The organism is Streptococcus sp. SS-4456 (genome assembly GCF_036680365.1).
GTDB lineage: Bacteria > Bacillota > Bacilli > Lactobacillales > Streptococcaceae > Streptococcus.
In genome coordinates this window covers 1-48,508 of record NZ_JAVIHI010000012.1, presented here as the reverse complement: position 1 = coordinate 48,508, position 48,508 = coordinate 1, and the positions used below count along the sequence as shown (strand labels likewise).

46 protein-coding genes are annotated in these 48,508 nt (G+C 38.4%); 33 read left to right on the top strand and 13 right to left on the bottom strand.

Features of this window, described 5'->3' with window-relative positions; translation table 11 throughout:
• Positions 1-573: 573 nt before the first annotated feature.
• The 12 genes from RFK25_RS05290 to RFK25_RS05235 all read left to right on the top strand — a co-directional run bounded on the left by RFK25_RS05290 (position 574) and on the right by RFK25_RS05235 (position 13,710).
• Positions 574-1,533: a DUF6017 domain-containing protein gene (locus tag RFK25_RS05290; RefSeq protein WP_172025732.1), complete on the top strand. Its 960-nt coding sequence runs from the start codon at positions 574-576 to the stop codon at positions 1,531-1,533.
• Entirely contained in the window at positions 1,530-2,984 is a 1,455-nt protein-coding gene (locus RFK25_RS05285) for a G5 domain-containing protein (RefSeq protein ID WP_332412052.1), read from the top strand. Before RFK25_RS05290 ends, RFK25_RS05285 begins: the two co-directional genes overlap by 4 nt.
• A complete protein-coding gene (locus RFK25_RS05280) occupies positions 2,965-4,785 on the top strand; it encodes a VirB4-like conjugal transfer ATPase, CD1110 family (RefSeq protein WP_443035553.1) in 1,821 nt (606 codons plus the stop codon). Before RFK25_RS05285 ends, RFK25_RS05280 begins: the two co-directional genes overlap by 20 nt.
• 7 nt (positions 4,786-4,792) lie before the next feature.
• Entirely contained in the window at positions 4,793-6,784 is a 1,992-nt protein-coding gene (locus RFK25_RS05275; RefSeq protein WP_332412050.1) for a CHAP domain-containing protein, read from the top strand.
• 10 nt (positions 6,785-6,794) lie between these two features.
• Positions 6,795-7,010, top strand: coding sequence for a hypothetical protein (locus tag RFK25_RS05270; RefSeq protein ID WP_023370257.1), 216 nt, complete (start codon positions 6,795-6,797; stop codon positions 7,008-7,010).
• Positions 6,994-7,590, top strand: a complete 597-nt coding sequence (locus tag RFK25_RS05265) for a CD1107 family mobile element protein (RefSeq protein ID WP_332412047.1) — start codon at positions 6,994-6,996, stop codon at positions 7,588-7,590. Before RFK25_RS05270 ends, RFK25_RS05265 begins: the two co-directional genes overlap by 17 nt.
• A 41-nt stretch (positions 7,591-7,631) precedes the next feature.
• Positions 7,632-8,270 (top strand): DUF3990 domain-containing protein, encoded by a 639-nt coding sequence (locus RFK25_RS05260; protein ID WP_160863580.1) that lies wholly within the window; start codon positions 7,632-7,634, stop codon positions 8,268-8,270.
• Complete coding sequence (locus RFK25_RS05255; protein ID WP_332412043.1) at positions 8,255-8,482, top strand: hypothetical protein; 228 nt, start codon at positions 8,255-8,257, stop codon at positions 8,480-8,482. The genes RFK25_RS05260 and RFK25_RS05255 overlap by 16 nt, the downstream gene beginning before the upstream one ends.
• A 76-nt stretch (positions 8,483-8,558) precedes the next feature.
• Positions 8,559-9,761 (top strand): DNA cytosine methyltransferase, encoded by a 1,203-nt coding sequence (locus tag RFK25_RS05250; protein WP_332412041.1) that lies wholly within the window; start codon positions 8,559-8,561, stop codon positions 9,759-9,761.
• Positions 9,739-10,698, top strand: coding sequence for a DNA cytosine methyltransferase (locus RFK25_RS05245; RefSeq protein ID WP_332412039.1), 960 nt, complete (start codon positions 9,739-9,741; stop codon positions 10,696-10,698). Before RFK25_RS05250 ends, RFK25_RS05245 begins: the two co-directional genes overlap by 23 nt.
• Before the next feature lie 313 nt (positions 10,699-11,011).
• Positions 11,012-13,072: a helicase C-terminal domain-containing protein gene (locus RFK25_RS05240; RefSeq protein ID WP_332412038.1), complete on the top strand. Its 2,061-nt coding sequence runs from the start codon at positions 11,012-11,014 to the stop codon at positions 13,070-13,072.
• Positions 13,069-13,710 carry a single-stranded DNA-binding protein gene (locus RFK25_RS05235; RefSeq protein ID WP_024380847.1) on the top strand — a complete coding sequence of 214 codons (642 nt, stop codon included), beginning with the start codon at positions 13,069-13,071 and terminating at the stop codon, positions 13,708-13,710. The genes RFK25_RS05240 and RFK25_RS05235 overlap by 4 nt, the downstream gene beginning before the upstream one ends.
• 33 nt (positions 13,711-13,743) lie before the next feature.
• On the opposite strand, the gene RFK25_RS05230 is transcribed toward RFK25_RS05235, so the two are convergent.
• Positions 13,744-14,334: a PBECR4 domain-containing protein gene (locus RFK25_RS05230; RefSeq protein ID WP_332412037.1), complete on the bottom strand. Its 591-nt coding sequence runs from the start codon at positions 14,332-14,334 to the stop codon at positions 13,744-13,746.
• 340 nt (positions 14,335-14,674) lie between these two features.
• Between RFK25_RS05230 and RFK25_RS05225 the strand changes: the two genes are divergently transcribed.
• Together RFK25_RS05225 and RFK25_RS05220 are read left to right on the top strand one after the other, a co-directional pair.
• Positions 14,675-17,458 (top strand): DNA methyltransferase, encoded by a 2,784-nt coding sequence (locus tag RFK25_RS05225; RefSeq protein WP_332412034.1) that lies wholly within the window; start codon positions 14,675-14,677, stop codon positions 17,456-17,458.
• A gap of 11 nt (positions 17,459-17,469) precedes the next feature.
• Positions 17,470-18,393: a toll/interleukin-1 receptor domain-containing protein gene (locus RFK25_RS05220; RefSeq protein ID WP_332412032.1), complete on the top strand. Its 924-nt coding sequence runs from the start codon at positions 17,470-17,472 to the stop codon at positions 18,391-18,393.
• Positions 18,394-18,450: 57 nt separating this feature from the next.
• Here RFK25_RS05220 and RFK25_RS05215 read toward each other — a convergent pair whose 3' ends face one another.
• Genes RFK25_RS05215 through RFK25_RS05195 form a run of 5 tightly spaced genes read right to left on the bottom strand, consistent with a single transcriptional unit; the run spans position 18,451 to position 21,347 of the window.
• The gene (locus RFK25_RS05215; protein ID WP_332412029.1) at positions 18,451-18,744 is read right to left on the bottom strand and encodes a DUF5960 family protein; all 294 of its coding nucleotides are present in this window, start codon (positions 18,742-18,744) and stop codon (positions 18,451-18,453) included.
• Complete coding sequence (locus RFK25_RS05210) at positions 18,731-19,099, bottom strand: hypothetical protein (RefSeq protein WP_167785440.1); 369 nt, start codon at positions 19,097-19,099, stop codon at positions 18,731-18,733. The genes RFK25_RS05215 and RFK25_RS05210 overlap by 14 nt, the downstream gene beginning before the upstream one ends.
• Positions 19,096-20,511: a Y-family DNA polymerase gene (locus RFK25_RS05205; protein WP_332412026.1), complete on the bottom strand. Its 1,416-nt coding sequence runs from the start codon at positions 20,509-20,511 to the stop codon at positions 19,096-19,098. Before RFK25_RS05205 ends, RFK25_RS05210 begins: the two co-directional genes overlap by 4 nt.
• A gap of 5 nt (positions 20,512-20,516) precedes the next feature.
• Positions 20,517-20,651 carry a hypothetical protein gene (locus RFK25_RS05200; protein ID WP_014636986.1) on the bottom strand — a complete coding sequence of 45 codons (135 nt, stop codon included), beginning with the start codon at positions 20,649-20,651 and terminating at the stop codon, positions 20,517-20,519.
• 3 nt (positions 20,652-20,654) lie between these two features.
• Positions 20,655-21,347: an XRE family transcriptional regulator gene (locus RFK25_RS05195; protein WP_332412023.1), complete on the bottom strand. Its 693-nt coding sequence runs from the start codon at positions 21,345-21,347 to the stop codon at positions 20,655-20,657.
• A 163-nt stretch (positions 21,348-21,510) separates the two neighbouring features.
• Here RFK25_RS05195 and RFK25_RS05190 point away from each other — a divergent pair, with 163 nt between their 5' ends.
• Entirely contained in the window at positions 21,511-22,008 is a 498-nt protein-coding gene (locus tag RFK25_RS05190) for a hypothetical protein (RefSeq protein WP_332412021.1), read from the top strand.
• Between the two features lie 2 nt (positions 22,009-22,010).
• Here RFK25_RS05190 and RFK25_RS05185 read toward each other — a convergent pair whose 3' ends face one another.
• The 3 genes from RFK25_RS05185 to RFK25_RS05175 form a co-directional block, all read right to left on the bottom strand.
• Complete coding sequence (locus tag RFK25_RS05185; protein ID WP_332412019.1) at positions 22,011-23,306, bottom strand: relaxase/mobilization nuclease domain-containing protein; 1,296 nt, start codon at positions 23,304-23,306, stop codon at positions 22,011-22,013.
• A 1-nt stretch (position 23,307) separates the two neighbouring features.
• Entirely contained in the window at positions 23,308-23,661 is a 354-nt protein-coding gene (locus tag RFK25_RS05180) for a plasmid mobilization protein (RefSeq protein ID WP_027973774.1), read from the bottom strand.
• A 182-nt stretch (positions 23,662-23,843) separates the two neighbouring features.
• On the bottom strand, positions 23,844-24,614 hold the full coding sequence (locus RFK25_RS05175) for a DeoR/GlpR family DNA-binding transcription regulator (RefSeq protein ID WP_160863568.1): 771 nt from the start codon (positions 24,612-24,614) through the stop codon (positions 23,844-23,846).
• A gap of 162 nt (positions 24,615-24,776) precedes the next feature.
• On the opposite strand from RFK25_RS05175, the gene RFK25_RS05170 reads away from it, so the two are divergent.
• The 16 genes from RFK25_RS05170 (at position 24,777) to RFK25_RS05095 (ending at position 44,264) form a co-directional block, all read left to right on the top strand.
• Entirely contained in the window at positions 24,777-26,174 is a 1,398-nt protein-coding gene (locus tag RFK25_RS05170; protein WP_332412014.1) for a rhamnulokinase, read from the top strand.
• Between the two features lies 1 nt (position 26,175).
• Positions 26,176-27,963 (top strand): L-fucose isomerase, encoded by a 1,788-nt coding sequence (locus RFK25_RS05165; RefSeq protein WP_167785444.1) that lies wholly within the window; start codon positions 26,176-26,178, stop codon positions 27,961-27,963.
• A 13-nt stretch (positions 27,964-27,976) separates the two neighbouring features.
• Positions 27,977-28,630, top strand: a complete 654-nt coding sequence (locus RFK25_RS05160; RefSeq protein ID WP_443035552.1) for an L-fuculose-phosphate aldolase — start codon at positions 27,977-27,979, stop codon at positions 28,628-28,630.
• 19 nt (positions 28,631-28,649) lie between these two features.
• The gene (locus tag RFK25_RS05155; RefSeq protein ID WP_160863565.1) at positions 28,650-29,957 is read left to right on the top strand and encodes an ABC transporter substrate-binding protein; all 1,308 of its coding nucleotides are present in this window, start codon (positions 28,650-28,652) and stop codon (positions 29,955-29,957) included.
• Between the two features lie 58 nt (positions 29,958-30,015).
• On the top strand, positions 30,016-30,936 hold the full coding sequence (locus RFK25_RS05150) for a carbohydrate ABC transporter permease (protein WP_023370305.1): 921 nt from the start codon (positions 30,016-30,018) through the stop codon (positions 30,934-30,936).
• Between the two features lie 9 nt (positions 30,937-30,945).
• Positions 30,946-31,785, top strand: a complete 840-nt coding sequence (locus tag RFK25_RS05145; RefSeq protein WP_024394492.1) for a carbohydrate ABC transporter permease — start codon at positions 30,946-30,948, stop codon at positions 31,783-31,785.
• Positions 31,782-33,104 (top strand): alpha-L-fucosidase, encoded by a 1,323-nt coding sequence (locus tag RFK25_RS05140; RefSeq protein WP_332412003.1) that lies wholly within the window; start codon positions 31,782-31,784, stop codon positions 33,102-33,104. Before RFK25_RS05145 ends, RFK25_RS05140 begins: the two co-directional genes overlap by 4 nt.
• A gap of 2 nt (positions 33,105-33,106) precedes the next feature.
• Positions 33,107-34,969: an alpha-N-acetylgalactosaminidase gene (locus RFK25_RS05135; protein WP_160863631.1), complete on the top strand. Its 1,863-nt coding sequence runs from the start codon at positions 33,107-33,109 to the stop codon at positions 34,967-34,969.
• Positions 34,970-34,978: 9 nt separating this feature from the next.
• Positions 34,979-35,872: an ROK family protein gene (locus RFK25_RS05130; RefSeq protein WP_023370313.1), complete on the top strand. Its 894-nt coding sequence runs from the start codon at positions 34,979-34,981 to the stop codon at positions 35,870-35,872.
• A gap of 122 nt (positions 35,873-35,994) precedes the next feature.
• Positions 35,995-38,922, top strand: a complete 2,928-nt coding sequence (locus tag RFK25_RS05125; protein ID WP_332411994.1) for a glycoside hydrolase family 98 domain-containing protein — start codon at positions 35,995-35,997, stop codon at positions 38,920-38,922.
• 262 nt (positions 38,923-39,184) lie between these two features.
• Positions 39,185-39,412, top strand: coding sequence for a helix-turn-helix domain-containing protein (locus RFK25_RS05120; protein ID WP_023370317.1), 228 nt, complete (start codon positions 39,185-39,187; stop codon positions 39,410-39,412).
• Between the two features lie 286 nt (positions 39,413-39,698).
• Complete coding sequence (locus RFK25_RS05115) at positions 39,699-39,938, top strand: DNA-binding protein (protein ID WP_332411990.1); 240 nt, start codon at positions 39,699-39,701, stop codon at positions 39,936-39,938.
• A gap of 89 nt (positions 39,939-40,027) precedes the next feature.
• Positions 40,028-41,548 (top strand): tyrosine-type recombinase/integrase, encoded by a 1,521-nt coding sequence (locus tag RFK25_RS05110; protein ID WP_332411989.1) that lies wholly within the window; start codon positions 40,028-40,030, stop codon positions 41,546-41,548.
• 91 nt (positions 41,549-41,639) lie between these two features.
• Positions 41,640-42,491: a ribosome biogenesis GTPase YlqF gene (ylqF, locus tag RFK25_RS05105; protein WP_332411988.1), complete on the top strand. Its 852-nt coding sequence runs from the start codon at positions 41,640-41,642 to the stop codon at positions 42,489-42,491.
• Positions 42,478-43,257, top strand: a complete 780-nt coding sequence (locus RFK25_RS05100; protein ID WP_332411986.1) for a ribonuclease HII — start codon at positions 42,478-42,480, stop codon at positions 43,255-43,257. Before ylqF ends, RFK25_RS05100 begins: the two co-directional genes overlap by 14 nt.
• Entirely contained in the window at positions 43,254-44,264 is a 1,011-nt protein-coding gene (locus RFK25_RS05095) for a YdcF family protein (protein ID WP_332411984.1), read from the top strand. Before RFK25_RS05100 ends, RFK25_RS05095 begins: the two co-directional genes overlap by 4 nt.
• A 32-nt stretch (positions 44,265-44,296) precedes the next feature.
• Here the strand turns inward: RFK25_RS05095 and trhA are convergent, their stop codons facing one another.
• The 4 genes from trhA to RFK25_RS05075 all read right to left on the bottom strand — a co-directional run bounded on the left by trhA (position 44,297) and on the right by RFK25_RS05075 (position 47,464).
• Positions 44,297-44,947, bottom strand: a complete 651-nt coding sequence (trhA, locus tag RFK25_RS05090; protein WP_332411983.1) for a PAQR family membrane homeostasis protein TrhA — start codon at positions 44,945-44,947, stop codon at positions 44,297-44,299.
• Entirely contained in the window at positions 44,937-45,383 is a 447-nt protein-coding gene (locus RFK25_RS05085) for a DUF1836 domain-containing protein (protein ID WP_332411982.1), read from the bottom strand. Before RFK25_RS05085 ends, trhA begins: the two co-directional genes overlap by 11 nt.
• A gap of 108 nt (positions 45,384-45,491) precedes the next feature.
• Positions 45,492-47,144, bottom strand: a complete 1,653-nt coding sequence (locus tag RFK25_RS05080; protein WP_332411981.1) for an FAD-dependent oxidoreductase — start codon at positions 47,142-47,144, stop codon at positions 45,492-45,494.
• On the bottom strand, positions 47,141-47,464 hold the full coding sequence (locus RFK25_RS05075) for a rhodanese-like domain-containing protein (RefSeq protein WP_332411980.1): 324 nt from the start codon (positions 47,462-47,464) through the stop codon (positions 47,141-47,143). The genes RFK25_RS05080 and RFK25_RS05075 overlap by 4 nt, the downstream gene beginning before the upstream one ends.
• 106 nt (positions 47,465-47,570) lie before the next feature.
• Here RFK25_RS05075 and RFK25_RS05070 point away from each other — a divergent pair, with 106 nt between their 5' ends.
• Positions 47,571-47,831 carry a metal-sensitive transcriptional regulator gene (locus RFK25_RS05070; protein ID WP_009909865.1) on the top strand — a complete coding sequence of 87 codons (261 nt, stop codon included), beginning with the start codon at positions 47,571-47,573 and terminating at the stop codon, positions 47,829-47,831.
• 10 nt (positions 47,832-47,841) lie between these two features.
• Positions 47,842-48,399, top strand: a complete 558-nt coding sequence (locus RFK25_RS05065; protein WP_332411979.1) for a sugar O-acetyltransferase — start codon at positions 47,842-47,844, stop codon at positions 48,397-48,399.
• Positions 48,400-48,508 lie beyond the last annotated feature (109 nt).

The following is a 48,508-nucleotide window of genomic DNA, read 5'->3' as shown; positions in this document are numbered from 1 at the left end:
CGAAGTTCAGCGAACGTCTTTAGACGTCGCTGGAGAGAAACGGCTTACAGCCGGTGTACAAGCCACCCGTTTTCACGGGTGGTTATGACTTTTGTTCCCCTAATAAGCAACTATTCATATTCATTTATCAATGAATATGACAAACTGTCTTAATTTTGCTATAATAGGACAAAACAAGCCGTTTGACGGCTTTTTTCAATGAAGTAATACAAAGGAGGTTTTACATGGCAATTATTCAATGGTTTATTGGACATGTATGTAAAGCCAATAAAATTGAAAGAAAATTTGGTACCTTTTTTTAGAATTAACTCAGCGTAAAAGCCTGATTCTACGGGCTTTTTTAGCTTTCCTTTATAATTTTTTAACATTTTGACTTACACTAAAGAAATAGTAAGTATATTGCTATTTAATCAAATATTCTCAATACTTTTAACTATTTTTGGTTTATTTTTTGGTTTGATTATATCAATAAATCTCATTAAATCTATCATGCATCATTCGTTTTAAACTTATCGAGCAATCAGAATTCTTCTGGTTGCTTTTCTTTTTAAAGAATATTTAAAGGAGGTGTCTATGAATGCTCTCTTGTTTGATGAGCGACCAATTGTCGCAAATCCTGTCTTGGCCAGAGAAATAGGTTTGAATGAAGCAATTGTACTCCAACAAATAAATTTCTGGCTAGAAGTAAATAAACAAAATGGGAAAAATTTCCACGATGGTAGATATTGGACATATAATTCGATTCGGGCTTGGCATGAGTCCGATTTTTCATATCTTAGTTATGAAACAGTTAAAAGGACTTTTTCAAAACTCGAAAAAGCAGGTTTTCTTTTAACTGCCAATTACAATAAAGATCCAAGGGATAAAACCAAGTGGTATTCATTGGACTTAGAAAGAATTTTTGAATTACAGGAAATGGTAAAAATAAAAAGAAATCAAATTGCAGAGAAAGCATTGGATGAAGGAATAAATTCTACATTAACTAATGCATTGGGTCAAAATGACCCAATGGAAAAGTTCATTTTGACCCAATGCACTCGTTCAAAAAGTTCTACTGCATCAGGTCAGAATGACCCAATGCATAGTGTCAATTTGAACCAACCATTACCAAATAATTCAACAAATAATACAACAGATGATACTTCATTTTATATCAATCAATCTATTGAAGAGGGGGATGAACTTGAGAAATTAAAGAAACAAGTACAGTATGAATTATTAGTACAGTCAGGTTGTCGAGAAAAATTATGTGAATGGGATGAGGTTTTACCAGTGATAGCTGATGTGTTTTATCAGCATGATGGAACAATTTCAATCAATCAGATGCGATTGCCGATTGACTTTGTAAAAGATAGATTTAGACAGCTGACAATGTATCATATTGACTACATCTGCGAATGTTTATCAAAGGTTGATACAAACATTCGAAATATCCGAGCTTATATTTTAACAACAGCTTTTAATGCACCTCAGACTATTGGTGCCTATTATTCAAACCAAGTGAAACAAGATTTTGGAGGAAATAACTTATGATTTCAAAAAAATGTAAATTTTGTCTACGTAAATTAACTATTGGACTGGTTTCTCTTACCATAGGACTTATATGTCTTAATTCTACACAAATTTCATCTGTAAATTCATTTACAGTATATGCCAATGAAGTAATTTCTCATCGAAATGATGTAGATGGGAGTAGTAAAGATTGGGGTACTCTAAATGGGAATCAATTCGTTGTTGATTATACAGATACAAGTTTGGAGATTGCTAAGGGGGCACATTCGAGCCTTACTGAGAATTATCAGGCTATTCGTATTCCTGAAGCTTATCCATACAAATTATTAGTCAATGGACAACCTAAAACTTTTTCAGATTTTAAGCGTGATAAACTCGGTAAGCTAATCGCAGAGATTGATGGTCGTGAAGTTCCATTATTAGATTATGGAATGGTTGAATATCAATTGAACCGTTATTTAGGTCAAGATATTTATAATATATACGGGAACCTTTCTTACACTGCATATGCATTTCTAACAACTCGAAATTCTCATCACGGGTATTTTGAATTGACAGAAGCTGACAATGTACGAGATACAAATGGTCAATTAGTCACAGGATTTTTTCAGACTCCACAATACTATGAAATGGCTTCAGCATATCAGAAATCAAATGCAGGCTATTTAAAAGTGCAGGTTGGTGACAAGGAGTTATCAACTAACATCATTGATGGTAGACTAAAGGGGTTGAAATCAGCTACTAAAAAATATTTCTTAGTTTTAAATAGTGAGTTTTCAATAGAACCACAAACAGGGAAATCTATTAAGCATTTGAAAGAACTTACTGAAGAGGAAGTTCAGCAATTGAATGTGACCGACCAAAAAGTAAATTCAAATATTGAATTTATAATTGACGGAAAAACATACAAGACGAGTGGAAGAATCAACTCATGGAAAAACTCTACAATCAATCCGTTAAAAACTCGTCTTGCAATTATGTCGATTGGTGATGGAAGCAACCTACATGGATTTGATTTATTTGCTTCTAATCACAACTATATTGAGGTTGTTGAAAAAGTTGATAACACTCCTGTTATTCCTGAATCAATTTCTAAGAATATTGAGTTTGTAACAGAGGATGGAGAAAAAGTTGGAGACGGACATACAATAACCGGCAACAGAGGGGATGAGGTAACACTTGAAGTGACACCACCTAATGGATATGTGTTTGCAAGTATTCCTCCAACAAGAATTTTACTAAAAGATAATAGCCCATATCAAATTATTGTGAATGAGGTAGTTGGCCAGGAGACTGTTGAAAGGAAAGAGGAAATAAACTACCAGGTAATACGTCAAGAAAATTCAGAAATGTATGAAGATGAAGAAGTTATTGTTAGTAAAGGTAGTAAAGGTATCAGAATAATTCAAGAAACATTCGAAACAAGAAAAGGTACTAGAACACAAAAATTGCTTGATACGAAAACTATTTGAACGTTTGATTGTACTTCATCATATTTTGAACCCGACTGAGCACTTATCTACATTACCTGATGAATTGGAAAATCGGGATTGTCGTTCTATAATCGTACCAGATAAAATTCACTTTCAGAAGAAGTATTTTTCAATGGATAATGTCCTATGCCAGACTAGTCATGTGCAGATATTAGCATCAGAATTGTCTGATAGATTCTTAACTGAATTACTTTCACTAGAGGAGAATATGGTTCTATCATTGCATATTCAAGCCTTGGATCAAGTTGATGCGATAAAGTTAGTCAAACGTAAGTTCACCGATGTTCAACGGATGACGATGGAAGAGCAGAAGAAAGCTTATCGTTCTGGTTATGATTTAGATATTATTCCTTCAGACTTGATGACCTACGGTACTGATTTGAAACACCTATTGAATGATTTACAAAGTCGTGATGAGAAGATGTTTCTCGTTTCGTTTATCATTCTAAACCAAGGATTGTCAAAAGCTAAACTGGACAATGCAGTCTCCCAGTTGGCGACCATCTGCAGTCGCCACAATTGTATGCTGAAATGTTTGGATTACCAACAGGAGCAAGGCTTAATATCAGCACTACCTTTAGGAATGAATTGCATTAAAATAAAGCGGCAATTAACAACTTCAAGCACGGCCGTATTTATTCCGTTTATGACTGAAGAATTATTCATGACCTCTAGTACATCCATCTATTATGGTCTAAATGCCATTAGCCATAACTTAATTATGGCAGACAGAAAGAAACTAAAGAACCCCAATGGTTTAATCTTGGGGACGCCAGGGTCTGGAAAATCATTCTCAGCAAAGCGTGAAATCTCCAATGCTATCTTAGTAACTGATGATGATATTCTCATCTGTGATCCGGAAGGAGAATATGGTGCTTTAGTTGAAGCATTTGGTGGAGAGGTTATTCATGTATCCGCAAAATCAAAAGATTACCTAAATCCTTTGGATATAAACTTTAACTATGGGGATGGGGATGCACCTTTGAAGGATAAAGCGAATTTTATTATGTCTATGCTTGAATTGGTTGTAGGTGGTTCTGGTTTAACTGCAGCAGAAAAGTCAGTTATCGATAGGTGTCTTCCCAAAATCTATGAAGCGTATTTTGAAAATCCGATACCAGAGAATATGCCAATTTTACAAGACCTATATGAATTATTGTTAAAACAGGAGGAAAGTGTTGGCCGGAAATTAGCGACTGAAATGGAAATTTATGTGACAGGTTCCCTTAATGTTTTCAATCATCGTTCCAATGTTGACTTGAATAAGTCCCTCTTATGTTTCGATATTAAAGAGTTAGGAACCCAATTGAAAAAGATTGGTATGTTAGTTATTCAAGACCAGGTATGGAACAAGGTTTCACAAAATAGGCAGAGCCAAAAGTCAACTCGCTATTATATAGATGAATTTCACTTACTATTGAAGGAAGAACAAACAGCACAGTATTCTGTTGAAATTTGGAAGAGGTTTCGGAAGTGGGGAGGTATTCCAACTGGATTAACTCAGAACGTGAAGGATTTATTGGCAAGCAAAGAAATTGAAAATGTTTTTGATAACACCGATTTTATCATGATGTTAAACCAGGCTTCTGGCGATAGAGAAATATTAGCTAGAAAGCTAAAAATTTCACCTTATCAGCTAAATTATGTGACAAACTCTAATGCAGGAGAGGGGCTACTATTCTTTGGGAATACCATTGTCCCATTCTTAGACCAATTTCCTAAGAATACAATATTGTATCAAAAGATGACTACCAAACCAGAGGAGGTCAAGAAAGGCTAGGTGAGAAATGGGAAAGTCAAAACGAATGGTCCGCGAGACCAATAAGAAACATTATTCAAAATCAAAACCTGATATAGGACAACGGAAAGAAGTGCAAGATTTTTCTGGGAGAGCAGTTGATGAGAAAGTTCGCTTTCAGCACCAAATTATTCATAAGGGAAGTAAACTAGAGAGTAACCATCTTAAAGGTGATACGTCAGAAAAGAAGAATCATATTCACAAAAAATCAAATGATAAATCCCCGCAAACACATTCAAACAATCAAGATGCAAACAAATCAACCATACAACTTGATAGTTTACGAACTAAAAAGGTTAATCAGGAAAGTTCGCAACAGTCTCATCCACCAGAAAGATTACAAGTTGAATCAAGGCCACAGACACAGAGGAGACAAGTTCAATTAAATCAACATAATTCTTTTGAAAATCAAAAATTTTCACAAACACAGAACGACAACGCAACTAATGTTCAGACTAGTCTACATTCAGAAATCAAAACAAGTTTTGAGGAGGATATTCAACCAACTCCTCTTGAGACGGATGCCCTACCTCCTGAACTTGTAAGTATTCATGAAGACTTTGTTAATTCAACTGAATTATATATAAAGAAGCATGGGGATATAGAGTCAAAAACTAATCATATTCAAGGAAAAAGCGTTTCACAAAGCAATCAGTCAAATGTTAGAAAACATCGCGAAAGTCCATTTCGTAGATTTGTGACTAATCAAAGTAGAATCGTTGATGCAGACTCAAAGTTTTCCCATCGTAGAAATGAGGGGGAAACAAAATTAATTCATCAGCAAAGCCAAGAAAATACTTCTCAACTTAGAAAAAAGAATAGAAGAATACACGGTCAAGGTGAATTAGTCAAAGAGCGTGGCAATATTTTCTCAGATAGACCTTTATCACCATTTGAAACTGGTTTGGAGTTATCTCAAAATGATGCAGATTCCACTAGTTTTGTTGAGGCAGCTTCAATAATTGAAGGTGATAGTCAATTTATGTTCGGTGCATTATCATCAGTTTCTTACCAACTTACCACTACATCTTATTTATCTTCAGAGGAAATGCTAATTGCCTTGAATCATATTTTCTCTACTTATGAATTGACTTTATCCAATCAGTTGGCGAGATTGAAGGAGTCAAAACCTGGATATGATGAATACATTGTAAAAGGTAGGGAACAAATTGGCCATGATCCGCATGTCTTATTAGCCTATCTGACAGCTCGTTTCGGTGAAATAAAAGACCAAGCAAGTGTTGAACCTGCTATGAGACAATTATATGAGCAGATGTACCATGTTTCCTACCAAGAGGAGAAGGAAATACGGTACCGAACAGTCAAGGAAGAAGTGTTTGACACAAGTGGGAAGAAAACTATTGTAGAAAAACGAGTTCCAGATTTGTATCGAAAATTAATCGCAACGGTTTCTAAAAAAGATATGGATGGTCTAGTTCATGAAATATTTGCGAGTAAGCCACAGAATTTAGAGCATTATAAGATACTACGAGAATCCAAAGGGAACTTAGAAGCTTCTTTTCCTTCAGGTACAGGGATCAGTCTTCCAGGAAATGTATCATCAGTTTACGACGTAAATTTGACAGGTGGTAATTTTCCACCACCAAATCCTAGCCATGTTGCAGCCTTAAACGGTGGTTACCCTGGGCAATGCACCTGGTATGTATATAATCGCTTTTCACAACTTGGAAAGCCAATCCAACATTCCCCAATGGGAAATGGAGGAGAGTGGGCTTTCTACGCTGCAAAATACGGTTATCCAGTTAGTCGGGAGGCACGAGCTGGTACTGCAGTATGTATGCCACCAACTGTACCCTATGCGGACCCTACCTACGGTCATATTGCATTTGTCGAGCGAGTTAATCCTGATGGAAGTATCGTTATATCAGAAATGAATGTTAAAGGGGAGTTCGTGATTTCAACAGGCTATCTTCCTCGTGAGATGGCGGCACAATGTTATTACATAAATTTTGGATTATAAGGAGGAATATATGCGTAAAGATATCCAAATGTTGCAAAAAAAGAAAGAAAAGTTACTAGAAAAAAAGCAAAAACTTGACCAAGATTTGGCTCAGGTTTTGCAGGATGAACAAGATTTAATTTATGAAGAGGTCATTGTTGTCTTTGAAAAATCAAATCTATCACTTGAAGAATTTACTAAAAAAGTTCTATTTGAAAAGGAGTTGTCGCATGAAACGATTATTTAGTTTTGTGAGGTTCGCTGGGTTAGTTATGCTTTTTAGTGGTTGCCAAACTATTTATGCAAGCTCACCAAATACAGACACAAATAGTCAGCCAGTAGCAATTTCGGTCAATCCTCAAGCCTCCGAGCAAAGCAATGCTAAGGGGCAAGTTACAGAAAATGTAGATGCTAATAATCAAGATTATGAAATTACCGAATCTGTTGCGACAAAGCGACAATTCGTCACATTTTCAAGTAAGTCAGGTAAGGTATTTCATTTGATTATTGATCATGATAAAGGTGGACAGAACGTACAATTACTGACAGAAGTTTCTGAACAGGATTTGCTTAACCTAATTGAATCAACTAATACGGTTGCAGTCAAACCACAAAAGATTGAAGAAGTTGTCGAAGAAAAACCTGCCAAGAAAGAAGAACCGAAACAAAATTCTTCAGTTGGAAGCTATATTATCATAGGTCTATTTCTTATAGGAGTTTTGTGTGTAGGTTACTATATGAAGGTCATTAAACCCAAGAAAGAACACAACTTTGAAGAGTTTGAAGAAGATGACGATTATGTAAGTGAAGGCGAAGAGGAAGTTTGACCTTGTTTTCCTTTTTGCAGAATGACAATAGAGGTATTAAAATGGATTTAATAAGTAAGCAAATTAAGAATTTATCACACAATAAATGGTATCATGCTACTTTAAAAAGACATCTTCCGTCTTTGTTGGAAGGGATAAAGGTAGATTTCAACTTAGGACATGAACTTGATTTTGGTGCTGGATTTTATATCACTTCGGATTTTCAACAAGCTCAAAAATATATCAATCGTTTGGTAGAATTTCTAAATGCCAATAATGCTAGTTCGAAATTTTTTGGGAATGTGGATGAGGAAGGAATTATTTTAGAGTTTGAACTGACAGATTTTCCTTCAATCTTTACAACTTCTAAATACAAATGTCACTATTTCAATAGTCATAAGGCTTCTAATGATGTGATAGATTTCGCTGAGTTTGTATTTCAGAATCGGCTTCGCTCAAATGAACGGATTCATCAATTCGATTTTATATATGGAGTTCAGACGGATGATAATCCGACAGGTTTACTTCAAAAATATAAGGCTGGAATGGTTTCAAAAGCAGATGTTTTAGATGAATTTCGTAAGCCATTCTCATTTAAGCAGTTATCCATTCACAATCAAGACTTTTGTGATATAATGAAGGTAAATAAGATATATTTATCTGTAGATGGAAAGGAGTTAGACCAATGGCAGGAACTGTGATTAGCCCAGTTGATTTGTATAGTAATGAATTAGCACAAGCTTTGTTAGAAGCTTCTAAATACAGACTTGAGGCTAGTGTTGCTCATCAAATTGCAAGACAGTATGCAAGTCAGGTGGATTTTGAAGATCCAATCTTGATGCATGTTGGGGTTAACTCCATCGCAAGCACCTTGATTGATAAAATTAAACCTGAGTATTTTCAGACTACATAAAAAGGTTTGATAACTTGATTATTAGAACGATTAGAGAAATCTAGTCGTTTTTTTCTTTTGTCAGAAAGGAGGAATAATGTATTTTTTGGATTTATTTGCAGGGATTGGAGGTTTTCGATTAGGACTTGAACAAGCTGGTCACATTTGTGTCGGTTTTTGTGAAATAGACCGCTTTGCTCGAAATTCCTACCAAGCTATTTTTGATACGGGAGGAGAAGTTGAATTTCATGATATACGAGAAATATCCAATAAGTCATTCCGCAAGCTCCGAGGAAAAATTGATTGCATCTGTGGTGGATTCCCTTGTCAAGCATTTTCGCTCGCTGGAAGAAGATTGGGATTTAATGATACTAGAGGAACTCTGTTCTTCGAGATTGCTAGAGCGGCCCAACAAATCCAACCACGGTTTTTACTGCTTGAAAACGTTAAGGGCATACTCAATCATGACCAAGGGAGGACGTTCAGAACTATCCTCGCCTCGCTTAATGAACTGGGGTATGATGTTGAATGGCAGGTACTTGACAGCAAATATTTTGGTGTCCCTCAACACAGGGAAAGAGTCTATATTATTGGACATTCTAGAGGAAGAAGTCGACAGTTCATTTTTCCTATCGGACGAAAAAGTAAACAGACTAATTTATCAAGTCCAACATGTCTAGGAAATATAAATCCTTCAGGAAGTGGGTTAAATGGAAATGTTTATTCATCGAGCGGCATTTCCCCCACTTTGACTACTAATAAAGGTGAGGGGGTAAAAATTGCTTATCCTATCCTAACACCTGATAAATTGCTTAAAAGGCAAAGGGGACGGCGGATGAAAGACCCAACAGAACCTATGTTCACGTTAACGGCACAAGATCGACACGGAGTTGTCTTGGAAAAACGCATACCGAGGAAACGAGGACTTTACATACGTTCAAATACAAATAAGGGATTCGAGATTGCTGTTGAAGGTGACTCGCTTAATTTTGCTTATCCATCATCAAATTTTCGTAGAGGACGAGTTGGAAAACAGGTTGCTCAAACCTTAGTAACTGGTAACTCTCTTGGAGTTGTAACGAATCAATTGCGAATTCGTAAATTAACTCCAAGAGAGTGTTTTCGTTTACAGGGTTTTCCTGACTGGGCATTTAATCGAGCCAGTAGTGTTTCTTCCAATTCGCAATTGTATAAGCAAGCAGGTAACGCAGTAACGGTACCTGTTGTTTATGAAATTGGCAAGCGATTAGCCGCTATAGAAAAGGAGGGAAAAGCAGTTGAAAACCATGAGAGTTGTTGAATTATTTGGAGGAATTGGTGCTTTTCGGAAAGCACTACTAAATCAGAAGGTCCCTCATGAATTGATAGACTATGTTGAAATTGATAGTAATTGTGTAAAAAGTTATAACGTCCTCTATAACGAGAATTTTATTCCTCAATCCGTTAAAGGGTATTCCTTACCAAATGTTCAGATTGACCTGTTAATGCATGGTAGTCCTTGTCAGGATTTTTCACGTTCTGGACTAAAAAGAGGGGGAAGGAAAGGTTCGTATACGAGAAGTTCACTATTGTTTGAGACAATTATGATTTTAAAAAATGCTGTCAAAAAACCTAAATGGGTCATATGGGAGAATGTCGTAGGTGTACTAGATAAGAAAATGAAACCAACATTTGAGACCTATCTATCTGAACTGGAATATTTAGGCTATTCATCTTGCTATTGGGTTTTGGACAGCTATGATTTTGGAATACCTCAAAAACGGAAACGTGTCTTTGTAGTGAGTTTTCTTGGCGAAGTTAACCCATTTGATTTTTCAAAATTGGAACGCATGAAATCTCCGTCGATGCAGGTATTTTTGGAGAAAGATGTAGCCGAGAAGTATCTGGTCACCCAACCTTCAATTCTAAAATATATTGAAAAAGCTTGTCAGTCAGTTTTTACTGAACGAGTTCATATCATTCAAGATTATTGCTATACCATTTCTACGAAGCAAACACGAGTGCCAAATGCTGGGTTTATTAAACTTACAAATGGGAAATATCGCTATCTAACAGAAAGAGAATGTTTCCGCTTGATGGGATTTACTGATTTAGACTTTGATTTATTACGAACTGTATATCCAGAAAAAACCAACAAGAAATCCAGTATCCTCTATCAACAAGCCGGAAATTCCATAGTAGTACCAGTTCTAGAGGCAATCATAAAACAAATTTATCAGAAGGAGTTAATCAAATGAAACTATTACACAAGAAATCAATTTACGAGAGCAATTACGAAGAATCTTTGCGACATGACAAGGAGATAGACGATATTATATCAAAACTTTTGTCGCTACCAGATTACCATTCGGAATTTCAATTACGATTCGAGGATGATTATCATAAGGAAATGAATGTTCCTTTAGACTACACCACTTTGATTCCTGGGCTTCTACATTCGGTGAAACAGTTACTGCCATCGAACTATCTCCAGAGGGTGACTCCTATCGTAGTAAGACACGATTCTCAAAATTTTATAATTTGCCTGAACTCATGTCCTTTGTTAAAGAAATGGCTGATATTAAAACTGCAGACCTTTTGAATTTACCAACACCCCAAGCCCATTACGAAACAATTTTAACCAGACCTACGAACCATCAGAAAGAAATTTTAAAGACTTTATCTGAACGAGCTGATAAAGTTCGGAATAGAAAAGTTGAGCCTCATGAAGATAATATGTTGCGAATAACAAATGATGGAAAAAAGATTGCCTTGGATCAACGGTTAATCAATACCTTACTACCAGATGATCCGGAGAGTAAGGTCAATGTTTGCACAAAAAATATTTTTTCCATTTGGGAAAAATCGAGCGAACAACGGTCAGCACAGCTAGTTTTTTGTGATATGTCTACACCTAAAGGGGATGGGACGTTCAATCTTTATGATGATATGAAAGGCAAGTTAATTGAACTCGGAATTCCTGAAAATGAAATTGCATTTATACATTATGCAAATAATGAAAAGCAAAAGGCAGAACTCTTTGCCAAGGTCAGAAGTGGAGATGTTCGCATTTTATTTGGTTCTACATCGAAAATGGGAGCAGGAACAAACGTTCAAAGTAAACTAATAGCCTTACATGATTTAGATGTTCCTTGGAGGCCAGCTGATTTGGAGCAACGGTCTGGTCGTATCGTGCGTCAGGGGAATGAAAACAAGGATGTCTATATCTACCGTTATGTGACCGAGAATACCTTTGATGCGTACCTTTGGCAGACCATTGAAAATAAGCAAAAGTTTATCTCCCAAATTATGACCTCAAAAACACCTGTGCGCGTGGCTGATGATGTTGATGAGAATACCTTGAACTATGCAGAAATTAAAGCACTTGCGACTGGTAATCCACTTATTAAAGAAAAGATGGATTTAGATGTTGAAGTATCGAAGTTACGAATGTTGGAATCCAATTATAAATCTAACCTCTATCAGTTGGAAGATAAAATTGCAAAACATTATCCATCAGAGATTATTCGATTAAAAGGGCAAATTGAAAAAGCAAATGAAGATATTAAAAGACGTGAGCCTAAATTACAAGGAGATGGCCTATTCAACGGAATAGAGATTTTAGGTAAGACTTATTCTGACAAAAAAGAAGCAGCAGAAGAATTGATGAAAATTTTACCATTGGTTCCAGCTGAAGGCAGTATGCCTATTGGTAACTATCGTGGATTTGAAGTTTCAGCATTCTTCAATCAGATTGCTCAAGCAATGGATTTTATGATTGAGGGAAATCTTTCTTACAATGGTCATTTTGGTGAAAGCCCAGAAGGCAATATTCAGCGTTTAGACAACGTTTTGGATCGAATTGATGAAGAACTATCCAAGCTAGAAAATAGACTGTCAGATGTCCAATACAAGCTCCAGGTAGCAAAAGAAGAGGTGACAAAACCATTTGAAAAGGCAGATATGTTAAAAGAAAAGACCTTGCGTTTAGCAGAGGTCAATCGAATCTTGGACATGGGCGAAGTAGAAGAACTGGATAATCCCAATCCCTTACTTGAAGATGTTAAAGCAGCGATTGTTGACTTTTTGGATCGTGAGTATGGCCTCTGCGAAGAATCTAGTCATAGTAACGTAGAACAATTCAATGATATATTCTCAACTGGAGATTTAGTCTACTTAGCCAAGAGCAAAAGTAACGTTGGTGGATATGATATTGAGTATAGTGTAGACTTGTCCAATTTTTCTTGGAAATTAACCTTCGCAGATTCAGATATTCGTACAGGTCAGTTTGATGGAAGTACACCAGAGGAGCAAGCCCAGCATTTTAAATTATTTTTAGAACATTCAACCAAAGACGATTTACTATCTATTGATGAGAAAACAACCTGTCAAATGCTCGGTTTACCTTATACGAGAGATTCGCTTGATCAGGACATGGATAACGATGGAATTACAGACCGTTATGACCATGATATCAAGGATAGTGATGTCTTTGAATCAACCTATGATGTTGATGGAGAGGAAAAACGACCTTCCACATTAGCACAAATTCAAGCTTTTAAAGCTGAAGTTGAAGAACGTGACTACAAAAGTCAGTATAAAGAAGAAATAGAAGAGGAGCAAGTAATATGAATTTTGAAGAAATGAAATCAACTTTAGAAAATATGTTGAAAGAAAACTATGCAGACTTTACCAAGGCCATTATTTCAATTGAAAAGGATATTTCAGACCCAGACTTGTTGGAACAAGTCTACCAGGCCTATATGGATGATGATTCAATTTCAGGTTTGTTGCATTCCAATATAGATGCGATTATTGAAACATTAGAAACTGATAAGAGCCAAATATCCCTAGTTAATGTTGAATTTGTTGGCAATGTTACGAAAGATGTTGAAGTTAACGTATTTCGAGGTGCGGATGGTGAGAATTTTAAAGTTGCAAATTTTTCCATAGCACGCAATGATGAAGAGGGGAATACGCAATTTACGAAGGTAATAGCTTATAACGGACGGGCTGACTTTGCAGAGCAATTAAAGAAAGGGGATTTTGTTAAGTTAACAGGTCAGATGAAGTATGATGAGTATGAAGGAAAACTCTTCAGTAACCTTGTTGTTAAGAATATAAAAATCTTAAAAACGAGAAAGAAATCCCTGGAGGAGAAGGCTGCGAAAGAAGAGAAACCTTCAACGTTAGGAGCATTGAAAGAGTATTCCCAACAAACAAAATCAGAACAAACTAAACCTAAACAGGATAAAGGGATGGAATTATGAAATAAGCTAGACTTCCGATTTTGGAGGTCTAGCTTATTTTTTCGGTCTGGAGTAAAGTGTTGTGCTTTGCTTAGTTTGATGGTCAATTTCAATTATCTCTAATACTGTATACCTTACTTGATTCATTGTGTAGTCACGAGTTGATTTTTCAAAGGTTGAAACAGGTATATACTGATTTGGCTCTTTGGAATCTCTCTGTCTATCAAGAAATAGATAACCGATTTTATTGTCGAACGTAAATTCTAATAGATACTCCCATCGAATCTTGCTTCCCTCGATTGGATATAGTTTTGTAAATCGTACTGATAGAGTTGGTGAAGAAAAACTTTCTCTGAGTATTTCGAGAATACGCAACCTTCCACATATATCAGTAAAACCATTTGACCTAGTTAGCAATTCTTCGGAGATTGTTTTTTTCAAAATCAAATTATAGATTTCGTGCTTAGATCTGGTGGGTAAAGATAAACCTCTTAACTTATGTATACCTGCTAAGTGTACAAAATGTTCCTCAGAAAACGTAAGATTAAGAGTTGTTTGCTGTCCTTTTCGTCCTAAAATAATTTGATAGGTTTTTGAAAGGAGTTTTTTATAATTTCTTGCGGATGAGAGTAATAATGATTCCATGTATTTCCTTAGAAAAAAGGACAGGATAACCTGCCCTTAGTAATGAGTGTTTTCTGTGTTGGCTTGAGGTGTTCACACACAACCCTGGTAAAGCTCCAGCCACAGTCAAACCAACCGACCATAGACCTTCAACGCTTAGTAAATACTCTTGTTATCTACAGTTTTAGTATATCTAAAAAGAAACATTAAATCAAGTATTTTGAAAAATTTTTGTCAACATAGATATACTGATTTTATTAGGAAATCTATTTCAAATGTTTCATAAATTCTTCATAAAAACTCTATTTATCCTAGGATTCCATGCTATAATTATTATAATATTCATAAAGGAAGTAAATGTATGGATTTAAGAAGTCAGAAAAAAGCAGCAAAAGAATTTATTCTCCGTTGGGAAGGTCGTGGCAATGAGCGTAAAGATAGTCAGTCATTTTGGCTGGATTTATTGAGTTCGGTGTATGGAATTGAGAATCCTACGGAATATATTACCTTTGAGGACACGGTTGTATTGGATAATACTAGTTTCATCGATGGCTATATTGATAAGACAAAGGTTTTGATAGAACAAAAGGGTGCAAGTAAAGACTTAAATAAGGCTATCAAACAGTCGGATGGTTCATATTTGACACCTTTCCAACAAGCTAAGCGTTATTCTGGTAGCATGCCATACTCACAACGTCCACGCTGGATTGTGACATCCAATTTCAAGGAGTTCTATATCTATGATATGGAGCAACCCAATGCCGAGGCAACGGTAGTCAAGTTGGCGGATTTAGAGCAGGAGTTTTACCGTTTAGAATTTTTAGTTGATAAGTCGAATGAGCATCTAGAACGGGAAATGCAGATTTCCATGGAGGCTGGTGAAATTGTCCACGAGATGTATGAGGGTCTGCTCAAACAGTATAAAAATCCAAATAGCACTGAAAGTCTGCACGCTATCAACCAGCTGATAGTTCGCTTGGTTTTCTGTTTATATGCAGAGGATTCAGGACTTTTTGGACACAAGCTAGCCTTTCATGACTATCTGGCTCAGTTTCCGGCACCACATTTTCGTCGAGGTTTAATGGAACTTTTCCTCGTTTTGGACACACCAATTGATGAGCGTGACCCGTACTTAGAGGATAGTCTGGCTGCCTTTCCTTATGTCAATGGGGGCATGTTTGCTGAGAAACAGATTGAAATTCCGAACTTTACCGAGGAACTGCGTGCCTTGATTTTGGAACATGCTAGTTCCCAGTTTGACTGGTCAGACATCAGTCCGACCATCTTCGGTGCAGTTTTTGAATCAACCCTCAACCCTGAGACCCGCCATTCGGGCGGTATGCACTATACCTCCATTGAAAATATCCATAAGGTCATAGATCCCCTCTTTTTGAATGACTTGAAAGACGAGTTAAACGACATCCGTCAATTTAAACAAGCCAAAACAGTGGAGCAAAAAGCCAAACAATTTCAGAATAAACTGGCTAGCCTAACCTTCTTTGACCCTGCTTGTGGGTCTGGTAACTTCTTGACCGAAACCTATATCTCCCTCCGACGCTTAGAAAACGAAGCCATCAAGCTTTATATGGGAGATAGTGTCAAGCTAGATGTAGAGGAGCTAGACTTGGTCAAGGTCAAACTCAATCAGTTCTACGGTATCGAGATAAATGATTTCGCCGTTTCCGTAGCCAAAACAGCTCTCTGGATCGCTGAAAGTCAGATGTTAGAAGCGACCAAGGAAATCGTATTTGCCGAGCTAGACTTTCTCCCCCTCAAGTCCTATACTAATATCCATCATGGCAATGCCCTGACAACTGACTGGGAAACAGTGGTGGATAAGGATAAGCTCAACTATATCATCGGAAATCCGCCGTTTTTGGGTGCGAGAGTGATGAGTAAGGAGCAGAAAGATAATCTATTGTCTGTTTTCGGAAACTACAAAGGTGCAGGTAATCTTGATTTTGTATCTGGTTGGTATCTGAAAGCAGCTCAACTAATGAGTGGAACAAATATTCAAACTGCTCTGGTTTCAACAAATTCGATTACTCAAGGTGAACAGGCTAGCTTACTTTGGAAACTTCTACTACACGATTTTGATGTATCAATAAATTTTGCTTATAAGACTTTCAAATGGAATAGTGAAGCAAAGGATAAGGCAGCCGTCCACTGTATTATTATTGGTTTTGGGAAGGAAAAAGCTGATAAAGTTCTCTTTGAAACACTTGACCAGGTGGTCAAAGTTAGTCATATCAATGGCTACCTTATCGATGCAGGGGACATATTCATCGAAAATCGGTCAAAACCAATTAGAGATGTTCCTGCAATGCAATTTGGCTCAATGCCAAATGACAATGGCTACCTAAGTAATTACACGCAAGAAGAAAAAGAAGTGATTTGTCAGCAATATCCGCATGCAGAAAAATTTTTCAGACCAATATATGGTGCCAAGGAATTTATTAATAGAAAGGCTCGTTGGGCGATCTGGTTGGATAAGACAAACCCTAGTGAATGGCGATCTATAAAACCAATCATAGACGCTGTTCAAGCAGTGAGAGAAAGTAGGGAATCATCTAATCGAGCTTCTACTCGGAAACTAGCTGATACTCCCTATCTATTTGGAGAAATCCGCCAACCAGATTCTCCATACATCATTGTTCCCTCAGTTTCTTCGGAACGTCGCAGATATATACCGATGGGCTTTATGACACCAGAGAATCTTGCGAGTAATCTAGTTTTAATCATCCCCAACGCCACGCTCTACCACTTTGGGATTCTCACATCTAATGTACACATGGCTTGGATGCGGACGGTGGCAGGGCGATTGAAATCGGATTATCGTTATTCCGCTAAGATTGTCTACAACAATTTCCCTTGGCCAGAGGTGACGGAGGAGCAGGAGGAGAAAATTGCTCAAACGGCGCAGGCGATTATAGACGCTCGTGCCCTTTATCCAGATTCAAGTCTTGCTGACCTCTATGACGAGCTGACCATGCCAGTCGAACTTAGAAGAGCTCACCAGGCCAATGACAGAGCTGTCATGACAGCCTATGGCATGACCAAGAAGGTCGACGGCACCAACACCTGGCTGACTGAAAGTGAGACCGTTGAGAGACTGTTTGACATGTATGAGGAATTGGTGAAGTAGGAGGAGTCATTATGGCTAAAAGTCCAAAAGTCTTTATATCTTATTCTTGGGATAGTGATTCTCATATCAAATGGGTGAAACAACTATCTGATAAACTAAGAGTGAATGGTATTGATTCAAATATTGATCAGGATTCATTAGTACTGGGTGACAGATTGCCAGAGTTTATGGAAAAACAGATTACAGAATCTGACTTTGTCTTAATAGTTTGTACAAAGAATTACAAAGAAAAGGCTGACTCAAGAAAGTCCGGTGTAGGCTATGAGGGACATATAATTTCAGGAGAAATATTTTCATTGAATAACGAGAGAAAATTTATCCCAATTTTGAAAGAAAATAAACCTTCAGAAGTGTTACCTATTTTTTTATCAGGGAAACTTGGAATTCATCTTCCAGATTTAATAACTGAAGACGATAAAGGATTTCAAGAATTGATTGCCACAATATTTAATGTTAAAAAGAAGCCTGTATTGGGTAAAATACCTGACTTTGTAAGTTTGCCGAAAGAAAAAATTGAAATTTTAGAGCAAAATGAGGTCAAAATAATCGGATTTGTTGAAAACGAGATTTCAGCTCCCAAAATGGATGGTAGTCCAGGTTGTGCTCTCTATAAAATCCCATTCAAGCTTAACACTTCTCCCAATCGGGAATGGTGTAATTATTTTCTTGAAAGTTGGCGTTATCCTCCTAAATGGACTTCTATGCATCGCTTTAATATTGCTAAAGTAATAGGTGACAAAATAATTCTTGATGGGACCACAATGGAAGAGGTTAAAGAGTACCACCTAGCTACTTTAAAACTTTGTATTCAAGAAGCTAATGAGAGATATAGAAAATCAATAGAGCTTGAGAGATTCAAAAGAGATAATGAGCTAAAGAAACTGACTAATCATTATGATAACGTGAATAAAATCTTACGAGATATTGAATTTTAATAGTTGATTGAAATTTGAAGTAAATCAGGAGCTCATCACCCGATGAGCTCCTATTTTTTATGCCATACTTGTAGTCGTTTTTTGATAGATAAATTTCCTGATAAGTTTATTGTCATCAAGAGTTTCAATCTGGAATATAAAGTAGTGGTCACGGTTATCTAGGGATTTTTCCTTATTGAGAACAAAGTAGTTTTTATGTGATGCTGCCATTGTTTTCAGAATATCGTCTATCAGAAAGGTCAATGGAATATTCATGTCGGAGTAGCGGTAGAAATCTCTCTCAAAGTCCTGATAACTCTCGCTAGAATAGTCCATTTGAAGTTCATTACGCTGGAAATCAAGCAGATTCATAAAGTGCCTCCTCAACTAGAGATATGCTGATAATGTCATTCATTTTCAGCTTGACATGGCCAGCCTTAGTTTTGATTAGGATATTGTCTTTGGTTAAATTTGGAATGGTACCAATATAGGAAACACGCTGTTTCTTCTCTGTTACGTCAATGCGCGCGGTAAGTTGTCCTGCATAGACTTGACTGAGTAGGAGTAGTTTCTTCTCAATGCTTAGTTCGGATAAATAAGTCACATTGCTCGCATCATCTGAGAGTGCAGAGGTATGCTCAGATAGGAAAAAGCCCATCCATTTTTGCATCTTGACATCCTGGTACTCTCGAGCTGATTGAAATGGTAAGTATGAACGGTCAATCATTTTAATCCCTCCAATCCACCAGCGGAATGCCCGCCGATTAGTTTACTACGTTCAATATTGCGGGAACCTTCAGTTAGAACGGTTCCTTTTTGAATAGCTAAAAAGCCAAATTTTTCTCTAACAGCATCAATTGCGGTCTGTATTTTTTCTTCTTTCTCTATTGTCTCTAAGTCATCAAAAAGCGATAGGAGCGTCAAATTTTCATCCACAAAACCACTATATGTGACCCCTATTTGCCTCACAATTCCATATGAATATTTACTTCGGAATAATTCAAGTACATGACTTACCATTGTTCTTGGGAGATTTGCGGGGTCAATTTTTTTCTGTGCATTTATAGATTTTTTCATTTCAGTCCTAGAATAGCCAATATGAATAGAAACGACAGTAGCTTTCTTATGGGCTGAACGTAGCCGATTAGCAACCTGGTCAGCCATTTCAGCTAATACGATTTCAATTTCCCTTTGGGTTCTGTAATCTCTAGGAAGTACTTGTGAGTTACCCAATCCTCGTGATTTTGGTTTATAGGGTTCATGGACGTTACTCTCATCAACTCCATTGGCGTGAAACCATAGCTGAACACCGACTTTACCGAATTCTTTTTTGAGAATATCAGGATTGAAATTGGCCAGTTCTTTGATTGAATGAATACCAAGTTTTTGTAAATGAATCTCGGTTTTACTACCAATCCCCCAAAAGTCTGTTAAATTTGGAATGGCCCATACCTTGGTTTCTACATCTTCGTATGACCAGTTAGCTCTCATTGTAGCAGTTTTCTTAGCTTCATTATCTAGAGCTAGTTTAGCTAGAAGAGGATTGGAATTGCTCATTCCAACAGTTGAGATAATACCTGTTTTACGGTAAATATCTCTCTGAATCATAGCCGAAATATTATCTAACTTATCTTTCCTTGACATTGACTTATCAGAAATAAAGTAAGAGAGTGAGCTAGTAAGGTCAATAAAGCCTTCATCGATTGAATAGGGGAGAATGTCATCTGGAGCAGCATAATCTTGAAAGATATGCTGAATCTCTAGATTCTTCTCAATATATCTGTCCATTCGAGGAGGAACGATGAGTGTACGCTTTGCCCAGTGTTCAATAAACGATTTATACTTCGGTGTTACCTCAATTCCCTGTTTCCATGCATTTTGATAGCTGAATTTTCGAGTGTTGATATCAAATGGCAGGTCGTAGGAACGACCTACATTTGCTTTTCCGAAGACTTTCTTAAACATAGGAGAAGAAGCTAGAATTAGACCAGAAGAGTTGTCAGCCCTACTCATGACACAAAGTGAAGTATGAAGCGGGTGAAGTCCTCTCTCTACACATTCGATGGATGCGTAGAAAGATTTCATATCAACAAAAGCAATATCGCTACGTGGTTCTTTTGAATAGTCGATATAGCCCATACTATTCACCTTGTTTTTAGTTTTGCTAGTTCATCGACCAATTCTGTCAGATGGTCTGTTACGTCGTATTCTTTTTTTTCAAGAGATAAGATAATGCGGTCTTCCTTGAGGTAAATCATTTCTTTAACAAACTTTGACATCTCCTACCCTCCAATCACAGGCATGAAGTGCCCTACAACCTTGCCAACAATTCTGATTTCATCTTCAAAGGGGATAAATTTCTCGGCAACATCTGGATTGATAGAAACCATTCTAAAGCCGTCTTCTTCACGATAGAGTTTCTTGATGTAGAGAGCTCCATTCCAGTTTAATGCATAGACAGCCCCATCATAATCAAATCCAGTAGCTCGAATCAACGCAACCTCTCCGTCTTTGTAAACAGGTTCCATTGAGTTACCTGAAATCCAAGTCGCTATATCAAACCCTGAATATTCATCTTCTGAATAAACAGTTTCTGTTTCATACTCATCAAAGAAACTTTCACCTGGTCCAGCAGATAATTGAACTTCAGAAAGCACCTGATAGGAGAACAGTGACACAACATTCTCAGCAATGGATTGAGATGCTAACAGTTGTTCAACATAATCCTCGGCAGCTAATTTATTTTCATCTGTGAGTAGAAGATAGTTTTGAACGATAGTATATTCAGATTCAAAAAAAGATTCCTCTACATCGAAAATATCAGCAAGTATTGAAAGATTCTTCTGATTTGGTTTGGTTTTTCCGCTTTCCCAGGCACTAAAAGACATGCGACTAATATTCAGTTTTCGTGCTATTTCAGCTTGTGAGAAACCTAATTCTGTTCTTTTTTCTTTTAATTTTTTTGGAGAGAACATGATTACTCCTTTCTTTGTCAGTTTATAAACTTACACAAAGTATAAAATATTTTTTGAATTTTGACAAGTATTAGTTTAAAAAATAATTTGACAATTCCATATAATGAGCGGACAAAATATGATAAATGCAGTAATCTAGAAGTGCGAAAGGAGTGATATTGTTATGATTTTGTTGAGTTTATATGGGCTAATTATTGTTGCAGCAATTTGTCTTTTCTTTTTCATTGCAAAGACTTCTGTTAAGCTTACTTGTTTTGCAATTGATTTCGTTGCAGTATTTATCTATACAATTTATCTTTTACACGGACTAGTATCTAGTAAAATTTCTAGCGGAAATATGACTTATTTTTGGGATGTTTTGTTTGGATTGGCTTCAGTCGTGGTCTATGGTTTTCTAATGTTGTTGTTGACCATTTACTTGCCAAAGGTAAGTAAGATTATCAATTTCGTGATAGTATATTTTGGTGTAGGGATAGGTATTTGTTTGGCAACTGATTTCATAACTTCCCTATTATCAATCTTTAATTCAAATATTGAAGCAACCTATCGGTTACAGTTTTTGAATAATGACCTTGCTAATGATGTATTTTACTATGTACTATTTCTCTTTGTTTCTATACCTGTATGGAAGAAGCGGATGGATTATCTAGCTGGTGAATAATCTTAAATATTGCGATTTTGTTCAGTTTCAAAGTAATAGTCAATATTTTTCTTGTGCTGATATAGTTTGTTGAATTGAAATTTTATTTGAGAATACTCTGTCATAAGGGTATTCTTTTTTTCTTGCAATTGTTCTAACTGGGATAATATGTCTTTTGGATTGGCTGATTTATAATTCTGTGAAAGGTCTTGTTTGGCCTTTTTGTAGGCAGTAATTTCTTTCTGATATTCTTTTGAGAACTGGCGATTATCTGGTTGTTTCTGATAATGATGATAAATGAGTCTATTCTTCTGTAGGACGTGAAGATTTTCCATTATCTTACCAAGTTCCGTCATTTTTTTATCAATTTGCTTAACTTCATCTTGAATCGAGATTTGTTTATCAGCAATAAATTCGATGGCAAGTTCTAAATCATTTTTTGTTTGAATTCCTAGATTTCTCAGTTCGACTAGACCTTGTGCCATGGATTTTAAGTTGTGTTTTCTCGCCCAAAATTCTAAACCTTTCTTGTCAGTAATCTTAGTTGTATCAATAAGTTGTTGAGGCGGATTCTTCTCAATTCTTTCTTTCAATCTCTCCTCAGTATAGTCTAATCCAATCGTTTTAGAGCGTGTGAATCTAGAAGCATTTTTACATTTGAAGGCAATGTGTTTTCCAAATTTGACTTCGCATTTTGATTTCTTCATACGGTCAAGAAAGTCGTCCCATGAGTTCGAACGTGAAATATTTAGGTCGATAAGAAATTGTAAATATGACTTCCAACCTTTACCATTTTGGTTTTGTTCCCACTCATAGTGGGATTTTCCTCTGGTTTTGTATTTCGTGCGATAGGTTTGATAATGTTCATCAATAATTGACAATTTGTATTTTTTGCATAAGCGATCACTAGTATACCGTATTTGGTGATAGGTCCGTTTATTGCTTTGATAGCATTTCCCAGTTTTAAAATTGACATTATTAAAAATTATATGATTATGAATATGGCCTTTGTCAACATGAGTAGTTAGTACAAATTCATACTCATCTTTCAAGATATTTTGACAGAGTTCTAGTCCAATTTTATGGGCAGTTTCTTGGTCAACTTCACCTGGTAAGAAGGATTGAATCAGGTGTCTAGCTAGTACCGTTCCATTTACTTTGTTCTCTTTTCGAGTTTGTAAGAATTGTAAATGAGCAGTGGTAGGGAAACACATGTGTGTCGAAATAAGCGTTTGACCATCTGTTTTTTTCTTCTCAAGGATGTAGTCTATTGCAAAATGCAGAGTAGATTTAATGGGGTGAATTTTAGTAACAGCCATATCAAATATCCCCCTGATTTGTTCTGTTGTAGAGTATGTTTTGTAGTTTATTGAGTTCCTTGCTCAAACGGTGTATTTCATTTTGTATTGTCATAATGTCCTCTTTATAAACAAGGGAGTAAGTATTGACCTTCTTGGCAATTTGGTTGACATTAGTGGAAGTCTTGGAAAGGAGATGTTGTAACTCTCTAAATGGTTGCATATCGACTTCATAAATCGATGTTTCAAGGATACACTTGAGGACGAAATGCCGCATTGATTTTGACCGAGATTGTCCATATTTTTGTCGCACTTGAGCAAGTTCTTTATCAGAAAGTCGAATTTTTAATTGGTTTGGTCTAGTACGTTTTTCCATTGTCTATTCCTTTCTATCGGGGTCTTAGGGTTCTCCCTAACAAGTAAAATATAACGAAAAAAGCAGAGCCAAAGGCGTCTGCTTCGTTAATTTTATCGTAAGTGGGTACCCACTTACTGTGCTTGCTACAACAGTTTTATATTGTAGAGCGGTAAGCTAAATTGTTTTGTTAAGAAGTACTATTAATCATAAGCTATCCACTCTACATTGAGTTGGTCAGCGGCATTCAGCAATGTTTTATCAGGATAGTTATCAGAAATAATGGTTTTATACTGTTCTAAGTTATTGATTTTGAAGAAACCTGTATGATTAAATTTTGAGCTATCAATGAGTAAAATCGTATCTCTTGCTTGATCGATGATACTCTTTTTAGCCAATGCTTGACTAAAGGAAACTTCATAGACAAATTCATCATCAATACCACGGGCTGAACAGAACGCTAAATCAATACGGAAATGACTTAATAGGTTATTTTCACTATTATGGTTGATAACAGAAGCGGAGTGGTGTTTGACTTCACCACCAGTGATGAAGATTTTCATTGTTGGATTTGCTAGGTCTGCCAACATTTGAGCAGTATTTAAACCATTTGTAAAAATAATTAAGTTATCAATGTTAGCTAGATAGGGACAAAGTTCATAAACAGTTGTACTAGAGTCCAAGTAAATGCACATACCAGGACCGATAAAGTCCTTGGCAAGTTCTGCAATTTTCTTTTTAGCATCTCTATTTTCGGTTTCCCTAATTGAATGGGCTAGTTCAACGGTATTAAAAGAATTAAGAACGACTTCACCACGTTTTCTGGTTAGGAATCCCTGTTCTTCTAAATAAATTAAATCCCTCCGAAGGGTTGATATACTTGAAAACGTTAATTTTTCTAGCTGTTTGACATCAATTCTCTTTTTGGTATGAAGAATATCTGTAATTTCTTTTAAGCGTTTGTCTCTGCTCATATCAAGCCTCCTCATGTATATAATAACATAAAATGAACTAAAGTGAAATATATACCCAGTGAATTTTGAACAAAATTCATTTTTTCGTTCATCTATTGAAAATCAAGATTTAATATCTTAAAATAAAAATATGAAAGCGGTAACAAGTTGGAGGTGAGGAAAATGCAATCGGTACTTGCCATTGACCTGGGGGCTACATCAGGAAGAGCAGTGGCTTATTCACTTGTTGAAGATAAGATTATTGCAAATGAGTTAGTACGATTTACGAATTCCCCGATAAAGCATCGCGGCGAACTCTGTTGGAATGTAGAACATATTTTTCAAAATATAGAATTAGCTATTCAGACAGCTAAAAAATCATATGAGATGCAAGCCGTTGGGATTGATACTTGGGGAGTTGATTTTGCTCAGGTTGATAGTCAAGGGAAGTTAGTAACTCCACCGGTTTGTTATAGAGATAGTCGAACAAAAGGAATCCTAAACAAAATTGCCAAGTATTCATCGCTTGATGACCTATATTATAAGACAGGAAATCAGTTAATGGAAATAAACACATTGTTCCAACTGATTGCGGCTAAAGAGAAATCACCAGAATCTTATTTTAGAACACACAAGATACTTATGGTTTCTGATTATCTCAACTATCGATTGTCAGGAGAATTTGCTATTGAGCGAACCATCGCTTCGACGACACAGATGCTCAATCCTTTGACAAAGGAATGGAACCACGAAGTGCTTGCCATGTTTGAAGTGTCAGACTTGCTCTTACCTGACTTGGTGGACGAAGGTAATGTCCTTGGGAAAACACCAGACGGTATTAAGGTCATCAATGTCTGCCAGCACGATACGGCAAGTGCAGTAGCGGCCATACCGAACCTGGAGGAGAAAACACTCTATATTTCTTGTGGGACTTGGTCCTTGATTGGAACAGAATTGGAGAATCCAATCCTGACAGAAAAAGCCTTGACCTACAATTTTACCAATGAGCTTGGGCACAGTCGTAGCACACGATTTTTAAAAAATTGCACCGGACTTTGGATTGTCGAGGAGCTGAGACGAGACTACAAGGAACAGAGACAGGAATTTGGTTTTGATACTATTCGTCAGCTGGTAGAAGCAGTAGATGAAGACGTTCCGATTATTGATACAGATGACAGTCGCTTTGCTGAGCCAGGTCACATGATAGAAAATATTCAGACCTACTTAGTAGAAAAAGGCCATTCCAAACCAGAGGAAGCCGGTCAACTTTTCAAGATTGCCTATCATAGTTTGGCTCATAAGTATAGAGAAGTTATTGGTCAGTTGGAAGAAGTTGTTGATTACAATTTTAGCTACCTTCATCTGATTGGCGGCGGGTCGAAGTCAACTTACTTTTCTCAGTTAGTTGCCGATGTGACAGGAAAGACAGTCGTGACAGGCTTGTATGAGGCAACATCTCTAGGCAATGCTATTGTCCAATTCAAAGCACTTGGTTATATAAAGGATATAGCTGAAGCCAAGGAAATTGTGACAAATTCAGTAAACTTTCACTACTTTTATCCCGAAAAGGAGGAGGTCTAGGATGACAAACTATCCTAAAATTGGCATTCGTCCGACTATCGATGGACGACAAGGTGGGGTTCGTGAATCCCTGGAAGAAAAGACAATGGCCATGGCAGTGACTGCCAAGGAATTAATTGAAAGCAATCTTCGCTATGCTGATGGAACGCCTGTCCAGTGTGTGGTCGCTAGTCGTACCATCGGTGGTCAGGGTGATGCTGGTATTGTCTATGATGAGTTTTCAAGTCAAAATATTGTAGCGACTCTCTCAGTTACACCAAGTTGGTGCTACGGTACTGAAACCATGGACATGGATCCCCATACCATCAAGGCTATCTGGGGCTTTAATGGCACAGAGCGGCCTGGTGCAGTTTATCTTGCGGCGGCTATGAGTGGCTATGCTCAAAAAGGGTATCCAGCCTTTAAGATTTACGGGCATGATGTTCAGGATTTGAATGATAATTCAATCCCAGATGATGTGGCTGAAAAAATCCTTCTCTTTGCGAGAGGAGCAATCGCAGCTGGTCAGATGAAGGGAAAATCCTATGTCAACATCGGAGCATCTTCAATGGGAATTGCCGGCTCACAAGTTACAAGCTCCTTCTTTGAAGACTATCTGGGAATGTTGGTAGAGTTTGTCGACATGACCGAAATCCTTCGCCGTATCCAGCTGGAAATCTATGACAAAGACGAGTATGAAAAGGCCCTGGCTTGGATAAAGGAAAATTGTAAAGAAGGCATTGACATTAATGCTGGAAAAGATTTCCCAGAAGTTATTACGAAGTCAAAAGTAATCCCTGCAGATAAGGATTGGGAATTTATTGCCAAGCAAACCTTGATTATTCGAGATATTCTCTTTGGAAACCCAAAACTCGCAGAAATCGGCTGGGAAGAAGAGTCTCGTGGTAGAAATGCTATCTCAGGTGGTTTCCAGGGTCAGCGACAATGGACTGACTGGCTACCAAATGGAGATTTCGCTGAAGCGATTTTGGCCTCAACCTTCGACTGGAATGGTCCGAGACCCGTGACCGCTTTTGCGACTGAAAACGATACATTGAATGCAACCGCCATGTTATTTGGAACCCTCCTAACCAATAAGGCTCCAATATTCTCTGATGTCAGAACCTATTGGAGCCCAGAGGCGGTGCAACGTGTAACAGGTAAGGAATTGACCGGTCGTGCCAAGGATGGAATTCTCCATCTCATCAATTCTGGAGCTTCAGCTCTTGACGGCAGTGCAGCTGCACGAGATGAAAATGGACAACCGACCATGAAAGAATTTTGGAATATGACCGAGGAGGATGTCAAAGCCTGCCTCGAAGCCACAGACTGGTGCCGTGCCAACTACGAATACTTCCGCGGAGGTGGTTTCTCTTCACACTTTAAGACAGAGGGAGAATTGCCAGTAACTTTGATTCGTGTCAATCTCGTTAAGGGTGTGGGTCCAAGCCTGCAGATTGCAGAAGGCTATACCTGCCCGCTAGATGATGAGGTGCATCGTATCCTGGATGAGCGGACGGACCGCACTTGGCCAACTACCTGGTTTGCTCCAAATCTTGGTCAGCCAGGATTTGAAACGGTGTATGATGTCATGAATCACTGGGGCTCCAACCACGGTGCCTTCGTTCATGGACATATCGGTGCAGAAGTAATTACACTAGCAAGTATGCTCCGTATTCCTGTGGCATTACATAATGTTCCAAGGGAACGGATTTTCCGACCAGCAATCTTTGATGGTGTGGGAACAAAAGATTTAGAAGCGGCTGACTTCAAGATGTGTGAGGTTCTAGGTCCGCTATATAGCAAATAAAGGAGAACAGCCTATGTTCATGGAAAAAGAAAGAAAGGAACTCATCGCATACGGTAAAAAGTTAGTCACAGAAGGATTTACAAAGGGAACAGGTGGCAATCTTAGTGTCTTTGATAGAAAGCAGGGGTTGATGGCCATCACACCTTCAGGAATCGATTTCTTTGAAATCCAGGAAGAAGACATTGTCATTCTGGACCTGGAGGGAAATGTTGTAGAAGGGCATCGCCTCCCCTCAAGCGAATGGTATATGCACCTGATTCAGTACCAAGAACGGGATGATATTGACGCTGTTATCCATGCCCATACGACCTATGGAACGGTCTTAGCGGTCCTAAGAGAACCTCTTCCAGCCAGTCACTATATGATTGCGGTAGCTGGTAAGGATGTCCAGGTTGCGGATTATGCCACCTATGGAACCAAGGAATTGGCTGAAAATGCAGCCAAGGCTATGAAAGACAGACGTGCAGTCTTTCTTGCCAACCACGGTATCCTAGCTGGAGCCCAAGACCTGCTAAATGCCTATAACATTATTGAAGAAGTTGAATACTGTGCAAAAATTTACTGTGTTGCCAAAAGCATGGGAGAACCAGTCATCCTCCCAGACGAAGAAATGGAATTGATGGCTGAAAAATTTAAAACATATGGACAAAGACAAACATCAAAATAGACAATAGGAGGAATTTGTCATGACTAAAAAATTATTGAAATGTGGTTCACTTTGCCTTTTGGCATCTGTATTCTTAGCAGCATGTAGTGCGTCAGGTAGCAACAGTGGTTCGTCTGAAGAGAAAGCAGCTTCAGGTGGTGACGAAGCTGTTCTGGAATTCTATCATGGCTACCACCACAGTGAAGATGAGTGGCCAGCTGCAAAAGTTATGCGTGACTTGTATGACGAATTTGCCAAACAACATGCTGATGGGGACGTTGAATTTAAGGCAACACCAGTCAATGGTAGCTTGACAGATATTATGAACAACAAGGTTGCCAGTGGTGAGTTCCCAGATATGATTGACCTGGCTGGTAATGATGTATCACTTGCAGCTATCGAACAAAGTTTGGTATTGGACTTGAAACCATACATTGACGAAAATGGTCTTGAGAAGAATGTTGGTCTGAACTATACCCAAAACGATGTTGATGGAAAAATCTTTACTGTTCATGACCAATTATTGACACTTGGTTTGTGGTACAATGCAGATATTTTTGAAAAAGCTGGTGCTAAAACCCCAGATCAGTGGGCTAAATGGAGCGACTTTACAGAAGCAATGGCAAAAGTTCGTAGCCAAGAAGGTATCTATGCCTTTGGTGCTGGGGAACCTGCAATTCGTCTCTTCAACACTGTTTTAGGTTCTTCTGAAGCCGGTCGTAAATTGTTGGAAGGTCCACTTACTTCTGAAGGCATTGACTCAAAAGAATTTGCAGAAGCACTGAAACTGGTTATGACAGAAGTACAGGCAAACGGTTCTGCCAATGCTGGCGGCGATGCCAACGTTTACTCAACTGATTTCACAGATGGTAAGTCAGGCGTGTTCTTCAACGGTGTTTGGGCAGCAGGTGGCTTGTCTGAAAATCCAGCGTATCGTCCTGGTCTCTACGCTGGTAATATCGCAATTTCCTCAGCAGGTGGTGGTTTGACTATCTCAAGTGGCTTGTCTGAGCCTGAAGAAAAATTGGCATTAGAGTTTGTTAAATACATGACTAGCGACGATGTTCAAAAAACTATCTTTGAAAAAGTAGGTGCCAACCCAACCAGCCAAGCAATTGATACAGCAGAAATTGCTAAAGGATCAGACGACGCAACTGTTAAATTGCTCGGTGAAGCAACTTCAATGGCAAACAATGCAGACGTCATTGTGCCAACCGTTGTTTCAGCTTGGGGTGGTGATGTTCGTACAGCTATCATTAACGCATTGACAGAAAGTGCTGCTGACGGTGTGGACATTGACCAAAAAGTAAAAGAAACTCAAGATATTTTGAAAGCCCTTATCGGCTAAAATTACAGGGCTAGGGAAGTGTATCCTTAGCCCTTTTGTTTAGAAAGTGAGTAATAGTATGGCAAAGAAAACCATGACCTTGAAAAACAGGAAACAGCAGAAACAGAGGTTCATTTTCCTATTCCTTTTGCCGACCTTGATTTGTTTCTTCTTGTTTTATTTCTATTCTGTGGTGACGATTTTCGCTACTTCCTTTACCAAGTGGGATTATACTAACCTGACTAAACCAGAATTTTTAGGTTTCGGCAATCTATTTGCCAACTACAAGTATATTTTTAAGGAATATCCTTTCTTCTTGGAAGCACTGAAAAACTCCCTGACCTGGGCAGCGATCGGTGTCTTGGTTCAAGTTCCTCTAGCATTATCAGTGGCAATAGCTCTGTCAAAAAAATTGCCAGGCTGGAAGATTTCACGGAACCTCTATATCATTCCAAGTATCATCTCAAGTGCGGCTATGGGCTTGATTTTCTTACAAATCTACAATCCTAACTACGGTGTGGTCAACCAGGTCATCCGTTTCTTCAATCCAGATTTCACAGGAGCCATCCTCTTGACGCCTGGTCTGAATATTATCGCTATGACCTGTGCTTATATCTTCTTTGCTGGAACATCCACCATCATGATTCTAGGACAAATCTTCGCCATTCCACAAGAGATTCATGAAGCAGCGATTTTGGATAATATTACGGGTTGGAGACGAGAGTGGTACATCACTATTCCCATGATCAAAGAAACCTTGAAAACAGTCTCCATTATGGCAGCTACTTCTGGTTTTCTATTGTATAACGAGGTGTTCTTCTTGACCAATGGTGCTGCAGGAACCAAGAGTATCAGTTTCATCATTCGGGAGTTAGCAGTATCAAGTTCTCGGACCCAGTATGCTAGGGCAAATACCATTGGTGTGATTCAAATATTGGGTGGTATGTTGATTATTCTCTGCATTAACTTGATTTTCAGAGAAGGCAAAGCTAGAAAGTGAGAAATGAGTATGGATGCTAAATTAAGTGGACTATCAAGAACAGGCAAGCTCATTATTTATGGCTACATGGCCATTACCTGTTTGATTTCAGTGTTTCCAATATTATGGATTTTCCTTTCTTCCCTTAAGGCTGATCCAATGAAAAATCCTGGTATCAGCTTACCGACTGACTTGAGTTTTGAAGGCTATATCAAGGTATTTACAGAACTCCATGTCTTGGATTATTTTTGGAACAGCTTTAAGGTGGTTTCAATATCTGTATTGATTAGTATAATTATGATTTCTATGTCTTCCTACGTTATTGCACGTATGGAATTTAGGGGCAAGAAATTAATTACAGCAATGCTTTATTCAACCCTATTCATTCCTGCAACGGCCATGACTTTCCCTGTTTATCGTTTGGTAAATGTTCTGGGCATTTATAATACACCGGCAGCCTTGATTTTTGTCTACTCTTGTAGTGGTATTGCCATGAGTTTCTTTATCATCAAGAACTACTTTGCCATTATTCCAAAAGAGCTAGAAGAGGCAGCAGAAATTGATGGGGCTACCTACGCTCAGACCTTCTGGAAGGTCATGTTGCCTATTGCTAGACCGGGTATTTTGACAGCAGCTATCTTAGCCTTTATCAATAATTGGAACGAATACTATTGGGCTTCTATGTTGATTATCAACAAGGATGAATTGACAGTTCCAGCCTTGCTGGGTCAATTTACAACCAGCTTTAATACCAACTATAATGGTCTCTTTTCAGCCATTGTCGTGATTATCTTACCACCGATTTTACTATTTGCTTTTGCAAGTAAATACTTCATCGAAGCACTGGGAGGAGGAGCAGTAAAAGGATGACAAAAAACAGTTTACAAGACATCTATAAACGTACGGAATGGTTTAGACAGGACCGCTTTGGTATGTTTATCCACTGGGGGCTTTATTCCATTCCTGGCAAGGGAGAGTGGATTCGTAGCCACCAGCAATTATCTATAGAGGACTACCAACCATACTTTGAAGCCTTTAATCCAACTAAGTATAATCCGAGGGAATGGGCTAGGGCAGCCAAAGCAGCAGGCATGAAGTATATGGTCTTGACAGCCAAGCACCATGATGGTTTTTGCTTGTTTGATTCAGCCTACACCGACTACAAGGCTACCAACACACCGATTGGCAAGGATTTGGTGGCGGAGTTTGTACAAGCTGTCCGAGAAGAGGGCTTGAAAGTCGGTCTTTACTTTAGCCTGATTGACTGGTATCACAAGGATTATCCAAAGTATAGAGACATGATTCATCCCATGCGGGAAAATGAAGCCTTCAAGGATGAAGTGATTGATTTTGATAATTACTTGACCTTCCTACACAACCAAGTCGAAGAAATTGTAACCAAGTATGGCAAATTGGACATTCTATGGTTTGACTATTCTTATGGCAATATGTTCGGAGAAAAATGGCGGGCAACTGATTTGATAAACTTGGTTCGAAAGCACCAACCAGATGTGGTTGTCGATAATCGTCTGGAAACCTCTGGAGAGGGATTCGGCTCTATTGTGACGGATGACATCAACATTTTCTCTGGTGATTTTGTTAGCCCTGAGCAAATTGTTCCGCACGAAGGCATTCGCAATGCACATGGAGAACCGATTCCTTGGGAACTGTGCTTAACCATGAATAACAACTGGGCTTATAATCCAACGGATCATCTCTACAAATCATCCAAAACGTTGATTCGCAAGTTAGTTGAATGTGTCAGCAAAAATGGGAATATGATTTTGAATGTCGGACCAGATGCTCTGGGTTTAATTAACCCAGAAAGCAAATCTATTTTAGAAGATTTTGGCAACTGGTTGGGTAAGAACGGAGAATCTATTTATGGCTGTGGTGTCAGCTCACTGCCTAAGCCTGAATGGGGCTACTATACGCAAAAAGGCAATACTATCTATGCCCATGTCTTTGAACAACCAATCGGACCTCTTGCACTGATTGGTATTGATGAGAAGAAAGTGAAGCGAATGAGCTTCTTGCACGATGGTAGCGAAGTCAAGATTTCTAAGAGCTGGACGACCAATGCTTATGAAGGTATTTGTTTTGCCCAGTATGGGGACATTCCCCATTTTACCTATCCCCTACCAGATGAGGTAGATAGTGTGATAAAAATTGAATTAGAAAGTGAATGAGTATGAAGATTGAAAACAATCATCTGGCTCGATACTTCAAGTTAGTGGATGGGAAGTTTTATACTTCCCATATTCTGAATAAGGACTTAGAAGTGGTCGTGCCGAACCAGTCAACGCAAGAATTTCGTATGGTTCTCATGAATGGCAGAGAATTGACATCAGAGCATTTTGAAGCCCATGTTGTGGAGCAAACCAAGGAAACCCTTCTTCTAAGTTTTAACGGAGAGCATATCCAGCTCCTGTTAGAGTATAAATCTAGGGCGGATGTCATCAGTAAAAAAATGACCGTCCTGAACTCTCAAGAGGCCATCAATTATATCGATGTGGAATGGTATGAATTTGCTAATAACGAGGGTATTTTTTATCCTCAGAAGCAGGATGACATCAAGGAGATGGCTGGTTTTTCAGGTTATTATGTGGAACTGGGGCAGCCAGTCTATTCCAAGTCACTATTCTTTGGCATGGAATTTCCGATGGGAGAAAATAGGGTAGATGGCGAAGTTTATTTTTCACGCTATTACCTAGGGAAAGCAGTTTCGTCTGCTAAGGAAATCTGGCCAGTTGTCATAGGTGCGGCACCTTCGACAGATAAACAAGGAATCCAGACAGCCTTTTATAATTATATTGAAGGCATTGCCCAGCCAAGTTTTTTCAGAAAGCAGTACAATTCTTGGTATGACCACATGACCAATATTGACGAGGACATTATTATCAAGAGTTTTGAGGAAATTTCTCATGGCTTTGAGGACCATGGTATCCAGCTAGATGCCTATGTTGTCGATGATGGCTGGTGCGACTATGAAAGTGTTTGGGAGTTTAATCATAAGTTCCCGAATGGCTTGACTAAGGTCAAGGCTTTGGTCAATAATCTGGGGGCTAGTCTCGGTCTTTGGATAGGCCCCCGAGGTGGCTATAACGGGACAGAAGTAACCATGAGTGATTGGCTAGAAGCGCATCCCGAGTTCGGTAGTAAGAACAAACTATCAAACGATGTCAATATCGGTGATTTTACCTACCTCAATCGGATGAAAGCCAAGATGTTGGATTACCAAAAGCAGTACGACATTAGTTATTGGAAAATTGATGGTTGGTTGTTGAAACCTGATGTACAGGATTCATCTGGGGATTATGCTATGCACACCATGACCCCTGTTTATGAATTTTTGATTGAACTTTTGAAAGATCTGAGAGCTGAACGAGGGGAGCAAGATTGCTGGCTCAACCTGACCTCCTACGTCAATCCAAGTCCTTGGTTCCTCCAATGGGTCAATAGTTTGTGGATCCAGATTTCTCAAGATGTTGGTTTTACGGAGAATGCAGGTAGTGATATTCAGCGGATGATAACGTATCGTGATTGTCAATATGAGGAATTTTTAGATAAAAGGGATATTCAACTGCCTCTTTGGAGCCTTTATAATCATGAACCAATCTATGCCAGCACAGCTCATACATGGTATATGGACCATCAGATGTATGCGACAGTAGAGGAATTTGAAGATTATCTTATGTTCATTGCGACACGGGGGAATGCCTTCTGGGAGTTCCATTATTCTTACACCATGTTTGATGAAGAGCGTTGGAAAGCCAATGCGCGTGCTGTCAAATGGATTGAGGCTAACTATCCGACATTGAAACAAAGTCAGAAAATTGGGGGCAGTCCATCAGCCTTTGACATTTATGGCTACCACTGTGTTAATGGAGATAAAGAAATCCTTTCACTCCGTAACCCATCTGGTGAAGCAAAAGTCTTCACAAGTGAGAATTGGAACCTATATGATTACCAGACAGTAAAAGGTCATTTTGAACAAGTTTCTGAGACTGAGATCCAATTAGCACCGTATGAGATTGTAATTTTATCAAAATAGGAGACAACCATGAAAAAACAATACGCAGTAGGTGTAGATATTGGGGGAACAAAGGTTGCCGTTGGGCTGGTTGATAGCAATGGAACTGTAGACATGAGTTTACGTGTACCTAGTCAGGTAGATAGTGCAGAAAGCCTATTCCGATGTGTTTGTTCGGCAATTGATGACTTGCTTTCAAGCCAAGGGTTAACAATCCAGAAAATCAAAGGTATAGGTATTGGCTTACCGGGTAAGGTTGATGTAGAAAATGGAGTTGCTGTTTTTCAGAATAACATTCCTTGGAAAAACTTCCCAGTCGTCGCCAGATTTAAGGAAGTCTATGGCGACCTTCCAATTAAAATCGACAATGATGTTAAGGTAGCAGCCTATGCAGAATATCGATTGCTAGACTTAGATTCAAGTGATATGTTTGGCTACATCACCATTTCAACTGGTATAGCAGCGACCAATATTATTAATAATTCAATCCTTCGTGGTTCTGGATTTGCAGGAGAAATTGGTTTTATGCCTGTTCAAAGTTTTGGGCGAACCAGTGGGCTAGAGTTAGCTTGTTCAGGACCAGCGATTGAGCTTCAAGGTAAACAGATGTATGGCGTTGAAACCATATCTACCAAAGATGTATTTGAAAATTGGAGAGCAGGGGACAGGACAGCCAAGGCTATCATTGAGAATGCATGCACGGGTATTGCACAGGCCATTCAGAATATGGTTTGTTTCCTAGATCCCAAAGTGATTGTTCTTGGAGGTAGTGTTGCCTTACATAATCTTGATTTTGTTGAAGAATTTAAAGAGGAACTGAAACTACATTTGCATAAAGAACAGGAACATATTCTGAATAATATACTTGTTTCAAAAATTGAAGGTAATAACGGAATCATTGGTTCAGCCTTCCTAGTCCAATAACATTGAAGGAGAAGGATATGAAGATAGATAGTTCCTAAAGTAGAATTAAGCAGTATACGTAGGCCGTATTATTGATTGACTAGGAAAATGAGCAAGAATTATTTTTCAATTGAGGTTTACAAATGAGATTAAAAAAAGTGCAAATTAAATTGTTTTCAATAGTTGCATTGATGTCTATTGGAATTATTCAGTCTCAAGTGAATGCGGATGAAATTTCACTCACTGAGATTGAATGGAACTCTGCAACTCACGGCGATGCAACATCATCTAAAACTGTTCAGATAAACCAACCCTTTACGGCTGGAAATGATGGAAGAGATAATAAAATATCTTTAAAAATGGATGACGGGAATATCAGAGAATTTGAAAATGGGATAGGTACAGTAGCAGCCAATCCATCGACAATCAGCTATGATATTTCTAGCTACAATGCTACATCTTTCAGCACCTACGTAGGGATTGATCGGACTGCAAGACCAACCGATCATAGGTATGCCAAAGTAGATAAAGTCGAAATTTTAGTTGACAATGAAGTTAAGTTTACAACTCTAACTGATTATCCAGATGGGATAAATTATGATGCTCCAGCCATACCTTTACAGGTTGATATTCCCGCAGGAGCACAAAGATTAGAGTTAAAAAGTTATTCAGGCCAATATACTTGGGGTGATGAAGTTGTATTTGCGGATCCCAAACTAACCATACCAGAGCATTCGGTTACTAACCCTTCAGAAACTAATGAAGATCCAAATTCATTACCTATTCGAGAAGGTTCGGTATACTTGTCTGATTTAGAATGGAGAATTGCAACACATGGAGATGCAACATCTTCTAAAATTGTTCAAAAAAACAAGCCATTCTCACTTGGAAATAACGGTAATAATCAAAAAATATCCCTAAAAATGTCAGATGATTCTATAAAAGAATTTGATAAAGGTTTAGGAACGATTGCTGGTTCGCCTTCAACAATTGAGTATAACATTGAAGGAGCAGAAGTCAGTCATTTTGCAACTTTTGTTGGACTTGATAGAAGTGCTGGTCACTCTGATAATAGATATGCCAATATTGAGAAAGTTGAGATTGAGGTTGACGGAGAGGTAATCTATTCCACTTTAGATGAATATCCAAATGGTATAAACTATAATACAAAGGCAGTTAAAATCGATATTGAAATCCCAGAAGATTCTCGTACTTTTAGATTGAAAAGTTATGCTGGGGCTCAAACTTGGGGAGATGAAGTTGTATTTGCAGGTGCGTATTTTGTTGCAAAAGGAGCATTCAAAAATCCAAATGACTTTGACCCAGCTCCTAAACGTCGTGAAATTTCAAATACAAGTCCCCTTCTAATGATGCCACTTTACGCTAATGGAAATGAATACAGCCGTGGAAATTATGCTTTCTGGGGTGGAGATACTTTAGCCGGTAAGTGGGAAAATATCGATCCCGAATTAAAACCATATACAGTTATTCAAATCCATCCTGACGACTTACCAAAGAGAGCAGGAGTTGCTCAACAATTTTATGAGCATATACTTAATGAAGCACAAAATTACATCAATCCACAAACGGGTCAAAATGAGCCAATTCCAGTAATACTAACGGTTTATACAGCAGGTAATCAACCTCACTATACTGCAGCTCATTGGATCGGTATTGACTGGATCGATAGAATGTATGAACGATACTCTAGTTTACAAGGAGTATTCTCAACTGAAAACTATTGGGTGTGGGCAGGAGATGTAGAAAGCAAAGCAGCTGAGTATTTAAAATTATCTGCAAAACATGGTGGTTACTTTATCTGGTCTGAACAAAATAACGGTGCTTCAATCGAAAAAGCTATGGGAGCACATGGAAAAACAGCCTTTAAAGAAGCGGTAGAGAAGTATTGGGAAAACTTTATTTTCATGTACAAAAATACACCAGCCCATGAAGGAAATGATGCACCAACTGCAAGTTATATGACAGGATTGTGGTTGGCGGATTATGCTTATCAATGGGGTGGTCTGATGGATACCTGGAAATGGTACGAAACTGGAAAATGGAAGTTATTTGAACAGAGCAGTATTGGTAAGACTCAAGGGAATAGGCAGTGGTTAACTCAACCTGAGGCTATGCTCGGTGCTGAAGCTATGAACATTTATTTAAATGGTGGATCAGTTTACAATTTTGAACACCCTGCGTATACCTATGGTGTTAGAAATGAAGAATCTCCTCTATTCTCAAATGTTATAGAAACATTCTTTAAGTACATCATCAAAAACCCAGCACCATCAAAAGAGGAAGTATTAGCTAATACTAAAGTAGTCTTGAGTGGCAATTATTCATCAAAACGTGACGGACACTTCTTTGTTGATGTGAATACTGCAACGCACCAAAGTCCTTTATATACTACTGGTCGATACGGTACGTTGCCAGCGGTTCCTGCTAGTATTTCAGTTGATGTATTGCGATCAAAATTACCTGAAACAATCCAAGTATTAAGCTTTTCATCAGGTGAGATGAGTTCAGCTGCCAATAGAAGAAACTTTTTGAACGCACTTTACCCAGAAGAATATACTGGAAATATTTTTGGAGATGAAATTGATAACAGAGTTTTTATCTATAACTATGAATATAATAGTGACAACGATCAAACAGGTTCATTCGAACTAAATGGGAAAGAGTTTGATGTCACATTGAAGTCGCACTCATTCACTATTGTCGAAGAAACAGATTCTGGTTTGCATATTCTCCTCAATAACTATCGGATAAACAAAGATAGTCTATGGGAAGGTGCAACAGATGCAACTTCTGCTAGGGCGTTACCACAGTTGTCAAAACCAGATGCGATTGATTGGGTCTACAACAATTATATTCACAACACTGCTAACTCTGAACAACGCCAAACAGTTTATGTGTTGAAAAATGTTAAAGTAAAACCCACAATTGAGATTCTAAAGTCAACGGATTCAGATATTCAAACACCACAAATAGAATTTGATGAAGTGACTAAGACAGCAAGAATCACAGTTGTAAATAATGGTTTTGCTGAATTCTTAATACGATATTAAACGATTCAAATTGAGTAATAGTTCGATAATTTTGAAAATTCATAGGTAAAGTATGTGGAGGCGGTATTTAGCTACCGCCTTTACTCGTTATCGAAAAAATTTATAGGTACACAATTTCCGTATGTGAAATGGAGTAGAAATTAATTTTTAATTCCAAGTAGTCACGTAGATGTAATACTCCTTAATGAACATATACCAGTTTGGTATATTATTGAAAAGTCCTGAATATTCACCGATATACTTGTTATAGGAGTGAACAGACGTGAGGTACAGACGCATAAAAGATTTAAGAGAAGATGCAGATTTTACTCAAGAATTTGTAGCAAATTATTTATTTTGTAGTCAGGCCTCATATTCGAGAATCGAATCTGGAAAACGTGGTCTGTCAATCGAAGATTTAATTCGTCTCTCTAATCTATATTGTGTCAGTACAGATTATCTCTTAGGATTATCAGATTATCCTAAGAGGATAAAGAAAAATATCAAATAGTCCCTCCTGGTCCTTTGAAAATTGAATAGACCGAGGTGGGACTTTATTTATTTGTCGAGCAGTTGAAAGAGATACGCGATGATATGAGCGAAAAAATATCTGTTTCTAAAATTGGGTTGGAATCCAATTTGCCATGACACAAATAATGTTAATGATACTTCTGAACGTTCAGGCTCTAGTCGAAAAATGGAGCAGGTGAGATTCCTATGTTGATGTCCGAATCAACCCACCAATGTCATGAAACTTGTCTCAATTTTTTTGCTACTTATCTTTTGAGGAGGAAATAATGACAAAAGTAGTAAAAATAAAGTACATACCAGTTGAAAACAGTATTGCAGAGTGGGCTACCAAAAAAAGTCTGATGAAAAGGTGGGATGGACTAAATATACACACACTAAATCGATGGCTTACTGAAATGAGAGAGAATAAAAAATTTAAGCACTATGTCATAAATCCTACTCATAAACTGGTATTTATCAATTTAGATGGATTTGAAGAGTTCCTTACTTGGAAAGAGAAAAATTAGCCGATAATTTTCAGAAGATGTGATAAAATAGAGTGGGTTAATTCTATTGGCTATCATATTTTCTCTTTTAAAAAGAAAGAGAGTTCAAAATGTTTTATAAAAGAAGGGAAACAAAAACAGGAAAAATTAGATTTGAAGTTGGTGATTCTTACAAGGATCCTCTAACTGGGAAATGGAAAACAGCATCTGTGTCTTACTATAAGGATACTAGTTCTGCACGAAAAAAAGCTGAATTTGAATTACAGGAAAAAATTGAAAATTTACTCAATGTTACTCAATCAAAAATTAATGTCGAGACAATTCTCACATTTAAAGATTTGAGAGAAGCTTGGTTTGAGTCGTGGTGTGTCTCAGTCAAAAAGCAAACAGCAGATAGAGAAAAATTGGTACTTAAAAGATTGGGTGAAATTATAGGTGACGATTATCTTCTAACCTCAATAAAACCGTTACTTTTGGAAAAAATTTTGAAAGACTATATTCGAATTTATGATTGCTCAGCTTCAACGTTTTCACATATTCGAAGTAGCTTGAATAAAATTCTAAATTACGGTGTTTTACATCAGATTTACCAATATAATCCACTTTTAGCAGTTAAAATAAACGTATCCAAAAGTAAAAAACGTAAAGCTAAATTGAGAAAGAAAATGCAATTCTTAGAAGTTCATGAATTATTGGTCTTCTTTGAAGAGCTTAGCAAGAGGAGGAATCCTAACTACTACGATTTAGCAATTTTTCTTTTATTTACTGGTATTCGAATTGGGGAAGCAGGAGCTGTTGTAGAATCATCTGTGGATTTAGAAAAAGCTATATTAGATGTCTCCCGTTCATTGCAGTCACATGACTTAAAGGTAGATGACTTTTATTACGATGAGACAAAAACAGATGAATCTGAAAGATATGTTCGTCTTCCGCAAATAGCAGTTGATGCTTATTTACGGGCTCTGCAAAGAAGTAATGAGTTTGATAAGTATATGTTTAAAAATCCAAAAAAATCGTTCAGGAAATCATCATCTGTATTTAGGACAGAATATGGCTCTCCTATAACTTCACATTCTTTTAGAGAAATCATATCGAGAATTGAAACAGATTTGAAAAAGAATTGTATGGAGCGATATGGATTTGAGTGGAAAAAACATGTAACGCCACATTCCTTTAGACATATGCATATTACATATCTTCAAAGAGGGGATGCACCCGTTCCTCTCAAGGAAATCATGGAACGTGTGGGACATGTGAACCCTGAAACAACTATGGGCTATACCCATAGTACAATAGAGTCTCAAAATCAATCTATTCTTGTAATGGAAAAATTTGCATTGGATAACAACTTCAATTTTAAAGATTTAAAAATATGGAAATGTAAATACTCGCAATCAGTATTTGACTTAATCGAAGAGAATATCGAACAAAAAAGTTTGGAATGTTCTTTGAGTACATTTAGAACGCTAATAGGAATAAATGAAAGTTATGCACCTAGACACATAACAGCCAATATATTGCCAAGAGTAAAAGAAGATATTTCAAAATATATTGACCATTTTGAAATCATTACTATCAGGAAACAAGATACAAGTCAAAAAGTTGATGGATATAAATTTGTTTGGGGATAGTTTAATTTAAATTTTTGGTTTATTTTTGGTTTTTTGTGCATTTTTAAAAACCAAGGGTCTTAAACCCTTGCTACGAAAGGATTTTTACTACATGGCAATTATTCAATGGTTTCCGGGTCACATGTCCAAGGCTCGTCGACAGGTACAGGAGAACATCAAGCACGTTGATTTCGTGACTATTTTGGTCGATGCCCGTCTGCCCCTATCCAGCCAAAACCCCATGTTGACCAAGATTGTCGGCGACAAGCCAAAGCTTATGATTTTAAATAAGGTCGATTTGGCAGACCCTGTCCGTACAAAAGAATGGCAGAGCTACTTTGAAGGTCAGGGCATTCGTACCCTTGCCATCAACTCAAAAGAGCAAGCGACGGTGAAAAAGGTGACCGACGCTGCTAAGAGTCTGATGAAAGAGAAGATTGAACGCCTCCGCGAGAGAGGGATTCAAAAAGAAACCTTGCGGACCATGATTATCGGTATTCCAAACGCTGGAAAATCCACCCTCATGAACCGTTTGGCTGGGAAGAAGATTGCTGTTGTCGGCAACAAACCAGGTGTGACCAAGGGCCAACAGTGGCTTAAATCTAACAAGGACCTTGAAATCCTTGATACACCCGGGATTCTCTGGCCTAAGTTTGAGGACCAAGAAGTCGGACTTAAGTTGGCTCTGACAGGAGCCATTAAGGATCAGCTCTTGCCAATGGATGAAGTGACCATTTTTGGTTTGGACTATTTCAAGGCCAACTATCCAGAACGCCTGCAGGAGCGGTTCAAGGGGATGGATTTGGAGCTGGAAACACCTGAACTCATCATGGACTGGACCAAGAAATTGGGTTTCCGTGATGATTATGACCGTTTTTACAATCTCTTTGTTAAGGACGTTCGAGATGGTCGTTTAGGTACTTATACATTAGACAGGGTGAGTGACTTAGATGGCAACGATTAAGGAAGTGACAGCTCTGCTGGCCCAGGTGGACAGTCTAAATAGTCCAGTCTGGGATCAACTGGCTCAGGATGAGCGAGCAGGGGTCCAGACTGCCATCAAGAAACGCCGTAAGGAGCTGGAAAAAGAAGCAACAGAAGATGCTCGCTTAGAAGCTATGCTATCTTACGAAAAAGCCCTTTATGAAAATGGGGTGGAGTTCATCGCTGGTATCGACGAAGTCGGCCGAGGGCCTCTAGCAGGTCCGGTGGTGGCAGCGGCGGTCATCTTGCCCAAAGGCTGTAAAATCCGCCACCTCAACGACTCCAAGAAAATCCCTAAGTCCAAGCATGAAGCCATCTACCAAGAGGTCATGGAGCGGGCGGTGGCAGTCGGTGTGGGAATAAAAGATGCAGCTGTCATCGACCAGGTCAACATCTACGAGGCAACCAAGTTAGCCATGCTGAAGGCTTTGGGGCAGTTGAGCCAAGAGCCTGAACATCTCTTGATAGATGCCATGAAGTTGGATACGCCCATACCGCAAACTTCCATCATCAAGGGAGATGCCAATAGCCTGTCTATCGCAGCGGCTTCCATCGTGGCCAAGGTGACGCGGGATAAGATGATGGCGGACTATGACAGGGAGTTTGCTGGCTATGGTTTCGCCAAGAATGCAGGTTACGGAACAGCAGAACACTTAGAAGGCTTGAACAAGCTGGGCATTACGCCCATTCACCGAAAGACCTTTGAGCCCATCAAGTCAATGCTAGCAGGAGGGAAATTGTTGTGATATTCTTTTTCTGGCTTTTACTAGCTTCCATTGGATTGTTTGCTCTTCTTTATTTCCGGGAGCGACGGTCGATTTTTATCTCTCTTTTTGCCTTGAATGTGCTGGTCTGGGCTTTGTTCTGGGTCGTATCAACTGGTATTTTAGAAAATAATGAAATCTTGCGGGTCTTGGCAATCGCTCTGGCAATCTTATTGGCTCTAGCCTTCTTGAGTGGTCCATTTGTCTTGCTGATTACCCTCTATCTGAACGGTTTTCGGATTTTGAAGCGAGAAGGTGTCCGTTTTCATAACTTTTTATCGTTAGGATTAGCAATCGGCTTAACTTTTTATTTCTTTATCGCGCCGTCTGTAGCAAGCACCCTTTCTGGTATCAGTTTTTTCAATATGGTGTTTGTCTATGTTGGATTTTTAGTGTCCTATGCCATTATCATCAGTATGCTTTATACCACATCTAGCTTTGTCAATTTGGTCAATCTTTTCCCAGGGAAACTGGATTATGTGGTGGTGCTAGGAGCAGGTTTGATTGGTGACCAGGTGACGCCACTTTTGGCTTCTCGGATTGACAAAGGCATAGCGATCTATCAGAAGCAGCCTGGCAGTAAGCTGATCATGTCAGGCGGACAAGGTCCTGATGAAATTATAGCTGAAGGTCAAGCTATGGCAAATTATGCCTTGGAGAAAGGAGTGCCTGCTGAAGACATTCTTATCGAAAACCAATCGACCAACACAGAAGAAAATTTGAAATTCTCCTATGCCTTGATGAAATCAGGCAGTCGATTTACCCTTGTAACCAATTACTATCATGTTTTTAGAGCTCTGCTATTGGCCCGAAAACTGAAAATCAAATGTATCGGCTATGGAGCAAAAACCAAATTTTACTTTAGCCTCAATGCCTTCATTCGGGAATTTGTAGGCTATGTAGTCATGAGTCGAAAGGCGCATTTGGTATTTTTGGGCACCGTGTCAATTCTTTATCTGCTCGGAATGATCATCAGTTTAATGCATTAAAAACAGCCTCTAGTTTTCTAGAAGCTGTTTTCTTATAGCATAAAATAGACAATGGCGATGTATTGCAGTGCTGAAGCCAGTAGGATAAAGAGATGCCAAATCATGTGGAAATAAGGCTTTTTCTTAGCATAGAAGAGCGCGCCAATGGTGTAGGATATGCCACCAGCCAGCATGAGAATGCCGAATGTCATCCCAGTCTTTTGCAAAATAGCTGGCAAGATAAAGACAACCAACCAGCCCATGAAAAGATAGAGGAAGAGGCTGAATTTTTCGTTTATTTTTTTAGCAAAAATTTTATAGAGTATACCAAAAATAGTCAATCCCCATTGCAAACCTACAATCAGATAACCTAGCCAACCACCGACCAAGGAAAGGGCAACAGGTGTGTAACTTCCAGCGATGGCAATGTAAATCATGCTATGGTCAATAATCCTCAGGATGTACTTGTGGGTAGAAGCATAGGGCATGGAGTGGTAGATGGAAGAGGATAGGAACATGAGGAAAAGGCTGATGACAAAGATAGACATGCCGACCACCGCTGTCACGTTATAATCTTGAAAAGAATGAATAGCAGTAATGGGAAGCAAGACCAACATAAGCAGGGCGCCCACTGCATGAGTGACGCTATTTGCGACTTCTTCACCAAATGAAAGTTTTAGACTTAATTTCAAACTAGGATTCATGGTGACTCCTTTCTAACTCCATAGTGAGTTGACGGGTTTTGTAGTAAAGTTTGACGGATTGACAAGCATAGCGAATGATTTCAGGCGTTTCTTCATTTTCCTCGTTTCGCATACAGTCAACAAAATGATTGTATAGTGTTTCAGAACTGTTTGTCTGGAGAAGAAGATGTAAGGTCTGACTGATTTCTTGAATGGAAAAGACATTTTTTAAGATAGTCAAGGCAATCAAGCGGGCTACTTGTTGTTTTTGGTATTTTTTCTTAACAGGTTTTTCGAGCTGCTTGTGTTTGACGTAATTGTTAATCATGGCGGCAGTCAATTTCTTCTGTTCAATATCATCAGGTGAAATGGTCATTTGGTTGACATATAAAAGAACTTGGTCTAGGTAGAGGTCCAAGTCAGGTAATTCATGCCAGTAGGGGAGGGAATGTTTCATAGATTATCAACTTTCTCATATCTAGTAATAATAACTAGATTGTACGATATACAATATTTAAAGTCAAGAAAAAACCTTCTGGACCCAAAATCACAGAAGGTTAGTTGCTTATGGTTGGATAATATTTTCAGGCAATGCCATCTTATAAAGTGAATAGGCTCCGTCTAGGTTTTTAACGTCAAAACCCTTTTCTTTCAAGATGCGTTCGGCAATATAAGAACGAAGTCCACTATGGCAGCTGACAATGTATTCTTTTGAAGCATCCAGTTCTCCAATTCGCTCACGCAATTGGTCCAAAGGGATGTGAATGAATTCTTTGAACTGTCCCTTTGCGACTTCGCCAGGATTGCGGACGTCCAACAAGATTTTGCCGTTTGCTAGCTCCTCATCTAACTGGTGCCATTGGATATTTTGGCTGATACCTTCTGCGATGTTCATGGCAGCATATCCAATCATATTGACAGGATCTTTGGCTGAACCAAATGGCGGAGCGTAAGTCAATTCAAGCTCTGGTAAATCAAAAATCGTCAGTCCAGCCTTGATAGCAGTAGCAAGGACATCAATTCGCTTATCTACTCCCTTTTGACCGACTGTCTGGGCACCGAAAATTTTGCCGTCAGTTGGAGAGAAAATGAGTTTCAGCACAATATCAGTCGCACCAGGATAATAACCTGCATGGTCTTTTCCAGTCGTATGAATAACGGCATGCTCATAGCCGAGTTCTTGAACAGTACGTTCGCTTAAACCTGTTGAGGCGACAGCTAGGTCAAAGACTTTAACGATAGCTGTTCCAATAGAACCTTTGTTTTTTCTATCAAGTCCAGCGATAACATCCGCCACCTGTCTGCCTTGTCGGTTGGCAGGAGAAGCCAGAGAAATCAAGGCATCCTGTCCTGTTATTTCTTGTTTAACTACAATGGCATCACCAACGGCGTAGATATTATCTTGATTGGTCTGATAGTTTTGGTCTACGAGAATACCGCCACGGAGACCCAGTTCAATTCCAGCATTTTTAGCCAGTTGACTATCAGGAGCAACACCGACTGAGAGAATGGTCACATCAGATGACAAGGTTTGTCCGTTAGACAATTCTAGAACCTGTCCCTTTTCATGAAAGGCAGTTACGGATTGTCCAGTGATAACATTGACCCCCTTACTTGTTAGCTCTGCTTCCACATATCGTGCCATTTCCAAGTCAAAAGTAGGTAAAACATGAGGAGCCTGTTCGACAAGCGTGACCTTCAAGCCTTTTAAAGCTAAGTTTTCAGCCATTTCCAGACCGATAAATCCTGCACCAATAACAATTGCCTGACCTGATTCGATTTGGTCTAGCTTGGCCATAATCTTATCTAAATCGGGCACATTTCGTAGAGTAAAGAGATTGCTTGCTTCTTCAATACCAGATAGATTTGGAATGACAGGTTTGGCACCTGGTGATAAAATCAATTTGTCATAGTTTTCTGTGATTTGTCCACTTGGAGTATTGACAGTGACCGTTTGCTGCTCAGTATCGATACTAATGACTTCATGGAAGGGGCGGACATCTAGATTAAAGCGTTGTTTCAAACTTTCTGGCGTTTGGAGTAATAAACTATCATGCTCTGCTATTTCCCCAGAAATATAATAAGGTAAACCGCAGTTGGCAAAGGAAACATACGGTCCTTTTTCAAATACAATGATTTCAGCCTCTTCCTTCAGACGACGCAGACGAGTAGCTGCTGACATACCGCCAGCGACACCACCTACAATAATTATTTTCATGCTATTCCTCCTGTCCAGGCATTCATACCGCCTTTAATGTTGATTGCTTGATAGCCTTGAGATTTTAGATATTCTGTCGCCCGTTGGCTACGCATGCCAGATTGACAGATGATGAGATAGTTCTTGGTTTTGTCACCTTTAAATTGGTCAAGTTGACTTAAGGGATGGTTGATGGCTTGTGGAATATGACTACTAGCAAATTCGTCGACTTCGCGAACATCTAGCAAAATAGCATTCGTAGATTTTAATGCTTGTTCTACATCAGTTATCGGAAGACTGTCAGTATTTGAAAACATTCCTGAAAATAATTGTTTAAACATTGTTACTCCTTTATACCCTAAGGGGTATCTAAAATATATCAAGGAATCGGAAAGATGTCAAGGTAAAAAATTGACATTTTTCACTTCAAGCAGTACCATATAGGGTATGAATACTGATAAGAAAAAGATGATAAACCGTTTGAAACGGGCTGAAGGTCAGCTCAGAGGCATTCAGAAAATGATTGAAGAAGACCAGGAATGCATTGATATTGTAACTCAGTTGAGTGCTGTTCGTTCCAGCATTAATAGTATGATGGGAATGGTTATTGCTCAGAAGGTACAAGATTGTATCACTCATCCATCTGAAAACCCTGAAGAACAAGAAGCTCGTCTTGCTCAAGCTATCAATTTAATCATAAAAAAATAGGAGTAGGGGTATGTCGACAGAAAGAGAAAAAATGATTGCAGGGGAATTTTATCAGGCTGGTGATCCAGAATTGGTTCAGATGCGGATTTTAGCTCGTCAAAATATGAAACGATTTAACGATGAAGTAGATGGTCAGGTTCGTTCGGAGCAATTGAAGAACTGGTTTGGAGCTACAGGTGAGCGGATTTACATGGAGCCAAATTTCTACTGTGACTACGGTAGTAATATTCATGTTGGTGAGGATTTTTACGCTAATTTCAACTGTACCATGTTGGATGTTTGTCCCATTACCATTGGCAAAAATGCCATGCTTGGTCCCAATGTACAGTTGCTAACTCCACTTCATCCACTAGATCCTGATGAACGAAATTCTGGTTTGGAATATGGAGCTCCAATTACCATCGGTGATAATTTCTGGGCTGGTGGTGGTGTGACAATCTTACCTGGCGTGACCTTGGGCAACAATGTTGTTGTTGGTGCTGGTTCTGTTGTGACCAAGTCTTTTGGTGATAATGTTGTTTTAGCAGGCAATCCTGCGCGTGTTATCAAAGAAATACTTCAAAAGTAATTCTTCCATTTGGGAGAATTCAGACTGAAGACAAAGTCCTTAGAATTTATTTTCTAAGGGCTTTTCTTCGTATTTAGGAGTATAATATAATAAAAAGGACTTGTGAGGT

What these genes read in the sequence shown, in the direction of transcription:
- RFK25_RS05070 (WP_009909865.1), top strand. Translation starts at nt 47,571, where the DNA reads ATGAATACTGATAAGAAAAAGATGATAAACCGTTTGAAACGGGCTGAA.
- RFK25_RS05065 (WP_332411979.1), top strand. Translation starts at nt 47,842, where the DNA reads ATGTCGACAGAAAGAGAAAAAATGATTGCAGGGGAATTTTATCAGGCT.
- RFK25_RS05265 (WP_332412047.1), top strand. Translation starts at nt 6,994, where the DNA reads ATGAAACGATTATTTAGTTTTGTGAGGTTCGCTGGGTTAGTTATGCTT.
- RFK25_RS05195 (WP_332412023.1), bottom strand. Translation starts at nt 21,347, where the DNA reads ATGTTCTCTCCAAAAAAATTAAAAGAAAAAAGAACAGAATTAGGTTTC.
- RFK25_RS05180 (WP_027973774.1), bottom strand. Translation starts at nt 23,661, where the DNA reads ATGGAAAAACGTACTAGACCAAACCAATTAAAAATTCGACTTTCTGAT.
- RFK25_RS05185 (WP_332412019.1), bottom strand. Translation starts at nt 23,306, where the DNA reads ATGGCTGTTACTAAAATTCACCCCATTAAATCTACTCTGCATTTTGCA.
- RFK25_RS05220 (WP_332412032.1), top strand. Translation starts at nt 17,470, where the DNA reads ATGGCTAAAAGTCCAAAAGTCTTTATATCTTATTCTTGGGATAGTGAT.
- RFK25_RS05235 (WP_024380847.1), top strand. Translation starts at nt 13,069, where the DNA reads ATGAATTTTGAAGAAATGAAATCAACTTTAGAAAATATGTTGAAAGAA.
- RFK25_RS05110 (WP_332411989.1), top strand. Translation starts at nt 40,028, where the DNA reads ATGTTTTATAAAAGAAGGGAAACAAAAACAGGAAAAATTAGATTTGAA.
- RFK25_RS05150 (WP_023370305.1), top strand. Translation starts at nt 30,016, where the DNA reads ATGGCAAAGAAAACCATGACCTTGAAAAACAGGAAACAGCAGAAACAG.
- RFK25_RS05125 (WP_332411994.1), top strand. Translation starts at nt 35,995, where the DNA reads ATGAGATTAAAAAAAGTGCAAATTAAATTGTTTTCAATAGTTGCATTG.
- RFK25_RS05240 (WP_332412038.1), top strand. Translation starts at nt 11,012, where the DNA reads ATGGCTGATATTAAAACTGCAGACCTTTTGAATTTACCAACACCCCAA.
- RFK25_RS05285 (WP_332412052.1), top strand. Translation starts at nt 1,530, where the DNA reads ATGATTTCAAAAAAATGTAAATTTTGTCTACGTAAATTAACTATTGGA.
- RFK25_RS05260 (WP_160863580.1), top strand. Translation starts at nt 7,632, where the DNA reads ATGGATTTAATAAGTAAGCAAATTAAGAATTTATCACACAATAAATGG.
- RFK25_RS05170 (WP_332412014.1), top strand. Translation starts at nt 24,777, where the DNA reads ATGCAATCGGTACTTGCCATTGACCTGGGGGCTACATCAGGAAGAGCA.
- RFK25_RS05145 (WP_024394492.1), top strand. Translation starts at nt 30,946, where the DNA reads ATGGATGCTAAATTAAGTGGACTATCAAGAACAGGCAAGCTCATTATT.
- RFK25_RS05175 (WP_160863568.1), bottom strand. Translation starts at nt 24,614, where the DNA reads ATGAGCAGAGACAAACGCTTAAAAGAAATTACAGATATTCTTCATACC.
- RFK25_RS05075 (WP_332411980.1), bottom strand. Translation starts at nt 47,464, where the DNA reads ATGTTTAAACAATTATTTTCAGGAATGTTTTCAAATACTGACAGTCTT.
- RFK25_RS05205 (WP_332412026.1), bottom strand. Translation starts at nt 20,511, where the DNA reads ATGGGCTATATCGACTATTCAAAAGAACCACGTAGCGATATTGCTTTT.
- RFK25_RS05215 (WP_332412029.1), bottom strand. Translation starts at nt 18,744, where the DNA reads ATGAATCTGCTTGATTTCCAGCGTAATGAACTTCAAATGGACTATTCT.
- RFK25_RS05250 (WP_332412041.1), top strand. Translation starts at nt 8,559, where the DNA reads ATGTATTTTTTGGATTTATTTGCAGGGATTGGAGGTTTTCGATTAGGA.
- RFK25_RS05275 (WP_332412050.1), top strand. Translation starts at nt 4,793, where the DNA reads ATGGGAAAGTCAAAACGAATGGTCCGCGAGACCAATAAGAAACATTAT.
- RFK25_RS05135 (WP_160863631.1), top strand. Translation starts at nt 33,107, where the DNA reads ATGAAGATTGAAAACAATCATCTGGCTCGATACTTCAAGTTAGTGGAT.
- RFK25_RS05100 (WP_332411986.1), top strand. Translation starts at nt 42,478, where the DNA reads ATGGCAACGATTAAGGAAGTGACAGCTCTGCTGGCCCAGGTGGACAGT.
- RFK25_RS05080 (WP_332411981.1), bottom strand. Translation starts at nt 47,144, where the DNA reads ATGAAAATAATTATTGTAGGTGGTGTCGCTGGCGGTATGTCAGCAGCT.
- RFK25_RS05085 (WP_332411982.1), bottom strand. Translation starts at nt 45,383, where the DNA reads ATGAAACATTCCCTCCCCTACTGGCATGAATTACCTGACTTGGACCTC.
- RFK25_RS05190 (WP_332412021.1), top strand. Translation starts at nt 21,511, where the DNA reads ATGATTTTGTTGAGTTTATATGGGCTAATTATTGTTGCAGCAATTTGT.
- RFK25_RS05155 (WP_160863565.1), top strand. Translation starts at nt 28,650, where the DNA reads ATGACTAAAAAATTATTGAAATGTGGTTCACTTTGCCTTTTGGCATCT.
- trhA (WP_332411983.1), bottom strand. Translation starts at nt 44,947, where the DNA reads ATGAATCCTAGTTTGAAATTAAGTCTAAAACTTTCATTTGGTGAAGAA.
- RFK25_RS05200 (WP_014636986.1), bottom strand. Translation starts at nt 20,651, where the DNA reads ATGTCAAAGTTTGTTAAAGAAATGATTTACCTCAAGGAAGACCGCATT.
- RFK25_RS05225 (WP_332412034.1), top strand. Translation starts at nt 14,675, where the DNA reads ATGGATTTAAGAAGTCAGAAAAAAGCAGCAAAAGAATTTATTCTCCGT.
- RFK25_RS05130 (WP_023370313.1), top strand. Translation starts at nt 34,979, where the DNA reads ATGAAAAAACAATACGCAGTAGGTGTAGATATTGGGGGAACAAAGGTT.
- RFK25_RS05290 (WP_172025732.1), top strand. Translation starts at nt 574, where the DNA reads ATGAATGCTCTCTTGTTTGATGAGCGACCAATTGTCGCAAATCCTGTC.
- ylqF (WP_332411988.1), top strand. Translation starts at nt 41,640, where the DNA reads ATGGCAATTATTCAATGGTTTCCGGGTCACATGTCCAAGGCTCGTCGA.
- RFK25_RS05140 (WP_332412003.1), top strand. Translation starts at nt 31,782, where the DNA reads ATGACAAAAAACAGTTTACAAGACATCTATAAACGTACGGAATGGTTT.
- RFK25_RS05255 (WP_332412043.1), top strand. Translation starts at nt 8,255, where the DNA reads ATGGCAGGAACTGTGATTAGCCCAGTTGATTTGTATAGTAATGAATTA.
- RFK25_RS05160 (WP_443035552.1), top strand. Translation starts at nt 27,977, where the DNA reads ATGTTCATGGAAAAAGAAAGAAAGGAACTCATCGCATACGGTAAAAAG.
- RFK25_RS05210 (WP_167785440.1), bottom strand. Translation starts at nt 19,099, where the DNA reads ATGATTGACCGTTCATACTTACCATTTCAATCAGCTCGAGAGTACCAG.
- RFK25_RS05115 (WP_332411990.1), top strand. Translation starts at nt 39,699, where the DNA reads ATGACAAAAGTAGTAAAAATAAAGTACATACCAGTTGAAAACAGTATT.
- RFK25_RS05165 (WP_167785444.1), top strand. Translation starts at nt 26,176, where the DNA reads ATGACAAACTATCCTAAAATTGGCATTCGTCCGACTATCGATGGACGA.
- RFK25_RS05230 (WP_332412037.1), bottom strand. Translation starts at nt 14,334, where the DNA reads ATGGAATCATTATTACTCTCATCCGCAAGAAATTATAAAAAACTCCTT.
- RFK25_RS05270 (WP_023370257.1), top strand. Translation starts at nt 6,795, where the DNA reads ATGCGTAAAGATATCCAAATGTTGCAAAAAAAGAAAGAAAAGTTACTA.